This is a genomic window from Lichenibacterium ramalinae (genome assembly GCF_004137085.1).
GTDB lineage: Bacteria > Pseudomonadota > Alphaproteobacteria > Rhizobiales > Beijerinckiaceae > Lichenihabitans > Lichenihabitans ramalinae.
The window spans coordinates 1-56423 of record NZ_QYBC01000016.1 but is presented as its reverse complement, the minus strand read 5'-3'; the positions used below and the strand labels follow the sequence as shown (position 1 = coordinate 56423).

Annotated in this window: 55 protein-coding genes (1 of these 55 running past the window's edge); 33 read left to right on the top strand and 22 right to left on the bottom strand. The window is 72.4% G+C overall.

Going from position 1 to position 56423, the window contains the following annotated elements:
- The 3 genes from D3272_RS18370 to D3272_RS18360 form a co-directional block, all read left to right on the top strand.
- Positions 1–42: the final stretch of a flagellar protein FlgN gene (locus D3272_RS18370; protein WP_129220673.1), read on the top strand. It extends 402 nt beyond the left edge of the window; 42 of the gene's 444 nt are visible here — the last part of the coding sequence; the start codon falls outside the window, past its left edge; it ends in the stop codon at positions 40–42.
- Positions 39–491: a hypothetical protein gene (locus D3272_RS18365; protein ID WP_129220672.1), complete on the top strand. Its 453-nt coding sequence runs from the start codon at positions 39–41 to the stop codon at positions 489–491. The genes D3272_RS18370 and D3272_RS18365 overlap by 4 nt, the downstream gene beginning before the upstream one ends.
- A 91-nt stretch (positions 492–582) precedes the next feature.
- A complete protein-coding gene (locus D3272_RS18360; RefSeq protein ID WP_129220671.1) occupies positions 583–1140 on the top strand; it encodes a hypothetical protein in 558 nt (185 codons plus the stop codon).
- Positions 1141–1464: 324 nt separating this feature from the next.
- On the opposite strand, the gene D3272_RS18355 is transcribed toward D3272_RS18360, so the two are convergent.
- The 8 genes from D3272_RS18355 to otsB all read right to left on the bottom strand — a co-directional run bounded on the left by D3272_RS18355 (position 1465) and on the right by otsB (position 8904).
- On the bottom strand, positions 1465–1881 hold the full coding sequence (locus tag D3272_RS18355) for a hypothetical protein (protein WP_129220670.1): 417 nt from the start codon (positions 1879–1881) through the stop codon (positions 1465–1467).
- Positions 1878–2357, bottom strand: a complete 480-nt coding sequence (locus D3272_RS18350; RefSeq protein WP_129220669.1) for a hypothetical protein — start codon at positions 2355–2357, stop codon at positions 1878–1880. The genes D3272_RS18355 and D3272_RS18350 overlap by 4 nt, the downstream gene beginning before the upstream one ends.
- Positions 2354–3454: a flagellar biosynthesis protein FlhB gene (gene flhB / locus D3272_RS18345; RefSeq protein WP_129220668.1), complete on the bottom strand. Its 1101-nt coding sequence runs from the start codon at positions 3452–3454 to the stop codon at positions 2354–2356. The genes D3272_RS18350 and flhB overlap by 4 nt, the downstream gene beginning before the upstream one ends.
- 33 nt (positions 3455–3487) lie before the next feature.
- Positions 3488–4495 (bottom strand): flagellar motor switch protein FliG, encoded by a 1008-nt coding sequence (locus D3272_RS18340; RefSeq protein ID WP_129220667.1) that lies wholly within the window; start codon positions 4493–4495, stop codon positions 3488–3490.
- 16 nt (positions 4496–4511) lie between these two features.
- Positions 4512–4805, bottom strand: coding sequence for a flagellar motor switch protein FliN (gene fliN / locus D3272_RS18335; protein ID WP_129220666.1), 294 nt, complete (start codon positions 4803–4805; stop codon positions 4512–4514).
- A 168-nt stretch (positions 4806–4973) separates the two neighbouring features.
- Entirely contained in the window at positions 4974–6389 is a 1416-nt protein-coding gene (locus D3272_RS18330) for an alpha,alpha-trehalose-phosphate synthase (UDP-forming) (protein ID WP_129220665.1), read from the bottom strand.
- The gene (locus tag D3272_RS18325; protein ID WP_129220664.1) at positions 6386–8170 is read right to left on the bottom strand and encodes a glycoside hydrolase family 15 protein; all 1785 of its coding nucleotides are present in this window, start codon (positions 8168–8170) and stop codon (positions 6386–6388) included. The genes D3272_RS18330 and D3272_RS18325 overlap by 4 nt, the downstream gene beginning before the upstream one ends.
- Entirely contained in the window at positions 8167–8904 is a 738-nt protein-coding gene (gene otsB, locus D3272_RS18320; protein WP_129220663.1) for a trehalose-phosphatase, read from the bottom strand. The genes D3272_RS18325 and otsB overlap by 4 nt, the downstream gene beginning before the upstream one ends.
- Positions 8905–9205: 301 nt before the next feature.
- Here otsB and D3272_RS18315 point away from each other — a divergent pair, with 301 nt between their 5' ends.
- The 6 genes from D3272_RS18315 to D3272_RS18290 all read left to right on the top strand — a co-directional run bounded on the left by D3272_RS18315 (position 9206) and on the right by D3272_RS18290 (position 17274).
- Complete coding sequence (locus D3272_RS18315) at positions 9206–10342, top strand: glycosyltransferase family 4 protein (protein ID WP_129220662.1); 1137 nt, start codon at positions 9206–9208, stop codon at positions 10340–10342.
- Between the two features lie 145 nt (positions 10343–10487).
- The gene (locus tag D3272_RS18310; protein ID WP_129220661.1) at positions 10488–12758 is read left to right on the top strand and encodes an amylo-alpha-1,6-glucosidase; all 2271 of its coding nucleotides are present in this window, start codon (positions 10488–10490) and stop codon (positions 12756–12758) included.
- A 101-nt stretch (positions 12759–12859) separates the two neighbouring features.
- Positions 12860–13576, top strand: coding sequence for a phosphatase PAP2 family protein (locus tag D3272_RS18305; RefSeq protein WP_129220660.1), 717 nt, complete (start codon positions 12860–12862; stop codon positions 13574–13576).
- Entirely contained in the window at positions 13561–15726 is a 2166-nt protein-coding gene (locus D3272_RS18300) for an FUSC family protein (protein ID WP_129220659.1), read from the top strand. Before D3272_RS18305 ends, D3272_RS18300 begins: the two co-directional genes overlap by 16 nt.
- Before the next feature lie 27 nt (positions 15727–15753).
- Positions 15754–16116 (top strand): hypothetical protein, encoded by a 363-nt coding sequence (locus tag D3272_RS18295; protein ID WP_129220658.1) that lies wholly within the window; start codon positions 15754–15756, stop codon positions 16114–16116.
- Between the two features lie 261 nt (positions 16117–16377).
- Positions 16378–17274, top strand: a complete 897-nt coding sequence (locus D3272_RS18290) for a tetratricopeptide repeat protein (RefSeq protein WP_129220657.1) — start codon at positions 16378–16380, stop codon at positions 17272–17274.
- Positions 17275–17332: 58 nt separating this feature from the next.
- Here the strand turns inward: D3272_RS18290 and D3272_RS18285 are convergent, their stop codons facing one another.
- From D3272_RS18285 to D3272_RS18270, 4 genes are all read right to left on the bottom strand, one after another.
- The gene (locus D3272_RS18285) at positions 17333–18313 is read right to left on the bottom strand and encodes a transglutaminase family protein (protein WP_129220656.1); all 981 of its coding nucleotides are present in this window, start codon (positions 18311–18313) and stop codon (positions 17333–17335) included.
- A 212-nt stretch (positions 18314–18525) separates the two neighbouring features.
- Entirely contained in the window at positions 18526–19422 is an 897-nt protein-coding gene (locus D3272_RS18280) for a transglutaminase-like domain-containing protein (protein ID WP_129220655.1), read from the bottom strand.
- A 139-nt stretch (positions 19423–19561) separates the two neighbouring features.
- On the bottom strand, positions 19562–21307 hold the full coding sequence (locus tag D3272_RS18275) for a serine/threonine-protein kinase (protein WP_129220654.1): 1746 nt from the start codon (positions 21305–21307) through the stop codon (positions 19562–19564).
- Entirely contained in the window at positions 21304–21825 is a 522-nt protein-coding gene (locus D3272_RS18270) for a protein-tyrosine phosphatase family protein (RefSeq protein ID WP_207210255.1), read from the bottom strand. The genes D3272_RS18275 and D3272_RS18270 overlap by 4 nt, the downstream gene beginning before the upstream one ends.
- A gap of 174 nt (positions 21826–21999) precedes the next feature.
- Between D3272_RS18270 and D3272_RS18265 the strand changes: the two genes are divergently transcribed.
- A complete protein-coding gene (locus tag D3272_RS18265; protein ID WP_129220652.1) occupies positions 22000–22206 on the top strand; it encodes a YgaP-like transmembrane domain in 207 nt (68 codons plus the stop codon).
- Positions 22207–22255: 49 nt separating this feature from the next.
- Here D3272_RS18265 and D3272_RS18260 read toward each other — a convergent pair whose 3' ends face one another.
- Together D3272_RS18260 and D3272_RS18255 are read right to left on the bottom strand one after the other, a co-directional pair.
- Positions 22256–22516, bottom strand: a complete 261-nt coding sequence (locus D3272_RS18260; protein ID WP_129220651.1) for a GlsB/YeaQ/YmgE family stress response membrane protein — start codon at positions 22514–22516, stop codon at positions 22256–22258.
- A gap of 104 nt (positions 22517–22620) precedes the next feature.
- A complete protein-coding gene (locus D3272_RS18255; protein ID WP_129220650.1) occupies positions 22621–22896 on the bottom strand; it encodes a hypothetical protein in 276 nt (91 codons plus the stop codon).
- Positions 22897–23032: 136 nt separating this feature from the next.
- On the opposite strand from D3272_RS18255, the gene D3272_RS18250 reads away from it, so the two are divergent.
- Entirely contained in the window at positions 23033–23896 is an 864-nt protein-coding gene (locus D3272_RS18250; protein WP_129220649.1) for a DUF6502 family protein, read from the top strand.
- Positions 23893–25185, top strand: a complete 1293-nt coding sequence (locus tag D3272_RS27420; protein WP_165361410.1) for a DUF5666 domain-containing protein — start codon at positions 23893–23895, stop codon at positions 25183–25185. The genes D3272_RS18250 and D3272_RS27420 overlap by 4 nt, the downstream gene beginning before the upstream one ends.
- Before the next feature lie 69 nt (positions 25186–25254).
- Here D3272_RS27420 and D3272_RS18240 read toward each other — a convergent pair whose 3' ends face one another.
- Positions 25255–26349 carry a hypothetical protein gene (locus D3272_RS18240; protein WP_129220648.1) on the bottom strand — a complete coding sequence of 365 codons (1095 nt, stop codon included), beginning with the start codon at positions 26347–26349 and terminating at the stop codon, positions 25255–25257.
- Between the two features lie 212 nt (positions 26350–26561).
- Here D3272_RS18240 and D3272_RS18235 point away from each other — a divergent pair, with 212 nt between their 5' ends.
- The 8 genes from D3272_RS18235 (at position 26562) to D3272_RS18200 (ending at position 33698) form a co-directional block, all read left to right on the top strand.
- A complete protein-coding gene (locus D3272_RS18235) occupies positions 26562–27641 on the top strand; it encodes an inositol-3-phosphate synthase (protein WP_129220647.1) in 1080 nt (359 codons plus the stop codon).
- 10 nt (positions 27642–27651) lie between these two features.
- Entirely contained in the window at positions 27652–28245 is a 594-nt protein-coding gene (locus tag D3272_RS18230; protein WP_129220646.1) for a histidine phosphatase family protein, read from the top strand.
- Positions 28242–29318, top strand: a complete 1077-nt coding sequence (locus D3272_RS18225; protein ID WP_129220645.1) for a CgeB family protein — start codon at positions 28242–28244, stop codon at positions 29316–29318. Before D3272_RS18230 ends, D3272_RS18225 begins: the two co-directional genes overlap by 4 nt.
- A 2-nt stretch (positions 29319–29320) precedes the next feature.
- A complete protein-coding gene (locus D3272_RS18220; protein WP_129220644.1) occupies positions 29321–30073 on the top strand; it encodes a nucleotidyltransferase family protein in 753 nt (250 codons plus the stop codon).
- A complete protein-coding gene (locus D3272_RS18215; RefSeq protein WP_129220643.1) occupies positions 30070–30831 on the top strand; it encodes a TIGR04290 family methyltransferase in 762 nt (253 codons plus the stop codon). The genes D3272_RS18220 and D3272_RS18215 overlap by 4 nt, the downstream gene beginning before the upstream one ends.
- Positions 30828–31745 carry a beta-xylosidase gene (locus D3272_RS18210; protein WP_129220642.1) on the top strand — a complete coding sequence of 306 codons (918 nt, stop codon included), beginning with the start codon at positions 30828–30830 and terminating at the stop codon, positions 31743–31745. The genes D3272_RS18215 and D3272_RS18210 overlap by 4 nt, the downstream gene beginning before the upstream one ends.
- 76 nt (positions 31746–31821) lie before the next feature.
- Positions 31822–33243 carry a DEAD/DEAH box helicase family protein gene (locus D3272_RS18205; protein ID WP_129220641.1) on the top strand — a complete coding sequence of 474 codons (1422 nt, stop codon included), beginning with the start codon at positions 31822–31824 and terminating at the stop codon, positions 33241–33243.
- Positions 33244–33416: 173 nt separating this feature from the next.
- The gene (locus tag D3272_RS18200; protein WP_129220640.1) at positions 33417–33698 is read left to right on the top strand and encodes a hypothetical protein; all 282 of its coding nucleotides are present in this window, start codon (positions 33417–33419) and stop codon (positions 33696–33698) included.
- Positions 33699–33758: 60 nt separating this feature from the next.
- Here D3272_RS18200 and D3272_RS27415 read toward each other — a convergent pair whose 3' ends face one another.
- The 4 genes from D3272_RS27415 to trxB form a co-directional block, all read right to left on the bottom strand.
- Positions 33759–33926, bottom strand: coding sequence for a hypothetical protein (locus D3272_RS27415; RefSeq protein WP_165361409.1), 168 nt, complete (start codon positions 33924–33926; stop codon positions 33759–33761).
- Positions 33927–34046: 120 nt separating this feature from the next.
- The gene (locus D3272_RS18195) at positions 34047–34814 is read right to left on the bottom strand and encodes a metallophosphoesterase family protein (protein WP_129220639.1); all 768 of its coding nucleotides are present in this window, start codon (positions 34812–34814) and stop codon (positions 34047–34049) included.
- A 16-nt stretch (positions 34815–34830) separates the two neighbouring features.
- The gene (locus D3272_RS18190; RefSeq protein ID WP_129220638.1) at positions 34831–35724 is read right to left on the bottom strand and encodes a LysR family transcriptional regulator; all 894 of its coding nucleotides are present in this window, start codon (positions 35722–35724) and stop codon (positions 34831–34833) included.
- Between the two features lie 155 nt (positions 35725–35879).
- A complete protein-coding gene (gene trxB / locus D3272_RS18185; RefSeq protein WP_129220637.1) occupies positions 35880–36881 on the bottom strand; it encodes a thioredoxin-disulfide reductase in 1002 nt (333 codons plus the stop codon).
- A 229-nt stretch (positions 36882–37110) separates the two neighbouring features.
- Between trxB and D3272_RS18180 the strand changes: the two genes are divergently transcribed.
- Together D3272_RS18180 and D3272_RS18175 are read left to right on the top strand one after the other, a co-directional pair.
- The gene (locus D3272_RS18180; protein ID WP_207210253.1) at positions 37111–37791 is read left to right on the top strand and encodes a 2OG-Fe(II) oxygenase; all 681 of its coding nucleotides are present in this window, start codon (positions 37111–37113) and stop codon (positions 37789–37791) included.
- Between the two features lie 433 nt (positions 37792–38224).
- Complete coding sequence (locus D3272_RS18175) at positions 38225–38893, top strand: DUF2442 domain-containing protein (protein WP_245496661.1); 669 nt, start codon at positions 38225–38227, stop codon at positions 38891–38893.
- Positions 38894–39013: 120 nt separating this feature from the next.
- Here D3272_RS18175 and rhaI read toward each other — a convergent pair whose 3' ends face one another.
- Both rhaI and D3272_RS18165 read right to left on the bottom strand, forming a co-directional pair.
- Positions 39014–40306, bottom strand: a complete 1293-nt coding sequence (gene rhaI, locus D3272_RS18170) for an L-rhamnose catabolism isomerase (RefSeq protein WP_129220635.1) — start codon at positions 40304–40306, stop codon at positions 39014–39016.
- Positions 40307–40362: 56 nt separating this feature from the next.
- Entirely contained in the window at positions 40363–42459 is a 2097-nt protein-coding gene (locus D3272_RS18165) for a bifunctional rhamnulose-1-phosphate aldolase/short-chain dehydrogenase (RefSeq protein WP_129220634.1), read from the bottom strand.
- Between the two features lie 199 nt (positions 42460–42658).
- Here D3272_RS18165 and D3272_RS18160 point away from each other — a divergent pair, with 199 nt between their 5' ends.
- From D3272_RS18160 to D3272_RS18105, 11 genes are all read left to right on the top strand, one after another.
- Complete coding sequence (locus tag D3272_RS18160; RefSeq protein ID WP_129220633.1) at positions 42659–43471, top strand: DeoR/GlpR family DNA-binding transcription regulator; 813 nt, start codon at positions 42659–42661, stop codon at positions 43469–43471.
- 55 nt (positions 43472–43526) lie between these two features.
- Positions 43527–44519, top strand: a complete 993-nt coding sequence (gene rhaS, locus D3272_RS18155) for a rhamnose ABC transporter substrate-binding protein (protein WP_129220632.1) — start codon at positions 43527–43529, stop codon at positions 44517–44519.
- Positions 44520–44581: 62 nt separating this feature from the next.
- Positions 44582–46246: a sugar ABC transporter ATP-binding protein gene (locus D3272_RS18150; RefSeq protein ID WP_129220631.1), complete on the top strand. Its 1665-nt coding sequence runs from the start codon at positions 44582–44584 to the stop codon at positions 46244–46246.
- Positions 46243–47268 carry an ABC transporter permease gene (locus D3272_RS18145; RefSeq protein ID WP_129220630.1) on the top strand — a complete coding sequence of 342 codons (1026 nt, stop codon included), beginning with the start codon at positions 46243–46245 and terminating at the stop codon, positions 47266–47268. Before D3272_RS18150 ends, D3272_RS18145 begins: the two co-directional genes overlap by 4 nt.
- Positions 47265–48302 (top strand): ABC transporter permease, encoded by a 1038-nt coding sequence (locus D3272_RS18140; protein ID WP_129220629.1) that lies wholly within the window; start codon positions 47265–47267, stop codon positions 48300–48302. The genes D3272_RS18145 and D3272_RS18140 overlap by 4 nt, the downstream gene beginning before the upstream one ends.
- Positions 48299–48646: an L-rhamnose mutarotase gene (locus D3272_RS18135; RefSeq protein WP_129220628.1), complete on the top strand. Its 348-nt coding sequence runs from the start codon at positions 48299–48301 to the stop codon at positions 48644–48646. Before D3272_RS18140 ends, D3272_RS18135 begins: the two co-directional genes overlap by 4 nt.
- A complete protein-coding gene (locus D3272_RS18125) occupies positions 48643–50133 on the top strand; it encodes an FGGY-family carbohydrate kinase (protein ID WP_245496660.1) in 1491 nt (496 codons plus the stop codon). Before D3272_RS18135 ends, D3272_RS18125 begins: the two co-directional genes overlap by 4 nt.
- A gap of 83 nt (positions 50134–50216) precedes the next feature.
- Positions 50217–50687, top strand: coding sequence for a MarR family winged helix-turn-helix transcriptional regulator (locus D3272_RS18120; protein WP_129220627.1), 471 nt, complete (start codon positions 50217–50219; stop codon positions 50685–50687).
- On the top strand, positions 50684–52786 hold the full coding sequence (locus D3272_RS18115) for an FUSC family protein (RefSeq protein ID WP_281010970.1): 2103 nt from the start codon (positions 50684–50686) through the stop codon (positions 52784–52786). Before D3272_RS18120 ends, D3272_RS18115 begins: the two co-directional genes overlap by 4 nt.
- The gene (locus D3272_RS18110) at positions 52783–52992 is read left to right on the top strand and encodes a DUF1656 domain-containing protein (RefSeq protein ID WP_129220626.1); all 210 of its coding nucleotides are present in this window, start codon (positions 52783–52785) and stop codon (positions 52990–52992) included. The genes D3272_RS18115 and D3272_RS18110 overlap by 4 nt, the downstream gene beginning before the upstream one ends.
- A 38-nt stretch (positions 52993–53030) precedes the next feature.
- The gene (locus tag D3272_RS18105) at positions 53031–53921 is read left to right on the top strand and encodes an efflux RND transporter periplasmic adaptor subunit (protein ID WP_129220625.1); all 891 of its coding nucleotides are present in this window, start codon (positions 53031–53033) and stop codon (positions 53919–53921) included.
- Between the two features lie 102 nt (positions 53922–54023).
- Here D3272_RS18105 and D3272_RS18100 read toward each other — a convergent pair whose 3' ends face one another.
- Complete coding sequence (locus D3272_RS18100; RefSeq protein ID WP_342634191.1) at positions 54024–55997, bottom strand: peptidoglycan DD-metalloendopeptidase family protein; 1974 nt, start codon at positions 55995–55997, stop codon at positions 54024–54026.
- Positions 55998–56423: the final 426 nt, after the last annotated feature.

Here is a 56423-nt window from a genome sequence, read left to right as displayed (position 1 = left end):
GACTCCGACGGCACCTATTCGGCGACGGCGGGCCGGTCGTGAAGCTGCTGCTCGCCGGGCTCTGGGTCGTGGTGGTGGCGCTCGGCGCCGCCTACGGGGTGGCGCTCTACCTGCCGGGTGCGACGGATCCCGCCAAGGCCGCCACCGTCCCGGTGGTGCTGCAGACCCAGAAGACCCGCGTCATCAACGTGCCGCTGGTCACGGGCGGCGCGCTGCGCGGCTACGTGGCGGCCCAGTTCGTCTATACCCAGGACGGCAACCTGGCCAAGACCTTGCAGGTGCAGCCCGACGTCTTCCTGCTCGACGAGGCCTTCCGCGCCCTCTACTCGGACACGTCCTTCGATCCCGACCACGTCGAGCGCTACGACCTGAAGAAGCTGACGGCCGCATTGGTGAAGTCCACCAACGACCGCCTGGGCGTGCCGCTCATCAAGGATGTCCTGATCGAGAACTTCTCCTACATCGACAAGGACGCGAACAAGGGCGGCTGAGGCGCGCCCATCGCCGGCTTTACAACGGCGCCCCACCGGCCGCAAAAGGCGGGAAGCGTCCGGCGGAGGACGGGGCGGAGCTGAACGATCGATGTCGGATTTCCCAACGCCGGGCCGAGCGCAGCCGCGCCATCGCTTCGTCACCTTCGGCCTCGTCATGGTCGTGGTCGGCTGGCTGGTGCTGGTCGCCGACCTCCTGCTCAGCAACGCCCAGCTGCAGCCCGGCAGCCTCGTGGCGGTGCTGGCGCTGAAGTCCGACATCGCCACCTTGGCGCAACTGCTGGTGCTGACCGGCCTCGGCCTCGCTCTGCTCGGCGGGCTGAAGGAGGGCTTCGGGGCGCTGAACCGGTTCTTCGACGCCGTGCTGCAGCGCTCCCTCGGCGCCCGCCCCGTGCCCATGCCGGAGCCCGACGATGCGGACGACCCCGTCGTGGCGGTGCCGCATGCATCCGAGCGCGTCCACGCCGCCTATGCCGCCCACGGCGCCCACGGCGGCCACGGTGGCCACGACCGCGCCCCGGCGCCGGAGCGTCCCGCCGCGGCGGGACGCAACTACACGATCCTGCCCGACGGGTCGGTGGAGGTCGACACGCTGCTCGGCACGCGCATCTTCGCCAGCATGGACGAGGCCCGCGACTTCATCCGGTGATGCCGGCGCCCCTCCGGACCCACAGCGGCGCGCTACCGGGCCGCCCGGGCCTTTCAGACCGGGATGCCGGACCCGCCGCACGGTGCCGCGTCCCGCCATGGACGGGGGCGCGAGGCGATATGTCCGACAGGGGGCGGCCCACCCTGGTCGGGGCGCATCGCGGCGTATGGCGGACGTTGAGAGCCGCGGCCGTCCCGGCCGATGGGGCCCCCGCCTGGGCCTCGCCCCGCGCCGCCCGTCATCGGGGCTCGACAGGGCCGGCCGAGGAGCCGCGCCGCCGCCGCGACCGGGGATGGCGGCGGGGTGCCGAACCGGTGCTGCCCGTCAGCCCCGCACCGCGTAGTACTTGCGCCGCATGTTGTCGGCGATCGCCTGGAACCGCGGCGTGCGCTCGGTCGTGGCGAAGCGGAAGCCGAAGTCGCGGTCCCGCCGCCAGATGATCGTGGCGGCGAGGAGGTCGCCGCTCTGGTCGTCGTAGACCAGGATGTCGTCGGGCAGCGCCAGCGCCGTCGACAGGCGCAGCAGGCCGCCCTGGCTCGACCGGTTGGCGAGGAGGCATTCCACGACGAACTGCCCGTCGGCCCCCATCACCTTGCCGGAGCGCAGGCGCGTGCGCCGGCGGACGGCGGCGCGGCGGTCGCCGGTCCCGGCGGGCTCGGCGATCACCGCATAGGTGAAACCGTCATGGGACGCGCCGGCCGTTCCGATCTTGTGGGCGGCGACGACCGGGGGCCGCGTCATCGCGGCAGCAGCCTGGATTGCGGGGCCGGCACCCGCGCCCCGCGGCCGGTGGCGCGGCGCGGCAGGCGGGCTTCCCCGATGGCCCGGGCGAGAAGGCCGAGCGCCGTGGCCCTGTCGGACACGGGCTCCTCGAAGATCACCGCCTTCACGGCGACGTCGCCGCCCCGGGCCCCGAGCAGCAGGTCGAAGAAGACCGACACCACGGGGTGGCGGAACTCCAGGCCCAGCGTCACCAGCGGCAGGCTGTCCCAGGCGAGGTCGACGCCGGCCGTCCAGGCCGAGACGAGCGTGCCGTGCTTGAAGAACAGCTCGGCCGACGACTGGACGAGATCCTCGATGGCGCCGAAGGAGCCGAAGCGGATGAAACTGACGAGATCGACGGTGTCGATCGTGCGCAGGTCCGCCGCGACCTCGCGGAGGTTGTCGGCCAGAACAGCCGCGTAGGCGCTGTCGTCGGATTCGGCAACATAGGTCAATGCAGCACCGTCGAGGCAGGGGATGTCGGGCGGCTCTTGTCGCGCGTCTGGATGTAGTGGATCACTTCGGCGACAGCCTTGTAGAACTCGGGCGGGATCAGTTCGCCGACCTCGACAAGGTCGTACATGGACCTTGCGAGGGGCTTGTTTTCGACCACGGCGATGCCGTTTTCCGCGGCGATCTCCCGGATCCGCAGGGCCAGGAGGTCCTGGCCTTTGGCGATGACCACGGGGGCGCCGCCCTCTTCGCGCTTGTAGCGCAGCGCGATGGAGAAATGCGTCGGGTTGGCGATGACCAGCGTGGCGCGGGGGACGTCGGCCATCATGCGCCGGCGGCGGCGGTCCAGCGCCAGGGAGCGGCGCTTGGCCTTCATGTGGGGGTCGCCCTCGTTCTGCTTGTGCTCGTCCTTGACCTCCTGGCGCGTCATCATCATGCGCTTGCGCCAGCTGATCTTCGTCCAGGCGTAATCGGCGACGGCGACGATCAGGAAGGCGGCCGTCACCCCCGACAGCAGCTTGACCAGCAGCGACAGGATGCGGTCCGGGATGACGGCGGGCGACACGAACAGCGTGTCGGCCACGGTGCCGCGCTCGGCGTTGAGCACCAGCGCGGCGACGAGGCCCATGGCGAGGAGCTTGAACACGCTCTTCAGGAACTCGACGGCGCCCTTCTTGCCGATCAGCCGCGACAGCCCCGCGGCCGGCGAGATCTTGCTGAGCTTGGGGGCGATCCGGTCGAGCGCCACCGAGGGGGCGTTCTGGGCGAAGGAGACGGCGAGCCCCGCCACGAGGAAGATGACGAAGATCGGCACCACGAACTGGGCGGACGCGCCGAGCAGCAGGCCGATGAGCTCCGCCGCATCCGCGCCGTTGCGGAGCCGCCAGCGGGCCGGATCCTCGAACAGATGGGCCAGCGTGTCGGCGAGGCGGGCGGCGCCGTCCCGCAGCGTGAGGGAACACACCGCCAGCATGGCGCCCAGGGCGCCGAGCAGCGCCGCCTCGCGCGAGACGGGCACGTCGCCCCGTTCGGCCGCCTCGTTGAGCTTCTTCTCCGTCGGCTCGAACTGTTTCGAATCGTCGTCGTCCGTGTCGCTCATCGGGGATCACCCTGCCGGTCGGAGGCGGCCATCTCAGGCGGCCTCGGCGTGGAGCTCGATCTCGCCCAGCGCCACGAGTTGCAGCACCGTCGTGGAGATGGCCCGGCGGGCCGCCGCGATCTCCTTGGCGGAGCCGCCGTCGCCGTTGAGCTCGTTCTCGATGAGGCGACGGGCGCGGGCGCCCACCGCCGACAGCACGACGTCGCGGAAGACCGTATCGGTACCGCGCAGCGCCATGGTGATCTGTTCCGTCGACACGCGGTCGAAGAGCACGCTCTTGGACTTCTGCGGCAGGTTCACGATGTCGTTGAAGCTGAACATCTTCGAGCGCACGGCCGCCACGTCGATGGGCTTGGCTTCGGCGATGGAGGACAGCACGTCCTCGGCCTGTTCCGGCTCCATGCGGTTGAGGATGTCGGCGACGCGCCCCTGCGTGTTGGAGCCGGCATCGCGCGGGCTGCCGTTGAGCAGGTCGTCGCGCAGCTTGTTCTCCAGGATCTTGATCGTGGCCTCGCTGACCGGCCGCAGGCCGAGCATGCGGCGCGTGAGGGCGTTGCGCAGCTCGCGCGGCAGCAGCGCCAGCGTCTTGGCGGCGGCTTCCGGGGTCAGGCGGGCGAGGATCAGGGCCGCGGTCTGGGGGTGCTCCTTGCCGATATAGGCGGCGAGGTCCGTCTCCGGCAGGCCGGACAGGCGCACCCAGGTGGACGAGTTGGACGAGCCCAGCACGTCCGACATGATCTCGGCCACCTGGTCGGGCGGCAGCACGCTGCCGAGCAGGCTTTCGACCTCGGCGGCGGTGCCGCGCAGGTCGACCCCGCGCGAGAACTGCTGCGCCAGCTCCTCGACCAGGGTTTCGAGCGCCGTGATGGGCACGGCGCCGAGCGCCGCCGCCGACCGCGTGATGATCTTGAGTTCGGCGGGGTCGAAATGCTTGAGGAGGCGGCTCGCCAGCGGCTTGCCCATGGCGAGCAGCAGGGCCGCGACCTTCTCGGGCCCGCTCAGGGTCCGGTGGTCGTTGAAGGCCGCGATGGCGGTGGACATGGCCTGCGGTCCCGCGTCAGAGCTTCGCGGCCTGACCGACGATCTCGGTCAGCGAGACGCCGAGCCGCTCGCTCTCGCCCTCGATCACCGTCATGTCGCCGCGGGCGATGACCCGGCCGTTGACCACGATGTCGACCGGCTGGCCGACGCGGTGGTCGAGCGGGATCACGGCGCCGCGGCCGAGCTTCATCAGGTTGGCGACCGGCATGGTGGTGCCGCCGAGCACGACCTGCACCGACAGCGGGATGTCCATGAGGGCGCCGAGGTGGGGGGCCGGGTCGGCGGGCGAGACGGCTTCGTCGAACGACATCGGTGGCACCTGGCTGCAGGGTCGCGGGGGGCGGGTGGCGGTCGCGCCACCCCTCTCCCCGGACCCTAGGCGGCGATGCTTGCGCGAGGATCGCGCCGGCCCGAAAACGCCAGCAACCTCATCGACTTTCCAAGCGTCCCCCGCACCCCCGCGGTTTCGCCGCCCCGCTCAGGTGAAGAGCGAGCGGAGCTGGCCGATGAGGAAGGAGCGGCGCGTTTCCGACAGCTTGGCCAGGAACGTCTCGGCCCAGCGGTCGATGTCGTTGCGCGAGATGCGCTCGAACATCACCTTGAACCGCGCCTGGCGCTCGTCGAGCGGCATCTCCAGGGCGACCCGCATCGCCTGGGCCATGCCCTCCGTCTCGTGCGGGTTGACGATCAGGGCGGTGTCGAGCTCGGCGGCGGCGCCGGCGAACTGCGATAGGATCAGCACGCCGGGATCCTCGCCGTCCTGGGACGCGACATATTCCTTGGCGACGAGGTTCATGCCGTCGCGCAGCGGCGTCACCAGAGCGGCGGCGGCGACGCGGAAGATGCCCGCCAGCGCGGTGCGGGGATAGGACCGGTTGACGTAGCGGATGGGCGTCCAGGCGGCCTCGCCGAACTCGCCGTTCACCGACCCTACCAGCCGGTTCACGTCGTCCGACATGTCGTTGTATTCCGGGATGTCGGAGCGGCTCTTGGGCGTGACCTGGAGGTAGGTGACGCGGTTGCGCCAGTCCGGCGCCGTTTCCAGGAAGTGCCGGTAGCCCTCGACGCGGTGGACGATGCCCTTGGAATAGTCGAGCCGGTCGACCCCGACCACGAGCTTGCGGCCCTGCAGGCTTTCCTTGAACTCGCGTGTGAAATGCGAGTCGACCGCCGTCACCGCCGTCGCGGCATAGTCCTTGGTCTCGATCCCCACCGGGAAGGCGCCGATCCGCACCACCCGGCCGTCGAGCGCGTAGGAGGTGCCGTCGCGGCCCTGGTGCGCGCCCGTCATGGCGAGGTAGCGGCCGTAGTTGTTGCGGTCGTTCTCGGTCTGGAAGCCGACGAGGTCGTAGTGCGACAGCGCCCCGATGCTCTGCTCCTGCTTGGGGATCGTGAAGAGCAGGTCGGCGGGCGGGCAGGGGATGTGGAGGTAGAAGCCGATCGGGTTGTCGAAGCCGCGCGACCGCAGCTCCCGCGCCAGCGGGATCAGGTGGTAGTCGTGCACCCAGATCACGTCGTCGGGCTTCAGCAACTTGCTCAGGTGGTCGGCGAAGAGGCCGTTGACCCGCAGGTAGCCGGTCAGGTCCGACCGGTTGAACTCCGCGAGGTCCACCCGGTAATGGAGGATCGGCCACAACACCCGGTTGGCGAAGCCGTTGTAATATTCCTGGAAGTCGGCGGTCGACAGGTCCGTGACCACGTAGGTGACGTTGTCGCGCTGCACCGTCTGCGGCTCGACGGCGGCGCCGTCGTCCACCTTGCCGCTCCAGCCGAACCAGAGGCCCGGCCGGGATTTCAACGCCGCATGCACGGCCACGGCGAGGCCGCCGGGCGGCTGCGGCTGGCCGGGCTCCGGCACGGTGACGCGGTTCGATACGATGACCAGTCGGCTCACCAACGGTCCTCCCAGCTTTGCGACAGCCGCATCGCCGAGTTGATGATGCCCGCCATCGAATAGGTCTGTGGAAAGTTGCCCCACAGTTCCCCGGTGGCGGCGTGGAGATCTTCGGACAGGATGCCGAACGCGTTGCGGTGGTTCAGCACATCGTCGAAGCGCTCGCGCGCCTCTTCCACCCTACCGACCTGTGCCAGGGCGTCAATGTACCAGAAGTTGCAAACCAGGAAGGCTGTGTCGGGAAAGCCGAAATCATCGGCGACCGTGTACCGCATGACGCGGCCGTCGCGCATCAGTTCCTCGCCGATGCGCTCCAGCGTCGCGATGAAGCGGGGGTCCTGCGCGTCGATGAAGCCGATCTCGGGCAGCAGCAGCACGCTGGCGTCGAGCTGCGGCAGGCCCCAGGCGCCGACGATGGCCTGGCGCTCCTCGCTCCACGATTCCGCCAGGATGCGCTCCTTGATGCGGGCCGCCTCGGCGCCCCAGGCGGCGGTCTCGGGCGCGAGGCCCATGCGCCGCGCGATGCGGCCGAGGCGGTCGCAGGCCGCCCAGCACAGGACCGCCGAATAGGTGTGGGTATGCTGCCGGCCGCGGAACTCCCACAGGCCGGCATCGGGCGCGAAGGCGTAGCGGGCGGCCTGCCGGCCCAGCATCTCGAGGCGGCGGAACAGGGCCTCGTCGCCCATCTTGGGCAGACGCTCGTCGACGAACATCTGGGATGCCGCCATGACGACGGAGCCGTAGCCGTCGTGCTGCACCTGGTTCACGGCGTCGTTGCCGACGCGGACGGGCGCGTGGTTGCGGAAGCCCCTGAGGTTCGGCGCGATCCGCTCGGGCAGGGGCGTCCCCGGGATGATGCTGTGCACGGGCTTGAGGTGGGGGGCCTGGTCGAAGGCGATGTTGGTCGTGTAGTTGATGTAGGATTCCATCGTCTGGGTGGCGCCGAGCCGGTTCAGGGCGTGGACCACGAAGAAGGCGTCGCGCACCCAGCAGTAGCGGTAATCCCAGTTGCGGCTGGACCCTTCGGATTCGGGCAGCGACGTCGTATGGGCGGCGATGATGGCGCCCGTCTCCTCGTAGGCGCAGAGCTTCAGCGTGATGGCGGCCCGGGCCACGGCGGCCTGCCACTCGAAGGGCAGGGCGAGGTAGCGCGTCCAGTCGAGCCAGAAGTCCCGTGTTCTTTCGAGGAACTCCCGGCCGGTGTTCTCCAGCGACGAGCGGAAGGGCTCGTCGGGGCCGAAGATCAGGGTGAGGGGGCGCGTCAGCGCGAAGGACGTTTCCTGCTCGATGTAGGACAGCGGCGCATCGGTGCTGAGCCGCATCACGTGCTCGCCACCCGAATAGCGGATGTGGTTCGAGCCCAGCGCCCGCTCGGTGACGGGGCACCCGTAGTCGTAGGTGGGGCGGACCCGGATGGCGATCCGCGGCAGGCCCGCCAGGGGCTCGATGCGCCGCACGATCTGCGCGGGGCGGAAGATCCGCTCGTATTGCTTGAAGTGCGGCGCGAAATCCGTGACCCGCACCACGCCGCCGTCCGCGTCGGTGAGGACCGTCTCGACGATGGCGGTGTTGCGCAGGTAGGCGGCGCTGGCCGACACCTGGTCGGCCAGGACCACGTCGGTGAAGCCCTTCTCCTCGTCGCCCGCCAGCAGCTTGGAGAACACCGGATCGGAATCGAAGCGCGGCGCGCACCACCACACGATGCGGGCGTTGGTGTCGATCATGGCGGCGACGTGGCTGTTGCCGATCAGGGCATAGTCCATGTTGCGGGGGGCGGTCATGCGGTCTCCGGTCGGCCGATGCCGGCCAGCCAATGCCGCACGGCGGCCGGCTCCGCGAAGGTGCCGACCACGCCCGGAAAGACCCGGCCGACCGAATAGGCGAGCCCGCCGCGGGCCCGGACGGCGAGGAAGCCCGGCGCGTCGGTCACGTCGTCGCCGATGAACACGGGGCGGCGCCCGGCGAAGGGCGCGCGGTCCATGAAGTCCGCGATGGCGGCGCCCTTGTCGATGTCCGGGCGCTTCAGCTCGTAGACGCAATGGCCCGGCAGGATGGCGAGGCCGAGGCCGGGCCTGGCGGCGAGGAAGCCGCCGAGGGCTTCGTGCAGGCGCGGGCCCGTGTCCGGCGCCGCCCGGTAATGCACCGCGTAGGAGAAGCCCTTGTCCTCGACGAGCGAGGCCGGGAAATTGCGCAGCAGCGCCCGCAGCTCGTCGAACACCGGAGCCGGGATCGGCGCGGCCTTGGCCCAGCGGGCGTCGCCGTCGCCGAAGCGGAACTCCGCGCCGTGCGCGCCGCTGGCCTTGAGGCTGAGCGGGGCGAAGAGCCGGTCGAGCTGGTCGATGCTGCGTCCGCTGACCAGGGCGAGCGCCCCGTCGAGCGCACGCTCCGCCCGCTGCAACGCCGCCACGAGGCTCGGCGGGACATCCACGGCATCGGGCGTCGGCGCGATGTCGATCAGCGTGCCGTCGACGTCGAGAAACAGGCAGGCATCGTGCGGCGGAGGCTCGGGGACCATGGCGGGGGCTCGCGTTGAGGCACTATCGATGACGCGGAAACGCCCGCCGACGCCCTGTCGACCGAGGAGAACGTGGCCCGGGACGGGGAAGTTCCAAGGCCAAGCCCAAGGTGGCGCCGGCGGCGGGCGGCCCCCGCCGCCGGCGGGCCGGGACGCGTGCTTCGGTCGCGCCAAATGCGCGCTTCGGTCGCTCCAAGCGCGCGCTTCGGTCGCGCCGCCATGGTGCGGTGCGGAACCATCGCGCCAAGGGTGGCGTTCCGCAGACTGGACGCCCGTCGATCTCGAGCACGGAATCGCCAGCATGAGAATCGCCCAAATCGCCCCGCTGATGGAGAGCGTTCCGCCCCGCCTCTACGGTGGCACCGAGCGCATCGTGTCGTGGCTGACGGAAGAACTGGTGCGGCAGGGCCACGACGTCACGCTGTTCGCCAGCGGCGATTCCATCACGGCCGCCAACCTCGTCCCGTGCACGACGGAAGCCATCCGGCTGTCGGACACGATGCGGGACTACCTGCCCCACACGCTGATGATGGCGGAACAGACCCGGCGCCTCGCCGGAGCCTTCGACGTCCTCCACTTCCACGTCGACATGTTCCACTTTCCGCTGTTCCGCGGCATGCCGAACAAGACCCTGACGACGCTGCACGGCCGGCAGGACCTGCCGGACCTGTGGCCTTTCTACCGGGCCTTCAACGAGATGCCGCTCGTGTCGATCTCGAACGCGCAGCGCGCCCCGATCCCCGATTCCAATTTCGCCGGCACGGTCCTGCACGGCCTGCCGATCGACCTGCACCGCCCGTCCTACGACCCGCGCGGCGGCTACCTGGCCTTCCTGGGGCGCATCTCCTCCGAGAAGCGGCCCGACCGTGCCATCAAGATCGCCCGGGCGCTGGGCATCCCGCTGAAGATCGCCGCCAAGGTCGACAACGCCGACCGCAAATATTTCGAGACGGAGATCAAGCCGCTGCTCGACGAGGGCGGCGACGTCGAGTTCATCGGCGAGGTGGACGAGCGCGGCAAGACCAAGTTCCTCGGCGAAGCCCGCGCCCTGCTGTTCCCCATCGACTGGCCGGAGCCCTTCGGCCTCGTGATGATCGAGGCCATGGCCTGTGGTACGCCGGTCCTGGGCTTCCGCCACGGCTCCGTCCCCGAAGTGCTCGAGGACGGCATCACGGGCCGCATCGTCGGCTCCATGGAGGAGGCGATCGCGGCCGTGCCGCAGGTCCTGGCGATGGACCGGCGCAAGGTGCGCCGCCGCTTCGAGGAACGCTTCACGGTCGAGCGCATGGCCCACGACTATGTCGACCTCTACAAGAAGCAGGTCGCCCTGGCCGACCTCGACGGGTCCTCGGCCCTCATCGCCTCGGGCCGCGACGCCCGCCGTCCGCTCGCCGAACTCGGCGGCCTCATGAGATCGCGGCCCGACATCGCGCAGTGAGACGGCCGCCCGACGGGCCGGCACGTCGCCACTTTCCGCCGCCGCGCCGACCCGCGCGGGCCGGCGGGCCGGGACCGCGCGATGCGGCGCGGATCGCGGACGCCGGCCTCCGCCCCTCCCTCCTGACCGGGACGCTTGCCGCGACATGACCGACGATTTGGGCAATGACGATTTGGGTGGCGACGCCTCGGGTGGTAACGCCTCGGGGGCCAAACCCCGGTCCGGTGGCGAGCCGTCCCGCGAGGCCGCGGGCGGGCCGGCTGCCGATCCGACCCAGACGACCCCCTTCTACATCCCGGCGACCGAATCCGCCGCCCGGCCGCGCCACACGCTGAAACACGCCGATACCTTCGCGGTGATCGACGGGTTCGGCGACATCGGCGCTTCGGCGGGTGGGCCCGACGGCCTGTTCGATCACGACACCCGCTACCTGTCGCGTTTCGAGATGCTGCTGGCCGGGACCCAGCCGCTGCTGCTCGGCTCGGGCGTGCGCGACGACAACCTGACCTTCACGGTCGACCTCACCAACCCGGACATCTACCGCGACGGCCACATCGTGATGGCCAAGGACACCGTGCATGTGGTGCGCACCACCTATCTGTGGGGCGGCTCCGCCCACCAGCGCATCCACGTGTCGAACCACGGCGCCGATCCGCTCGACTTCACGCTGAGCTTCGTCTTCGGCTGCGACTTCTCGGACCTGTTCGAGGCGCGCGGCATGCGCCGCGAGAAGCGCGGCACGATGACGGAAGCGGTGGCGGGCGACTCGGTCGCCTACACCTACACGGGCCTCGACGCGATGGAGCGCCGGGCCGTGCTGCGGTTCGAGCCGGCGCCGGACCGGCTGGTCCACGGCGCCGCCACCTTCGACGTGTCGCTCGCGGCCGGGGCGTCCCGCACCATCACCTTCGCGGCCGAATGTTCGGGCGTCGCCCAGGCCCGGCAGGTCGGGTTCCGGCAGGGGCTGATGGCGGCGAACCGCCAGGAGAAGGTCCTCACCCGCGGCGTCGTCACGGTGCAGTCCTCCAACGAGATCTTCAACGAGGTGATGTGCCGCTCGACGGCCGACGCCTACATGCTGGTCACCGACACCCCGCAGGGCCTCTACCCCTATGCGGGCATCCCCTGGTACTCGACGACCTTCGGGCGCGACGGCATCATCACGGCCATCCAGATGCTGTGGATGGACCCGAAGGTCGCCAAGGGCGTCCTGGCCCGCCTGGCGCATTTCCAGGCCAAGGGCTTCGATCCGGCGGCCGATGCCGAGCCCGGCAAGATCCTGCACGAGATGCGGGGCGGCGAGATGGCGTCGCTGAACGAGATCCCCTTCGGCCTCTATTACGGCTCGATCGACTCGACGCCGCTCTTCATCGTGCTGGCCGGGCTCTACCTCGAGCGCACCGGCGACCTCGCCACGATCCGCGACCTGTGGCCGGCCATCGAGCTGGGCTTCGCCTGGATGGACGGGCCCGGCGACCGGGACGGCGACGGCTTCCTCGAATATGCCAGGGCCGACGAGAAGGGCCTGCAGAACCAGGGCTGGAAGGACAGCCACGACGCGGTGTTCCACAGCGACGGCCGCCTCGCCGAGGGGCCGATCGCGCTGGTCGAGGTGCAGGGCTACGCTTACGCGGCGCGCCACCACGGGGCCGGCATGGCGGCGGCGCTCGGCGACGGCGCCGGTGCCGCCGCGCTGAAGGCCCAGGCCGAAGCCATGCGGGACAAGTTCGACGCCGCCTTCTGGTGCGACGAGATCGACATGTACGCCATCGCGCTCGACGGCGAGAAGCGCCCATGCCGCGTCCGCACCTCCAACGCCGCCCATGTGCTGTGGACCGGCATCGCCCGGCCCGAGCGCGCCGCCCGGATCGCCGCCGAGGTCGTCAAGCCGAAGTTCCTGTCGGGATGGGGCGTGCGCACGGTGGCGGTGGGGGAGCCGCGCTACAACCCGATGAGCTACCACAACGGCTCGATCTGGCCGCACGACAATTCCCTGATCGTCTGGGGGCTGGCGCGCTACGGGCTGATGGCGGAGGCCGAGCGCATCTTCGAGGCGCTCTTCGCCGCCTCGAACTACTTCGATTCGCGCCGCCTGCCCGAACTCTTCTGCGGCTTCCGCCGCCGGGCGGGCGCGGCCCCGACCCTCTACCCCGTCGCCTGCGCGCCGCAGGCCTGGGCGGCGGCGACGCCCTTCCTACTGCTCCAGGCCTGCCTCGGGCTGGAGTTCGACCCCGCCACCCGGGCCATCCGCTTCCGCAACCCGCGCCTGCCGCCCTTCGCCGACGAGATCACCCTGCGCGACCTCGGCTTCGAGGACGCCAAGGTGGACGTCACGCTCCGCCAGGTGGGCGACCATGCCGCGTTGCGGGTGCTGCGCAACACCGGCGCCGTCCAGGTGTCGATGCTGCTGGATTGAATGTGACGGCGCGAGGTGGTGGGACAGGGGGCGGGGCCGGTCGCAACCTCGCCCTGCCGACCCGCCACGGGGCCGGCGCCGCTCCGTTCGGGAACTCCACGATGCCGGCCAAGCCCTTTTCCGGATCCCGCATCTCCATCGTCGTCCTGTCCTGCCCGCTCCTGGTGCTGCTCTGCGTGGGCTACGTCGACCGCGGGGCGGCGAGCCTCAGCCACGCCGACGTCGCAGGCCGCACCGCGGTCTTCGACGCCCTCACCCATATCGTCGACCCCATCCCGCCGCTGGCCGCCCTGGGCGTGGCGGTCGCGGGCCTCGCCGCCCTCTTGGGGTGGCGCCCGGGCGCCCTGGGCCGCACGCTCCTCGCCTGCTGCCTCGCCACGCTCGTCGCCATCGTGCTCAAAGACCAGCTGAAATACGCCTTCGGCCGCCTCTGGCCCGAAACCTGGGTCGAGCATAACCCGTCCTGGATCCGGGACGGCGCCTACGGCTTCTTCCCGTTCCACGGCGGCCGGGGCTGGGCCTCCTTCCCGTCCGGCCACACCACCCTGGTGACGGCGCCGGCCACCGTGCTGTGGATGCGCTGGCCGCGCTGGCGCGCCCTGGTCGCCCTGCCGGTGGCCCTGGTGCTTGTGGGGCTGTACGGCGCCGACTACCATTTCGTCGGCGACATGGTGGCGGGCCTCTACCTCGGCGGCGCCTGCGGGCTCGGCGCGCTGGCGCTGGTGGCCCCGGCCTTCCACGCGCAGGTCCCTGGCCCGGTCGTTGCAGAGCCCCCGTCCCGATCCGGAGCCCGAGAGGCCGCTTGCCCCGCACCCTGACCCGCATGCCCCCGATGCCGAGGATCCGCCGCGGCACGCTGCGGGCCCCCGGCGCCGACCTGCGCAAGCTCCCGGTGGGGCTCGACCTCACCGGCATCAGCATCGCCGAGGGCCTGCGGGCCGCCGTCGCGTCCGGCGCCGTGCTGGTGGCGAACATCTGGGTGCAGTCGCCCGCGCTGCTCTTCGTCGCCTTCGCCGCCAACCTCACCTGTTTCTGCGACGTCGGCGGCGCGCTGCGCGACCGGGTGCCGGCGCTCCTCACCTTCACGCTGCTGGCCGCGGTGCTGTGGAGCGGGCTCGGCCTGCTGCACGGGTTCGGCCTGCCGCTGCTGCTGCCGCTGTCCGGCCTCGTGGTGTTCTGCAATTCCATGGCCCGCGTCTGGGGCGCCCGCGCCATGGCGGTCGGCAACGTCCTCACCGTGGTGCTGGCCCTGGCCGTCGACCGGGCCATCCCGCCCGCCGAGGCCGGGGTCCTGTTCGTCGCCTTCCTCGTCGGCGGCGCCTGGGCCGTGCTGATGACGGTGGGCATCTGGCGCATCCATCCCGAACGGGCGGGAAGCCGCTTGGTGGCGCAGAACTGGCGCCTGCTGGCGGCCTTCGCCCGCGACCTCGGCGACCTGCTCGCGCCCGCCGACCCCGCCGGGCCGGGGGCGGGGAAAGGGAGATCCCTCGGCCGGGCCGAGTTCGAGGCCCATGCCCGGGCGCACCGCCGCGCCCTGCGCGATGCCCTGGAGGAGACCCGGGGCGTGCTCCTGACCGTGGCCCGGCCCCAGGGCCTGGCCGGGTCGGTGGTGGCCCGCAACCTCCTCGCCGTCGAGGATCAGGACCGGATCTTCGGCGCCCTGATCGCCCTGTCCGACACGCTGGAACATGCCGAGGACCCGGCCACCACCGGGGCCGCCCGCCGGCTGCTGCGCCGCCTGCGCCCGCTGCTCGACCTCGCGGCGCGGCCCGAGGGCCGTCGGGAGCGGGGCATCGAGCCGGCGCTGGGGCGCCTCGTCGCCGCCGCCGCCGGCCACCCCGCCCTCGGCGACCTCGCCGCCGTGCTGGCCGACCGGCTGCGCATCGCCGACCGCCTGCGGGCCGAGGATGCCGGCCTCGCCCTGCCGGACCCGGCACCGCCCCGGGGCGCCGGCCTCGACGCCTGGACGGCGCCGCTGCGGGCCAACCTCACCTGGTCCTCCGCCATCCTGCGCCACGCCGTGCGGGCGGCGGTGCTGACCGTGGCGGCTGTCGCGGTCTCGCTCACCTGGTGGAGCGTCTACGCGCATTGGCTCACCATCACGGTCGCCCTCACCATGCAGCCCTATTTCGCCGCCACGTGGCAGCGGGCGCTGGAGCGCATCGGCGGCACGCTGCTGGGCGCGCTGCTCGGCGGCCTCCTGGCCTTCTTTCCCCAGACGCCGCTCGTCGATTCGCTGCTGATGGTGCCGCTGTCGGTGATCGGCTTCTCGGTGCGCCAGGTCAGCTACGGTGCCTATATCGCCTGCCTGACGCCGCTCGTCGTCATCCTGTTCGACGTCGCCGAGCCGGGCCACGCGGAATGGCTCATTGCCACGATGCGGACGCTCTACACGGTGGGGGGCGGGGTGGCGGCGGTGCTCGCCTGCACGCTGCTGTGGCCGAGCTGGGAGCCCGACCGCACCGCCCGGGGCCTCGCCGACGCATTGCGGGCCCATGCGGGCTACGCCGCCGCCGTCTTCGCGGCCCGGGCGGGGTCGGACGACCCCGCCGCGCTCGAAGCCGCCCGCCGCGCCGCCGGCGTCGCCAGCAACAACCTCGAAGCCTCGCTGTCGCGGGCCCTGCAGGAGCCCGGGCGGGCGCACCGCCAGACGCTCGAAGCCACCATGGCGGCCGATGCCGGGCTGCGCCGCCTCGGCGGGGCACTGCTCACGCTCCAGCACGACACGCGGGCCGGCGAAGGCCTGGCGGACGGGGGGTGGGAGGCGTGGAGCCGCTGGGTGCCCGAGGCGCTGGACCGGCTCGCCGATGCGGCCGGAAGCCGCCCCGCCGGGCCGCCGCCGGCCCCGCCTTCCGGCACGCTGGCCCGGGTCGGCCGCGTCGTCGAGGTGCTGGGCGACATCGTGTCCGAGCGTGGGCCGGCCTTGGCGGCGTCCGCAACCGCAACCGCGGGCCGCGGCGGCCGTTGAGCGTGGGACGGGATGAGGGAGAGGGCGATGCGCGTGATGAAGCCGGTGCTGGTCTCCATGCTGTGCGGCTTCGCCCTGGCCTCGACGGCCCTGGCCCAATCGACCGTGCCCCGGCCCGCCCCGGCCCATAGAGCGCCCGTCCAGGCCGTGCCGGCCGCGCCGACGCCCGACGACCAGGACCCGCCCCTGCAGAGCGACAGCGGGGGCGCCGGCTTTCTTCCGGGCGCCCAGTTCCAGCGCAAGCTCGAGGGTGGGCCCGGCCTGGTGTGCCGGGCCACCAACGCGCTGCGCGACCAGCAATGCACGGCGAGCTGTCGCGTCGGCGAGACGGCCGATTGCGTCGACGCCGACGGCAGCGGCACGCCGACCTGCGGCTGCACGAAGGGTTGACGGTCGTGGCACCGGAGCGGCGCCGGTTTACGCGGTGTCAACTCTATTGGCGCTAAGACTGCCGGGCCGGCGGTGCTTCACGCCGGTCATGGCCCCCTGACCCGGCCGCCGTTCCTGGCCACCGGTGAGGCGGTTCTGCAACAGTGTGGGTTTTCTTTGGCGGCGTCCCAGTTGAGCCGCATTGGACCTACATTCATGGCCTTACGGCCCCGACGAGCGGACGGCTTTGCTTCAGGTGACATGCGCGCGATGACGAAGGTGATGAGATACCGCGGTCCCGACCCCGTCGGCCAGGCTTCGCGCCCCCGCGTCGTCACCCTGCGACGTGCCGCCCTGCCGCTGGTCGTGCTGGTCGGCCTCGGCCTCGCAGGCTGCGAGACGGCCAATTCCGTCGGAACGGTGGGGCTCGGCGTCGCCGAGGTGACGCCGCGTTCGAAGGACACGTCGGTGAACCTGGCCTCGCTGTCGGACGTGGTGTCTCGCAACCCGCACGACCCCGAGGCCTTCAACACCCGCGGTGCCGCCTATGCCCGCCAGGGCGACTTCGACAAGGCGGTGGGGGACTTCACCAAGGCGGTGCAGATCGACCCCAACAATGCCGCCGCCTACACCAACCGCGCCCTCGCCTACCGGCAGACGGGCCGCAACGACCTCGCCCTCGCCGACTTCAACCACGCGCTCCAGGCCAACCCGAACCATGCGGCCGCCTATCTCGGCCGCGGCAACCTGCTGCGCGTGCAGGGCAACCTCGACGGCGCCATGTCGGACCTCGACCAGGCCATCAAGCTCAATTCCGAGGGGCAGCAGGGCGCCCAGGCCTTCCACGCCCGCGGCCTCATCCATCAGAAGCGCGGCGAGCAGGCCGCTGCCGTGACGGATTTCGACAATGCCATCGACCGCGACCCCTTCGCGGCGGCGCCCTACCAGGCCCGTGCCCAGAGCCTGACGGCGCAGGGCAAGTACGAGCAGGCCGTCGAGGACTACAACGCCGCCCTCAACGTCGACGCCAAGAACGCCGATGCCTGGGCGGGCCTGGGCGTCGACTACGAGAAGCTCGGCAACCGCGCCAAGGCGCAGGAATCCTACGCCCGGGCCAAGACCATCAACCCCGACAACCGCACCGCCAACGATGGCCTGTCCCGCATGGGCCGCGCCTGAGGTCAGGGCAGGGCTTCCTCGGAAGCCGGCCCGCGCTCACCGCACGGGCCGGCGATCCTCACGCCTGTTGGAGTTGGGTCTGGGCCTTGGGGTCGGCGCCGGCCAGGCCGTCGCCGTGGCTCCGTTCCGCCGGGCGGCTGCCGGGCCCATTGATGGCGGCCGGGGCCTCGATCTCCTGCACGTCGACCGAGACCGTCATGCCGACATAGTCGGCGGCATTGCCGAAATAGCTGCCCTGCAGGGGGATTGCCTGCCGCGGATCGCGCGCCACCGCGACCCGGATGAGGTCGCGGTTGCCCACGATGCCGTTGGTGGGGTCGAACTCCACCCAGCCGGCACCCGGCAGGTAGACCTGGCACCACGCATGGGTGTTGCCGCCGCCGAGATGTTCGGCGCCGTTCTCGCTCGGCACGTAGAGGTAGCCCGACACGAAGCGGGCCGCGAAGCCCAGCGCCCGCACGGCCTCCATCATCAGCACGGCGAAGTCCCGGCAGGTGCCCTTGCCGCTGCTCAGCGTCAGCAGCGGGTCCTGCGTGCCGCGCTCGAAGCGCTTCGAATAGGTGAAGCTCTCCTTGATGGCATAGGTGAGCGTCATCAGGAGTTCCCCCGTGTCGGTGCGCTGGCCGTAGCGCACGAAGCGGCGGACCCATCGGTCGAGCTGGTGCTCGGGGTCGAGGTACTGGCGCTCGATCAGCCGGGAGATGTCGGGCCGCTCCTCGGCCCCGTAGGTGAAGGGATAGGTCTTGGCGTAGTCCTCGATCATGAAATCGGGGGCGTTCGACGGCGTGTGGTCGAGCACGATGCGGGTATCGAAGGTGAGGATGGGCGCCTCGCTGCCGAAACTCGCCACCGCCACGCAGTTGCCGAAGACGTCGTGGAACCAGCGCACGCGCTTGGGCTCGGGCGTGATCCGCATCTCGGACGAGATCAGCCGCTGGTCGTAGCTGTCGCGCGGACGGAACATCAGCCGATGCTCGCCGAACCGTACCGGCGCCTTGTACTCGTACCTGGTGATGTGCCGAACCGAGAGAACCGTCATCCGATGTCCGTGCAAAGGCCTGCGGGGGACGGATCGCGGACGGATGTCCGGTCCATGATGCCCCTGCGGCACCCCGGCCGCCGCGCGGCCCCAGTGTGGGCGCGGGCAGCCGAAGGGTTTAGCCCCTAACGCAAATCAAGCGATCCGGGAAGATGCCGGAAGCGCGGGACCCGCCGCGGGAGCCGCCGCGGGACCTGCCGCGGCCGCCCCGTTCAGCCGCGCGACAGCACCGGCATGGGCTGCTCGCCGTCCATCCGGCTCGACGGGAACTGCCCCGAATAGCTGTGGCGGTGCACCGTCTGCTCGTCGACCTCGTCGGTGATGACGTCGAAGCGGCCGAGGATGGCGGGCCCGAAGGCCGTCGAGATGGCGACATCGGTCGCATCGCGGCCCCGCGCCATCACGATGCGGCCGATGCGCGGACGGTTGTGGCGGGCGTCGAACGTGTACCACTTGCCGCTGAGATAGACCTCGAACCAGGCGCTCCAGTCCATCGGGTCCGGCACCTTCGGCACGCCGATGTCGCCGAGGTAGCCCGTGCAATAGCGCGCCGGGATGTTCATGCAGCGGCACAGCGAGACGGCGAGGTGGGCGAAGTCCCGGCAGACGCCGACCTGTTCCTGGTGCCCCTCGCTGGCCGTGCGGGTGTTGCGGGCGAGCTGGTAGTCGAAGCGGAGCCGGTTGTGCACGTAGTCGACGATGGCCTGGACGCGGCCCCAGCCGCGCGGCGTGCCGCCGAAGAGCTGCCAGGCGATGTCGCCGAGCAGGTCCGTGTCGGCGTAGCGGCTGCCCATCAGGTAGATGAGCACGTCGTCCGGCAGGCGGTCGATCGGCACCTCCTGGGCGTCCCAGTCGACCACGTCGGGCAGGCCGCTGTCCTCGATGACGAAGTCGGCCGACAGCTTGATCTCCCCGGGCGGCACCATGATGCGCGTCAGGCGGTTGCCGAAATGGTCCAGCACCACCCGGCTCGGCAGGTAGGGGTCGGTGCGCATGACCTGGTCGGTCACGAGGTCCCGTTCGCGCGTCGGATGCACGCTCAGCAGGAACTGCATCGCCACGGCCTGCGGGCAATAATAGGAGAGGTCGTATCCACAGCGGATCTTCATGGCGGGTTCTCCCCGGTGGCCGGTGGGCAGGCTCGCCCCTGCCGCGCGAGGGGCGAGATCGAGCCGGCGATGCAAGATCCGGGCAAACGCGGCGGCCTCGGTAAAGTTCTACGGAGGGTGTCGTCCCGGCGGCGCGGCATCAACCGAGGGCCCGGCGCAGCGCCGCGGTCGCGACGGACAGGGCGGTGCCGAGGCGGTCCGCCTCCGCGCCCGTTTCCCGCCCGAGCGCCATGGTGAGCGCGCCGATGCGGAAGGCCGGATAGGCGACGCCGAAGAAGGCGAGCAGGCCGGGGTCGCAGGGCCGGCCGGCGCCGCGCGCGACGGCGTCGCGCAGCGCTTCCGTCTCCTCCGGCGACAGGCCGTATTCGACCGCGGCGCCGGCGACGTCCCAGGCGATGTCCTGGCAGCCGACGAGGTCGTGGCTACAGCAATGGTCGAGCGCATCCGTCTTCACGAGGCGGCCCGCATCGTCCCGCAGCCACTCGTGCGGGGCGAGCCGTCCGTCGACCGCCACCGGATGGGCCGCCGCCGCGAGGGCCGGCATCCGCCCGGCCCAGCGCGCGATGCCTTCGGCGGCAGCGTCGCCCAAAGCTTCGGCGGCATTGGCCCGGGCCATGGCCAGAAGCGCGTCGGGCGCGGCGCCGTCGTGGGGCGCGGCCGGGAAGGCGCGGGCCCGGAAGGCCAGGTAGGCGGCAGTGCGGCGGAGCAGGGCCGGGCGGTCGAGCGCCGCCCCGTCCAGCGGCCTAAGGTCGCCGCGCCAGGCTTCCGCCAGGAAGCCGTGCCGCCACGCCAGCGGCGCGAGGCCGAAGCCGGCGGCCGCGAGGGCCCGGGCGCGCGCGAACTTGGCGCGGCCGAAGCTGCCGAGCCCGGTGAACCGCAGCAGGACGCGGGCTTCGGCGCCTTCCAGCAGGTATTTGCGGCGCTCGTTCTGGCGGTCGGCCGCGGGCCACTCGGCCGTGTCGGCGTAGCGGTGGCGGCGCCACGCGCCCCCCGCCACGTCCTCGGGCGGCGCGCGCAGCGGGCCCGTGAGGTCGCCGACCCAGTCGGCGAGGCGCCGGCCGGGGCCGGCGTCCGGTCCCCACAGCGCTTCGCCCGTCGCCACCGCCCGGCGGGTCCGCGACCAGAGCCGGCGCTGGGCCTCGCCCGCCATGGCGCCGGGTTCCCCCGCGTGGCTCGGCACCAGCACGATGCGCCCGGGGGGCACGCCCGCGCGGCCGAGGGCTTCGGCGGCGGCCCCGAAGGAACTGCCCGACAGGCCCGGCCCCTCGTCGACCACGGCCCACACGGCGTCCGCCCCCTCCCGCAGGACGGCGGCCGCCGCCGCCCCGGGCACGACGACGCGGGCGAACGGATGGCCTTCCGGCCGGACCGTGACGGGCGGCGGGGCCCCGAGCGCCGCCGCCGCGCAGGCCGCCAGGGTGGCGCCGATCGAGCGGATGCCGAGCACGCGGGTGGGGACCGGCGCCTCGATCCGCGCCGCCGCCTGCCAGAAGCCCTCGGGATAGACGGCGTAATGCGCGAAGCCCTCGGTGCGCCGGATCTCGACCGTGGCCGGCAGCGCCGGGGCGAGGCGCTCCAGCGCGGACAGGGCCGCGGCCACCGGGGCAGGGGTTTCGGCCGGCAGGCGGGCCAGGCCGGACTCCCACGACCGGCCCATGACGGCCGCGAGCGCTTCGGCGAGGGCCAGGGCGGCGGCCTCGCCCGCCTCGGCCCCGGCATCGGCGAGGCCCTGGGCCAACCCGCCGGCCGCCACCAGGGCCGACACCCAGGCGCCATGGCGGGCGATGGCCGGCGCCGGCGCGAGGGCTTCGGCGATCCAGGCGCCGACCTCCGCCAGCGCCGCCGCCACCGCGACGGGTGCGCCCGCCTTGCCGTAGACGATCACGGCGCCGCGGCCCCGAGGTGGCGGTAGGCGATGGCGGCGAAGCTGTCGAAGTCCGGCACGTCCCAGGCGACGCCGCCGCGCCGGCGCCGTGCGTCGAGCCAGTCCCGCCAGCAGCCGTACTGGGCGGGGCTGGGCGACACGCGGTCGCGCCGGTCCTTGGCGAGTTCCAAGGCCTCCAGGGGGGCGAGCCCGCCGTCGACCAGCGCCGCCAGGGCCAGCGTGGCCGAGCGGCCGATGCCGTGCTCGCAATGGACCAGGACGCGCCGCCCCGATGCCCGCTGCGCCGCCACGAAGTCCACGCCGGCTTCCAGCATGGCGGGCGTGATGGCGGCATGGTCGTCGGTCGGCAGATGCAGGAAGGCGATGCCCTGGGCGGCCAGGATGGCGCGCTCGTCGACGGCCTCGCTGCGGAGGTCGACGACGGCGCCGACCCCCTCGGCGGCGGCGAGGCGGGCGGCCTCGTCGTCCGACAGGCGGCCGCCGATCGCGAGGGAGGGGGTGATCCAGGTGAGGTTCAATTCGGGCTTCCGGGCAGCGGGGCAGGGCCCCGGACGTGGCGCGGGCCGCCATGCGCGGCAAGGCATCACGGGGGCCGGGGGGCTGGGGGCGTGGCGGGAACTGGCCCGGGTCCCGACCGTTACGGTGAGCGAGACGCCGCCCGCCTCCGGGGGCGCATCCGGAGCACCCCCACCATGACGCACCATCCCGCCGGCGAGCTGTCCCTCACCGAACGCGCCATCTCCACCGGCATCGGCGTGTTCCTGGCCGCCGCCGCCGCCAAGCCGCGCCCCAACATGGTGCTGAGCCTGCTCGCCCTCGCGGGCGGCGCCGCCTTGGCTTATCGCGGCGCCACCGGCTATTGCCCGATGAAGGCGGCCCTCGCCGGCCAGCGGAACTGAGGCGCAGCGGCGCGGCGGCACCCGGCCGCCGCGCCGCCGTGACCCCGCATCACAGGGTCGTCGAGCGCCGGGCGAAGAAGCCGTAGATGAACAGCACGACGATGGCGCCGACGATCGCCCCGATGAAGCCGGCGCCTTGGTTGGGGCCGTACCAGCCGATCGCCTGGCCGAGATAGGTGGCCACGAAGGCGCCGACGATGCCGAGGATCGTGGTCAGGATGAAGCCGCCGGGCTCGTTGGGGCCGGGCATCAGGAACTTGGCGATGACGCCGGCCAGGAAGCCGATGATGATCGTGTAGATGATGGACATGGGGCACTCCGCGCGAGGCGCGGACCTGCTCGCATGAGCCCCCGTCGCCGTCGCTGCGACAACGCCGCTCGGAAGGGTTCGGTTTGCGCCCACTGCGGTCACGCTCACGCTTTTTTGCGGGGGCGCGCGCCCGTGCGGGTGGAAGGGCGAGGGCCGGTCGTCGCCTCATGCGCCACGCGGATCGCGGCACCCCCGGCGGTCGTGCCGTCCGGGCGGCCGAGCAGCGGCGCATAGACCAGCGTCACGCAGGCGAGCGCCAGGATCAGGACAAGGCTCAGCCCGCGCCCGAGGCAGGCCCGCTGCGTGGCGCCGAGCGACGCCAGGGCATCGCCGGGGCCGAAGCCAGCGGTCGTCGGTGATGCGGCGGCGGGGGTGTGCATGGCGGCCTCTTGGATCATACGACCGCCCTAAGTGGGAATATTTCCCACGTCAAGCCGTGTGGGATTTATTCCCACACAATGAGGCTGCTGCATTGAACGTCGCCGAGGCTCGCCCTAAGATGGCGCCGTGCCCCAGATGCCCAAAGACGTCCCCCTCGACACCAGCAGGCTGCAGGCGGCGTTGCTGCGGGTGCTGCGGCCCCTGGTCCGGCTCCTCGTGCGGCGCGGCATCACCTTTCCGGCGCTGTGCGACATGTTGCGGGAGCTCTACGTCAATGTGGCCGAGCACGACTTCTCCCTGCCCGGCAAGGAACAGACGGACAGCCGCGTCAGCCTGCTGACCGGCATCCACCGCAAGGAGGTCCGCCGACTGCGCGGGGCCGGGGCCCCGGTGAACGCCGTCCCGGCTGCCCTGTCGCGCACGAGCCGCATCCTGGCGCGCTGGCTCGCCGACCGGGACACGACGGACGAGGCCGGCCTGCCGCTGCCGCTGCCCCGCGTGGCACCGGCCGGACGGCCCTCCTTCGAGGCGCTGGTCGCCTCCGTCACGCGGGACGTGCGCCCGCGCGCCGTGCTCGACGAATGGATCGACAGGCGGCTCGCCGTGCTGGACGCCGACGATGTCGTCACGCTGCTCGACCGTGCCTTCGTGCCCCAGGGCGGCGACGAACAGCAGCTCTACTATTTCGGCCGCAACCTGCACGACCACGTGGCATCGGCCGTGGCCAACATCTCGGCGGAGACGCCGCGCTTCCTCGAGCGGGCCGTCCACTACGACGGCCTGTCGGAGGCCGTCGCCGCGGACCTCGAACGGCGCTCGCGCGCCCTCGCCATGGACGCGCTGACGGCTGCCAACCGGCAGGCCCACCGCGCCTGCGAATCGGATGCCGGCGGCCGGTGGCGCTGGAACTTCGGCGTCTACGTCTTCGCCGAGGAATTGCCGCCGCCCGGCGAGGCCGAGGGCACCGCCGCGCCCCGCCCCCCGGAGGACGGCGCTTGACCGGGTCGCGGCCCCACGGCCCGTCGCGGCGCGCCTTCGCGGCGCTGCTGCTCAACGGCGCCGCCTTCCGGATCGGCGACGCCCTGGCACAGGCTCGGCCGGCACAGGGCTCGCCGGCACCGGGGTCCGGCACGCCCGACCGCGGGCTCGGCGGCACCGGCGCGGTGCCGATCGACCCATCGGAAACGCTGGGCCAGGACCGTGGCATCGGCGGCACCGGCGTCATCGGGACCATCCGGCGGTTCGGCAGCATCGTGGTCAACGACCTGCGCGTCACCTTCCCGCCGCGGGTGCGGGTGTCGATCGACGGCCGGCCGGCGACGCTGCAGGACCTGCGGATCGGCCACGTCGTCCGCGTGCTGGCGCGGCAGCGCGGCGGCGTGCTGGCGACGCGCGCCATCGTCGTTCACAGCGAGGTGGTGGGGCCCGTCGAGGCCGGCGCGGCCGGAAGCCTCACGGTTCTGGGGCAGCGCATCCTGGTCGGCGAGGGCGTGGCCCTGCCGCCGCACCGGCCCGGCGACATCCTCGCCGTCGGCGGGTTGCGCCGTCCCGACGGCGTCGTCGTGGCGAGCCTCGTCGAGCGGCGGCCGCGCGGCGCTGCGCGGCTGCGCGGCCCCGTCGCGGCCGGGCCCGCGGGCGGCCTCGCGATCGGCGGCACCCGCATCCTGGGGGTGGCGCCGGCGCTGCTCGGGCGGGAGGTGACGCTGGTGGGGCGGTTCGCCGGGGGCGCCTTCCGGGCCGCCTCGGTGACGGTGGAGCCCCGCGTGCCCTTCGCGGCGGCCGACAGGCTCTCGCTCGAAGCCTATGTGGCCCGCGCGCCCGAAGGGCTGCAACTCGGCTCCGGGCTCGCCGTCGCCGCCTCCGGGACCGCGTTGGACGCGCTGGATCCCGACGGCGCGGTTCGGGCCGTCGTGGTGGCGCGACCCGGGCCGGCCGGGAGGCTCGACGCGGAATCCCTGCGCGTCGAGCGCGACACGCGCGGGTCGGGGCGCGGCGACGGCGGTCCAGGCCGCCCGGGGGGCCCTCCCGGACGCGAGGGTGACGGGCGACCCGGGGGCATCGGCGGACCGGAGCGACCGGGTGCGCCGGAGGGGCCCCGCGGGGCCGTCGACGGCGGCCGCGGTGGCCCGCCGGGCGGCCCCGGGCGCGGCGGCGGGCCGGGCGGCCCTGGTGGCCCTGGTGGGCCGGGCGGCCCTGGTGGCGGTGGCGGGTCGGGCGGCCCTGGTGGCGGTGGCGGGTCGGGCGGCCCTGGTGGCGGTGGCGGGTCGGGCGGCGGACCCGGGCGCTGAACACCGCCCCCGCCGTCGCCCCTCGGCGGTCGCCGAGATGGCGTCCCGGGCGGCGGCCCGCGGTGGTCGTCAGTCCTGCGCCACCACGCGGGCGCCGGTCTCGGTCAGCGGTGTCAGCGTCTCGGCCTCGCCGGTCTTGCCGGCCGGGACGAGCCGCACGGCGCCGCCGGCGAGCTGTTCGACCTTGAAGCAGCTCTGGGCCGCGTCGCCGGCGAGGCGCGACTGGCACAGGTTGCCCTTGGCGGCGCGCCAGTGACCCATCTTCACCTCGACGGCCTTGCCGTCCCCCTCCTGGACCTGCCGGAGTTCCAGGCGCCGGTTGTCCTTCGCGTAGAAGACGATGAGCCGGTCCCGCGCGTCGCCCTCGCCCGTCACGGCCGCGGGCCGGCCGACGAGGGCCTCGACGGGATCGCCCGCCCTGGCCCTGGCGGGGGCCGATGCCCCGTCCTCCGCCAGGCCCACGCTGCTGTCGAGCAGGGGGATGTGCTCGGGGAAATGCACGGCATTGCCCTTGACCAGCACGGCAGTGGTGGGAGCCGTGCCGCCCGCGGCGCCGAGCGTCACGGTGCCGAGCCGTGCGCCGGGGAACTCGTACTTGCCGTCGAGCAGGATCGTCACGCTCCGGCACAGCGTGCCGCCGCCGGGGCCGGCCTCGCACAGTTCGGGGTTCTCGCGGCTCCAGCGCCGGGCCGTGAAGCCGCGCTCGTCGCCCTCGCCCATCACGCCGCGCGAGGCGAAATAGGTGAAGTGGAGCGGTTCCCCCGGCGTTTCCCGCCGCAGCGTGTTGCCGGCGAGATAGTTGATGGCCTCGGCCCCCGTGACGACCAGCGAGGACCCCGCCCTGGCGGCATCGGCATAGGCGGCGGGGTTCGGCACATGCAGGGCCGAGCCCGGCGCGATCGAGCCCGTGGGAAGCTCCGTGTCGACGTCGGCGGCCGGGGCGGCCGGGGCGGCGGCGGTGGCGGCGGCGGCCCGGGCGGGCTCCTGCGGCGGCCGCGCCGGTGCGGGGGCGGGTTCCGATCCCTGAGCCGGCGCTTCCGCCGGCGCGATCGTCACCGCCACGGCGGCGCCGTCCTGCCGTCCCTGGTCCCGGAGGACGCTGACCACGCAGCACAGGCCGACCATCACGCAGACCGCGGCCGAAACGCCTCGACTCGACACCATCAGCCTCGCCCCGTCCCGCCACCACGCGCCGGACCACGGTGCCAAATGACACCAGGGGCCTTAAGAAGACTTGAACCATGGCAAGATGGTCCGCGCGCCGGGCCGGCCAGGCCCTGCGACCCGTTCACCCGTCCACCGCCGTGGAGGACGGGGCCGCTTTGCAAACCGCCGCGTTCCGTCCTAAGCAGCGCTGGCATCACAGGGATCGGACATTGGGACAGAAGCAGCTTCGCATCGGCATCGTCGGGGTCGGCAACTGCGCCTCGTCCCTCGTGCAGGGTCTCGAATTCTACAAGGACGCCTCGTCCAACGCGCCGGTACCGGGCCTCATGAACGTCGAGGTCGGCGGCTACCACATCGGCGACGTCGTGCCGGCGGCGGCCTTCGACGTGTCGGCCGCCAAGGTCGGGCTCGACCTCGCCGACGCGTTGCTCGCCGCCCCCAACAACACCGAGCGCTTCGCCGCCGTAAAGCCGACCGGCGTGCGGGTCGAGCGCGGCCCGACGCTCGACGGCCTCGGCCGCTACCTGCGCGACGTCGTGCCCGAGTCGGACGCGCCCCCCGCCGACGTCACGGCCGTGCTGCGGGACAGCCGCGTCGACGTCCTCGTCTGCTACCTGCCGGTGGGCTCGCAGGCCGCCGCGGAATTTTACGCCGAGCGGGCGCTCGAGGCGGGCTGCGCCTTCGTGAACTGCATGCCGGTGTTCATCGCGTCGAACCCCGTCTGGGAGAAGCGCTTCGCCGAGGCCGGGCTGCCGATCGTCGGCGACGACATCAAGAGCCAGGTCGGCGCCACCATCGTGCACCGCACGCTGGTCAACCTCCTGCGCGACCGCGGCATCCGCCTCGACCGGACCTACCAGCTGAACTTCGGCGGCAATTCCGACTTCCAGAACATGCTGGAGCGCGACCGCCTGGAATCGAAGAAGATCTCGAAGACGCAGGCGGTGTCCAGCCAGTTCGACGTGCCGCTCGACCCCGACAACATCCACGTCGGCCCGAGCGACTACGTGCCCTGGCTGACGGACCGCAAATGGGCGCACATCCGGCTGGAAGGCACGGGCTTCGGCAACGTGCCGCTGAACATCGAGCTCAAGCTCGAAGTGTGGGACTCGCCCAATTCCGCCGGCGTCGTCATCGACGCGGTCCGCTGCGCCAAGCTCGGGCTCGACCGCGGCATCGGCGGCGCGCTGATCGGCCCGTCGAGCTACTTCATGAAGTCGCCGCCGCGCCAGTTCACCGACGAGGAAGCGCGGGACCGCACCGAGCGCTTCATGGCGGGCACCGCGTGACCCTGCCGCCGTGCTGACGCTGCTCCTCGTCCGCCACGCCAGCCACGGCCTGCTGGGCCGCGTGCTCGCCGGCCGCATGGCGGGCGTGGTGCTGAGCGCAGAAGGCCGGGCCGAGGCGGAGCGCCTGGCCGAAGCGCTGGCGGGCCGCGGCATCGCCCGCATCCTGTCGAGCCCGCTGGAGCGCACGCGGGAAACCGCCGCCATCGTGGCGGCGCGGGCCGGCGTCGCGGTCGAGACGGCCGAGGAGATCAACGAGATCGACTGCGGCGCCTGGACGGGCGCCGATTTCGCCAAGCTTCCCGACGACCCGCTGTGGCAGCGCTGGAACAGCGAGCGCGCCACCTGCGCCATGCCGGACGGCGAGGGCATGGCGGCCGTGCAGGCCCGGGCCCTCGGCCTCGTCGGCCGCCTCGCCGCGACGGATCGCGACGAGACCGTGGCGCTCGTCACCCATTCCGACGTCGTCAAGGCCGTCGTCATGGCGGCGCTGGGCCTGTCGCTCGACCGCCACGACCACCTCGTCGTCGACCCCGCCTCGGTGACGACGCTGCACGTCTACGGCGACTACATGCGCGTCGTCCGGCTCAACGAGGTCGCGGCGTGAAGATCGTGGTCTTCGGCCTCACGATCTCGTCGTCCTGGGGCAACGGCCACGCGACGCTGTGGCGGGGCCTGCTCAAGGCGCTGATCCGGCGCGGCCACGCCGTCGTCTTCTTCGAGCGCGACACCGATTACTACCGCGACAACCGCGACCTCCACGCCATCCCGGGCGGCGACCTCGTGCTCTACCCGGACTGGGGCGCCGTCGCGGCGCGGGCCGCCCGCGAGGTGGCCGAGGCCGATGTCGCCCTGGTCACCTCCTATTGCCCGGACGCGCCCGACGCCGAGCGCGCCGTGCTCGACGCTCCCCGCGCGCTGCGCGTCTTCTACGACCTCGACACGCCCGTGACGCTGGCGGCGCTCGACGGGGCCGAGGACCGGCGCCCCGCCTATGTGGGGCCGGACGGCTTCGCCGGCTACGACCTCGTGCTGAGCTACACGGGCGGCCCGGCGCTCGACGCGCTGAGGACGCGGCTCGGCGCCCGCCGCGTGGCGCCGCTCTACGGCCACGTCGACCCCGAACTGCACCGCCCGGTGCCGCGCGAACCGCGGTTCGCCACCGACCTGTCCTACCTCGGCACCTATGCGGCGGACCGGCAGGCGGCGCTGGACGCGCTCTTCATCCAGCCGGCCCGGATGCGGCCGGGCGCGAAGTTCCTCATCGGCGGCGCGCAATATCCGGCCGACTTCCCCTGGACCGACAACATCTTCTTCGTCCGCCACCTGCCCCCGCCGGACCATCCGGCCTTCTTCTCGTCCGGGCGCCTCACCCTCAACGTCACCCGGCAGGCCATGGCGGCGATGGGCTGGTGCCCCTCGGGGCGGCTCTTCGAGGCGGCGGCCTGCGGCGCCCCCATCCTCACCGACGCCTGGGCGGGGCTCGACACGTTCTTCGCGCCGGGCTCCGAACTGATCGTGGCCCGCGGCACCGGGGACGCCCTGGCGGCTGTCGACCTCACCGACGCGGAACTCGCCCGCATCGGGGCGGCGGGCCGGGCGCGGGTGCTCGGCGAACACACGTCGGACCACCGCGCGCATGATTTCGAGGCCGCCGTGGCGGCGGCGCGGGGAGGCTAACCATGTGGGGCATCGTGCCGGCCGCGGGCCGGGGCAGCCGCATCCAGCCGCTGGCCTTCTCGAAGGAGCTGCTGCCCGTGGGCAGCCGGCACGACGGCGGCGTCGAGCGGCCCTGCGCGGTGAGCGAATACCTGCTCGACCGCATGGTGCTGGGCGGCGCCGACCGGATCTGCATGGTGATCTCGCCCGGCAAGCACGACATCCTGGCCTATTACGGCGCCGATTACGCGGGCGCGCACCTCGCCTACGTGGTGCAGCCGCGGCCGAGCGGCCTCTGCGACGCGGTGTTCCGCGCCGCCCCCCTCGTCGGGCCCCACGAGCCCGTGATCGTCGGCCTGCCCGATACGGTGTGGTTCCCCAAGGCCGGCTTCTCGGCCCTGCCGGACGACGTGCTCTCCTTCCTGCTGTTCCCGGTCGACAGGCCCGAGCTCTTCGACGCCGTGGTGCTGGAGGAGGACGGGCGCGTGCGCGAGATCCAGGTGAAGCGCGCCGACGCCGCGTCCCGCTGGATCTGGGGCGCCTTCAAGATGCCGGGCGCGGTGTTCCACGCCCTGCACGCGCTGTGGCTCGAGCGCGAGCGGCAGGACGAGTATTTCGGCACGCTGGTCAACAGCTACCTCGCGGCCGGCGGCCGGGCGCTCGGCGTCAGGACCGGCGAAAGCTACGTCGACACCGGCACGTTCAACGGCTACCGCGCCGCCATGCGGCTGCTGGGACAGGGAACGGCCGCGACAGAGGACGACACCACACGATGACGGATGTTTCCGCGCTGCGCGCCCGCGCCGATGCGCTCGGCCCCTGGTTCCACAACATGGATCTCGGCCACGGTGTCTGGACGGCGCCCGGGCATTTCCTCGGCGACTACCCGGGCGTGAAGTTCCGCGGCTTCGCCCACGTGCTGCCCGAGGACCTCACCGGCAAGAGCGTGCTCGACATCGGCTGCAACGGCGGCTTCTACGCCATCGAGATGCGGCGCCGCGGCGCGTCCCGCGTGCTCGGCATCGACTTCGACGCCGACTACCTCGCCCAGGCGCGCTTCGCGGCCGAAACGCTGGGCGTCGACGGCATCGAGTTCCGGCAGATGTCGGTCTACGACGTCGGGGCGCTCGGCGAGCGCTTCGACCTCGTGGTCTTCATGGGGGTGCTCTACCATCTGCGCCACCCGCTGCTGGCGCTCGACCTCATCTGGGAGAACGTCGCCTCCGACCTCATGCTGTTCCAGTCGATGCAGCGCGGCTCGGACGCGGTCGCCGAGGTCGCGCCCGACTATCCCTTCACCGAGCAGTCCCACTTCGACGCGCCCGGATACCCGAAAATGCATTTCATCGAGCGGGACTATTCGGCCGACCCGACGAACTGGTGGGCGCCCAACCGCGCCTGCTCGGCCGCCATGCTGCGCTCGTCGGGCTTTGACATCCTGGCGAACCCCGACCCCGAAGTGTTCCTGTGCCGCCGGACGACGCGCGGGCCCTTCGTCGAGGCCGCCTATCCCGCGAAAGGACCCGCCCGATGATCGAAGCCGCGATGATCTGGAACGAGCCCAACAACAAGTCCCACTGGGACCCGGTGGTCGACCCCGGCTGGGTGAAGTTCTCCGAGATGGTGGTCCTGGCGGCGAAGGCCATCCGGGCCGAGAACGCCCACCTGCCGCGCGTGCTCGGCGGCATGTCGCCGATCGACGCGACCTGGGTGCAGATGCTGGCGTCGCGCGGCGTGCTCGACCACCTCGACGCCGTCGCCGTGCACGGCTTCCCGCTCGACTGGAACCTGTGGGCCCTGAACGACTGGCCGGCGAAGATCGCCGAGATCCGCGCCGTGACGGACCTGCCCGTTTGGGTGTCGGAGGTCGGCGTCTCGACCTTCGGGGCCGAGGAGGTGCAGGACTGGGGCCTGAAGCGCACCGCCGAACTCCTCGTCGGGCAGGCGCCCCGCATCCATTGGTACTCGCTCTACGACCTGCCGAAGGAATGGGAGGCCACGACGCGCCACAAGGAGGCGGAGGGCTCCTCCTACTACCGGCACTTCGCCATGGGGCTGCTGCGCCAGGACGGCACGCCCAAGCTGGCGGCCGAGCATTTCGCCGCCGTGGCGCCCGCCATGGGCCTGTGCCAGTGGTTCCACTTCGAGGACCACCGGCTCGACGACGCCGTGGAATGGATGAAGCGGCTCGGCGTCACCTACCTGCGCACGGGCCTGTCCTGGGCCGACTGGCTGCGGCCCGACGCCGAGCGCTGGTTCGACCGGATGGTGCGGGCGCTGGAGCCCTTCGACACCACCGTCACGTTCTGCTTCACCCCCGAGGAGGAGGGCATCGAGCCCCACCACACCTCGGCGCCGAAGGACCCGGCGAAATTCGCGGAGTTCTGCGGCGAGATGGTGCGGCGCTACGTCGGCTCCGGGCCGACGAAGCCCATCCCGACGGTGTGAACGCCGCCGTGCGCCGCCCCTCTCCCCTCCGGGGAGACGGGACCGCCCGCCGTCCCCGCTGCAGGCGACACCCCGCGTGACCCCCGACACGACCGACCTCTTCGTGCCGCGACCGCATCAGTCCGTGGCGCGCGACGCCATCCTGGCGGCCCGGGCCGCCGGACGGCCGGGCTTCCTGCTCGGCGACCTCACGGGCCTCGGCAAGACGCTGTCGGTCTGGTCCGCCGTGGCGGCCATGCCGGAGCGCGAGGTGCTGATCGTCGCCCCCAAAGGAGCGCTGCCGCAGTGGCGCCGGACCATCGCGCGCGCCGGCCTCGCCCCCAAGGACGTGACGCTCACCAACTACGAGCGTTCCAAGGCCCTGCTGGCCCTGCCGGAGAAGACCACGCGGAAATCCGCCCGCGCGGTGAACAACGAGCTCGCCCGCGGCGGCGTGCCCCGCCGCACCTGGCCCATCGTGGTGTTCGACGAGAGCCACCGCCTGCGCAACCCCTACAGCCAGCAGAGCATGAGCTGCCGCACCGTCGCGGATGCGGCCGATTTCGTCGTCTACCTCAGCGCCACGGCCGGCCAGTCGCCGCACGAGCTCTCCTATCTCGGCCGCCTGCTCGCCTACGGCCCGGACGCGCCGCCGCCCTCGCTCGCCGGCTACCGCGAGCTGATGCGCCGCCTCGGCATCGGCGGCGCCAAGGGGCGCTGGACCAACTGGCGCTGGGCGCCGAACGACCGCGACCGCGCCGCCATGGCGGCCCTGCTGTACCGGGGTCCCGATGCCGTCGGCCTGCGCCGCCGCCCGGAGGAGGTGGCGGGCTGGCCCGAAGTGCAGCGCGACCTCGCCCCGACGGCCCTGACCCCCGCCGAGCGGCGCCTCTACGACGCGACCTGGCGCGACTTCCGGCGCGAACTCGGGCTGCTCGGGGGCTCGACGCGCCGCCCGGTCGGCTGGGCCGCCGACCTGCGCTTCCGCCAGAAGGCGAGCCTGCTCCGCATCGCCGGCACGGCCGACGTCGCCGAGGAACGGCTCGACCAGGGCCAGGCCGTGGCGGTGTCGGTCGCCTATCTCGAGACCGCCTCCATGCTGGCCGACACGCTGCGGGCGCGGGGCTGGAGCGTCGGCACCATCGACGGGCGCAACGGCGGCGACGCCAACGAGGCGACCCGCGTCGCCTTCCAGACCGGCGCGCTCGACGCCGTGGTCTTCACCGTCACGGAATCCATCTCGCTCCACGCCAACGAGTTGCCGGGCGGGGCGCGCACCCGCGCGCTGCTCGTCCACGACATGCGCCACAGCGCCATCCAGCTCGGCCAGATCGAGGGGCGCTGCCACCGCGACGGCGAGAAGGCCGTGATCCACTACCTCTACGCCGAGGAGACCGTCGAGGAGCGGATCGCCTCGACCGTGGTGGGCCGCATGGCCGCCATGGACGGCATGGCGGGCGACGACACCGCCGCCATCGACGCCATCATGATGCGGATCTACGGCGGGGCGGCGGGGTAGGGGACCGGGGCAGGGCGGGAGGCTCGCGCGCGAGACGCCGGGGTTCGGTCCCGGCCGGATGTGGCTGGCTCACGGGCGACCGGCTGACCCTCGGGCCGGCACTTGACCTCTGGAGGCGACGCGCGACTTGCGGCATAAGGGAGGCAGTCCAGCAATCTCGACGGATCCTCACCATGACCCGCATGTTCTTCGCCGCGGCGTTGCTCCTCCTGCCCGCCGTGGCCTCGGCGCAGCAGGCCGCGCCCGCCCCGGCCGCCGGCACCAAGGATGTCTACGACATGCCGTGCTCCATGTTCCACGCCAATGCCGACGGGTCCTGGAACGCCACCCAGGCCATGACGCTGCAGCCCGCGGCCGGCCCCATCCCGCTGAAGCCCAGCTTCAAGTTCAAGGCCGGCACGCTCTTCGCCGGCTTCGACCTCGCGGCCGAACTCGACAAGGCCTGCCGGCACTGAACGGGCCCCGCATCGCCTCGCGTTCCGCCGCCGCGGGACGGGGGCTATGCCGCACTCTGGTCAGGCTTGGCCGTGGCCGTCGCCGGGGTGCGACCTGCGCTGTCGACGCCGTCGGCCGCGCAGTGTCGACGCGTATTCGGTCCCGTAGATGCTGCAGACGATGCCGAGCGGCACGGCGACGAACAGTTCCAGCAATCCGCTGAACGGTGTCGTGGCGACCAGGAGCATGGCCGTTCCCTCCGATGCGGTCGCATTTGCTTGCGACCGTCACGGCGAGATTAGCTGCCTCTTTTCGGCCCTTGTCTCCTCACGTCCTCGTGATGGCGGGGCGCGGCATCGGCCGTCCTGTCACGGGGCGGGGCGGGCCTGCTGGTCGCGGACGATGGCACGAAAGGCGGCCATCGCCTCGGCGTCGCTCGGCGAGGCCAGCACATAGGTGGCGGCGAATGCCGCCGCACCTGGCATGCCGCTGGCCACGATGCGCGCCGCCGCGGCCTCGCGGTTGTAGGGCGTGCGGCGCAGGACGATGTCGGCGCCGACCAGGGCCCAGGAGGCCCCTGCATGGCCGTAGGGCATGCCGACCGAGCCGGCGTTGACGAGGCGGCGGCGATCGATCAGCCGGTCGTAGGGCATGTGGCAATGCCCGACCACGACGGTCTCGGCATCGATGGCGGCGAAGGCGGCCGCCGCATGGTCCAGCGTGGCATCCACCAGGAGCATCTCGTCGTCGCTGCGCGCCGTGGCGTGGCAGATCCCGACGGAGCCGCGCCGCTCGAGTGTGAGGGTGCGGACCAGGGGCAGGGCGGCGAGCCGGTCGCGCTGGGCCTCGGTGATGCGCGCCGCGGCCCATTGGACGATGGCGTCCGTGTCGGGATCGGCGTGCCGGTATCGTCCGGCGCGCGCTTCGACGAGCCAGCGGTCGCCGTTGCCGCGCAGCCAGACCGCGTGGTCGCCGAGCGCGGCGAGCCGGTCGAGCGTTTCGGTCGGGAACGGGCCGTCGGCGAGGTCGCCGTTCAGGACGACGAGGTCGACCTGGGCCGCCGCCACATCGGCCAGCACGGCTTCGAGGGCCGGCAGATTGCCGTGGATGTCGGACAGCACCGCGATCCTGTCCACCGCGGCGCCCTGTCGGTCAGAAGCGCCAGCGTTGCGCGTTGGCGACGAGGAAGTCGCGCAGCACCTGCACGCGCGCCACGCTCTTCAGCTCTTCGGGATAGACGAAGTAGCAGTCGAGTTCCGGCATGTCGACGTGTGGCAGGATCTGCACGAGGCCGCTGTCGGCATCGGCGAGATAGTCGGGCAGGACCCCGATGCCGGCGCCGCTCTGCACGGCGTGGTGGCTCGCCACCATGTTGTTGAACGTCACCGTCGAGGAGCGGAGGGATTTGGCGTCCCGCCCGGCCGCCTGCAGCGAGTTCAGCAGCGACACGAGGTAGTTCGACGGCGAGCCGCTGTAGCCGATCAGGCGGTGCTTGCCGAGGTCGTCGAGGGTCTTGGGCTGGCCGTGGCGCTTGAGATAGCTCGGCGACGCGTAGGCGTGGTAGTGCACGGTGAAGAGCCGGCGCCGGATGAGGTCGGGCTGCACGGGCTCGCGCAGGCGCAGGCCGATGTCGGCCTCCCGCATGCCGAGGTCGAGTTCCTCGTCGGTGAGGATCACCTGCAGCTTGATGTCGGGGTAGAGGTCGAGGAACTCGCCGAGCCGCGGCGACAGCCAGTTGGTGCCGAGCGCGAACGTCGTGGTGATGCGCAGGTCGCCGTGCGGCTTCTCGCGGCTGTCGGTGAGGTGGCTGCGCACCGCATCGAGCTTCAGCATCACGTCCTGGACGGTGCGGAACAGCAGTTCGCCCTGCTCGGTCAGGATGAGCCCGCGGGCATGGCGATGGAACAGCGGCGTCTCGAGTTCGGTCTCGAGCGCGCTGATCTGACGGCTGACCGCGGATTGGCTGAGGTTGAGCACCTGACCCGCGTGGGTGAAGGACCCGGCATCCGCGGCCGCCTGGAAAACCCGCAACTTGTCCCAATCCACCGTCGCCTCCCGGATGGCTCCACCCTTCCATTGTCGGGCGTCGCAGGGCGTCGCCAAGGGAGGGCAGAGCGTCCACTATCCACCGAACCCAGGGGAAGCGCCACCATCAATCGGGTTGCAGCCGCGGAAGGCCGCGACCGCGGCGGGCGGGACGGTCATTCCCAGGCGCCGATCATCATCGGCTCGCGCGCCTCCTCGGCCCGGACCTCGGGATCGGCGCTGTGCTCGGCGAGGAACTTCTCGGCTTCGAGCGCCGCCATGCAGCCCATGCCGGCGGCTGTCACGGCCTGGCGGTAGATCTTGTCCTTCACGTCCCCCGCCGCGAAGAGGCCGGGGATGTCGGTGGCGGTGCTGTCGGGCCGGGTCAGGATGTAGCCCTCGCGGTCCATCGGCACCTTGCCCTGGAAGACCGCGGTGGCGGGCGAGTGGCCGATCGCCACGAAAACGCCGTCGGTGGCGCGCGTGGCGAGCCCGCCCGTGACGGTGTCGCGCAGCCTGACGCCGGTGACGCGGGCCGGCGTGCCCTCGCCGACGATCTCGTCGACGGCGTGGTTCCACAGCACCTCGACCTTGGGGTGCTTGAAGAGCCGCGTCTGCAGGATCTTCTCGGCGCGCAGGTGGTCGCGCCGGTGCACCAGCGTGACGCGGCTCGCGTGGTGGGTGAGGTAGAGGGCGTCCTCCACGGCGGTGTTGCCGCCCCCCACCACCACGACCTGCTTGTTGCGGAAGAAGGCGCCGTCGCAGACCGCGCAGCCGCTCACCCCCGCCCCCATGAAGGCGCGCTCGCTGTCGAGCCCGAGCCATTTCGCCTGGGCGCCGGTGGCGATGATGACGGTATCGGCGAGGTAGGTGTCGCCGCCGTCCGTCGCGACCCGGAAGGGGCGGCGTGCCACGTCGATGTCGGTCACGAGGTCGAAGACGAGCCGCGCGCCCGCGTGCTCGGCCTGGCGCGCCATCCGGTCCGTGAGGTCCGGGCCCTGGATGGAGATCTCGCCCGGCCAGTTCTCGACGTCGGTCGTGATGGTCAGCTGGCCGCCGGGTTGCAGGCCCTGGATGACCACGGGCTCGAGCCCGGCACGGGCCGCGTAGACGGCGGCCGTGTAGCCGGCCGGGCCGGCCCCGATGATCAGCGTCTTGACGGCATGGGTGTCGGGCATGGGGCTACCGGGGAGTGGGCCGGCCGGCGGGCGGCCGCGTCCGGCTTGGTATAGGAACGGGCCCGCGGCCTCGCAAGGATCGCGCGGCTGCCCCGTCCCGTCCGGCCTTGCGATGCCCCGGCGCCGGTTCTAGGTTGCCGCCGACCCGTGCCGGCCCCATCCGGGGGGCCGCGGCACTCCCGAACCCCGGCTTTCCCCTGCGGAAGGCCCCCGAGCGCGAGACCTTTCCATGGCTTCCAGCAGCGGCACCGCGAGCGTCGACGACATCAAGGCGGCGGTCCTGGCCAGCGTGAGGGCGCGGCGCGGCTTCGATCGGCCCTATCCCTATTCCCTCGTCGACGGCCTGTTCCCGGCCGCCGTCGCCGACGAACTGGCGGACCTGCCGTTCGGGGCGCCGAGCCTCGACGGCGTGTCGGGCAAGCGCGAACTCCACAACGACAAGCGGCGCTACTTCGACACGCCCACCAATGCCGAGCACCCCGTGATGGGCCGCGTCGCCGAAGCGCTGCAGGCCACCGACGTCGTGAGCGAGATCGCCCGCGCCTTCGACGCGCCGCTCGACGACACGTTCCTGCGGCTCGAATACGCCCAGGACATCGACGGCTTCTGGCTCGAGCCCCACACCGACCTCGGCGTCAAGAAGTTCACCTGCCTGATCTACCTGTCGCAGGGGCCGGGCCACGAGACGCTCGGGACCGACATCTACGCCTCCAAGGAGGAGCATGTCGGCGCCTCGCCCTTCCTCCGCAATTCCGCGATGATCTTCGTGCCGGGCGCCGACACCTGGCACGGCTTCGAGAAGCGCCCCATCGCGGGCGTGCGCCGCTCGGTGATCCTCAACTACGTCACCCACGACTGGCGCGCCCGCGAGCAGCTGAGCTTCCCCGAGACGCCCGTCCGGGTGGCGTGACGCGGCGGGGCGGAGGGGAACCGACACGGCCCCGTCGGTCAGCGGGTCCCGTCGAGCTTTCGCAGTCTGGAGGTCGAGCGCCAGGGTCGGGGTCTCGACCGGCCTGCGCGGCCCGAGTGGAAGCGCCGACGCGTCAGAGGTGTCGACTTGTAATCATGCACGTCGTGCATGATGTTGGTGGGATCATCGGGTCTTGCCGACCATCCACCAGCTCACGCACGCTTTGAAGATCTGCATGGATGCGGACGATCATGCTCCCCCGCACTTCCACGTGAAGGGGCCGGGGTCGACGTCATGGTGAGGTTGGCCGACCTCCAGGTGCTCCAGGGTGAGTTCGACCGTCGCGATCTGACGATGGCCCTGTCTTGGGCCGGTCAGAACCTCGATCTGCTCGAACGGAGATGGAGAAGCCTCGATGAGCGCGACTGACGTCGTGACCGTCGGCAAGGCCCTGCCGCGCATCCGGTCCGTCTCGTTCAACGACGGGTACGAGGTCGCCGTGACCTGGGACGCCGCGACCCGCGACGGCCGAACGGACGCCGTCGACCTTGCCCCACTGATCTTCCGCCTGAAGTTCTACGCCCCCTTGCGGGACGACCGTCGGCTCATGGCCACGGTCCGCGCGATCGATGAGGGCACCGCCATCGCCTGGGGAGACGGTGATGTCGACATGGCGGCGACCTCCGTCCTCGATCTCGCCGAGGAGTCGATGACGGCAGCCGACTTCTCGGAATTCATGACGCGGCATGGCTTCACCTTCGACCGCATCGCGGCCGAACTCGGCATCAGCAAGCGGCTGGCCGGATACTACGCGGCCGGTCGGAGCGTGCCCCGTTACATCGCCCTGGCGTGCGCGTTGATGGACCTCCAGCTGCAGAGGAAGCCCGTCGCACCGGCGCTGGACCGACGGGCGGTTTCGCACGGGGCGGCGACACTGCCGAGCGATCGAGACGCACGCGTTCCGTTCGGCACGCTCGAACGCCGTGGTCGCGACGACGTGGCGCGCGAGATGCTCGATCCCGTCAAGGACACGCGTGAGCGCGCCGACCGTGTGCAGGGTGGCGTAGATCGCCTTGCGGTGGGGACGGGGCACGAGCCCTGATCAACCATCAACCTGTCGCCGACACGGCTCCCACCTTCGAGCTGGAGCGGATTCGCCGAAGGCGAGACCGCTTTCAGCCCGCGGTCGACGTCGTCGACACATCGCGCCCGACTCCGTCCCTCAGGTGATGCCGCCGCCCCCGCCGCGCACCGCCGGGCGTTCCGCCGCGACCCGCGCCCGGTAGCGGCTGACCCGGTAGGCGCCGATCGGGTCGATGGCGCCGCCCGCGTCAAGCCGGGCCCGGGCCAGGATCGGGTCGACGTCGGCGCGGAACCCCGCCTTCAGCACCTCGGAGGCCATCAGCGGGTCGTTGTCGTCCTGGAACCCCGCCAGCGCCGTCCGGTCGACCAGCAACGCCTGGGCGTAGGCGCGGCGGATCTCGTCGGCGGAGCGGATCAGGCTCTCGATCGGGTCGGTCACGTTGTGGGACTGGTCGATCATATAGGCGGGATCGAAGCCTGGCCCGTCGAGGTCGACGAGCTCGTTGAACACCAGGAACAGCCGGAACGGGTCGATGGCGCCCGCGTCGAGGTCGTCGTCGCCGTATTTCGAGTCGTTGAAGTGGAAGCCGCCGAGCTTGCCCGCGTGGGCGAGGCGCGACACGATCATCTCGATGTTGACGTTCGGCGCGTGGTGGCCGAGGTCGACGAGGCAGGCCGCCTTGGGGCCGAGCGCCTGGGCGGCGAGGAGGCTCGTGCCCCAGTCCTGCACCACGGTGGCGTAGAAGGCCGGCTCGTACATCTTGTGCTCGGAGAACAGCCGCCAGTCCTCCGGCAGCGCCGCGTAGATCTCGCCCATGGCGCCGAGGTAGCGCTCGAAGGCCCGGCCCATGTGGCTCTGCCCGGGGAAGTTGGAACCGTCGCCGATCCACACCGTGAGCGCCCTGGAGCCGAGGGCGCGGCCGATCTCGATGCACTCGACGTTGTGCGCCACCGCCTGGGCGCGCACGGCCGGGTCGGTGTGGCTCAGCGAGCCGAAGCGATAGGACAGGCGGTGGGCGGGCTCGTCGGGATGGTCCTGGAACGTGTTGGAGTTCATCGCGTCGAAGCCGAGGCCCAGCGCCCCGGCCCGGTCCCGGAGCTCGGCGGCCGGGGCGCGGTCCCAGGGGATATGCAGCGACACGCGCGGCGTCGCCCGGCCGAGCTGCTGGATGACGGCGCAGTCCTGCAGTTTCTGGGCGATGCCGCGCGGCTCGCCCTCGCCGGGGAAGCGGGCGAAGCGCGTCCCCCCGGTGCCGACGCCCCAGGAGGGGACCGCCACCGTGAAGCCCGCCACCTTGGCGGTCACGGCGGCGATGTCGATGCCCCGCCGGGCCAGGCGGGCGCCGAGCGCGTCGTAATCCTCGGCCAGCGCCGCCGCACGGGGCTCGTTGTGGTGCGCGACGACGCCGGGATCGATGGGCAGGCCGGACATCGGGGTCTCCTGTGAGGCTGGTCCTCCCCCGCCGACGGGGGAGGCGACCGCGGCGCTCAGCGCGTGAAGGACTGGGCGTTGCCGGCGTCGACGTTGATGATGTTGCCGGTGGATTTCGCCGACAGGTCGGAGGCCAGGAAATACACCGCCTCGGCGATGTCCTCGGGCAGCACCGAGCGCTTGAGCATGGAGCGCTTGCGGTAATGGTCCTCCAGCGCGTCGGGCTCCATGCTGTAGGCGGCGGCGCGCTGCTCGCGCCACGCGCCGGTCCAGATCTTGGAGCCGCGCAGCACCGCGTCGGGGTTGACGACGTTGACCCGGATGCTGGCGTCGGCGCCCTCGAGGGCGAGGCAGCGGGCGAGATGGATCTCGGCCGCCTTGGCGGTGCAATAGGCCGAGGCGCCCGGCGAGGCCGCGAGCCCGTTCTTGGAGGCCACGAAGACCAGCGCGCCGCCGAGCTTCTGGCGCCGCATCAGCCGGAAGGCCTCGCGCGACACGAGGAAATAGCCCTTGGCCAGGATGTCCATGTTGCGGTCCCACATGGCGACCGTGGTGGTCTCCACCGGCTCCGAGGAAGCGATGCCGGCGTTGGACACCAGCACGTCGAGCCCGCCGAACTCCGCCACCGCCTCGGTGAAGCCGCGCGCCACGGCGGCCTCGTCGGTGACGTCGAACAGCACGGAGCGGACCTGGTCGGCGCCGTAATGCCGGGCGAACTCCGCCTGCGTCTCCGCCAGGGCCTCGGCGTCGATGTCGGCCAGCACCACGCAGGCGCCGTCCGCCATCATCCTGGCCGCCACGGCCCGGCCGATGCCGCCGGCCCCGCCCGTCACGAGGCCGACCCGGCCCGCGAGGCTCTTGGGCTTGGGCATGCGCTGGAGCTTGGCCTCCTCCAAAAGCCAATATTCGATGTCGAAGGCTTCCTGCTCGGGCAGGCCCACATAGGTGTCGACCGCCGCGGCGCCGCGCATCACGTTGATGGCATTGGCGTAGAACTCGGCCGCGATCCGCGCCGTCGCCTTGTCGCGCGCGAAGGTGATCATGCCGACGCCCGGCACGAGGTAGACCACGGCATTGCCGTCGCGCATGGCGGGGCTATCGGGGTGGCGGCACCGTTCATAATAGGCGGCGTAGCCGGCGCGGTAGTCGGCGACGGCGCGGTCGAGCCCCGCCACCACGGCGTCGACGCCGGTCGCGGGGTCGAAGTCCAGCACCAGCGGGCGGATCTTGGTGCGCAGGAAATGGTCCGGGCAGCTCGTGCCCAGCGCCGCCAGGGCCGGCATGTCGCGCCCGTTGACGAAGTCGAGTACCGCCGGCCCGTCCTCGAAGTGGCCGACCTTGCGCTCCTCCGTGCCGATGCGGGCGCGGATCTCCGGCATCAGCCGCGCCGCCACGGCGCGGCGCTCCTCCGCCGGCAGGCTCGCCGTGCGGGCGCCGCCGAAGGCGGGCCTTCCGGCCGTCTCGGCCTCGAACCAGGCGATGGCCTTGTTGATGATGCGCAGCGTGGTCTCGTAGCAGGCGCGGGACTCCTCGCCCCAGGTGAAGAGCCCGTGGCTTTCCAGCACGACGCCCCTGGCCTGCGGGTTCTCGGCGGCGAAGCGCGACAGCATGAGCCCGAGCTCGAAGCCGGGGCGGCGCCACGGCAGCCAGCCGATCTCCTCGCCGTAGATGCGCCGCGTCAGCGCCCGGCTGTCGCGCGTCGCCGCGATGGCGATGACGGCGTCGGGATGCATGTGGTCGACGTGCCGATAGGGCAGGTAGGCGTGCAGCGGCGTGTCGATCGAGGCGGCGCGCGGGTTCAGCGCGAAGGTGCAGTGGGGCAGGTAGCCCACCATCTCGTCCTCGTGCTCGGGTCCGCGGTAGATGTCGCGCAGGCTGTCGAGCTTGTCGCGGTAGAGCGTGGCGAAGCCGTCGCGCCCCATCGTGCCGACGTCGCCGCCCGAACCCTTGACCCAGAGCACCTCGACGGGCCGCCCGGTCAGCGGGTCGCGCTCCGTCACCTTGGCTGAGGTGTTGCCCCCGCCGTAGTTGGTGATGCGCTTGTCGGCGCCGAGCAGGTTCGAGCGGTAGAGCAGGAGCCCGGGCTCGTCGAGGCCGGCCGCCTTCGCCTCGTCCCAGCGGTCCTCCAGCAGCCGGCTGTCCGCATCCGCCATCATGTCCTCCCCGGGATCGGTCGCGCGGGCCGCGTTCCACGCCAGCCGCACCTCATTGGCGCAACTTATTCCAGAAGCGATCAACACATGTCAACAACGCGCCCGCAGCAATCAATACTGCGGCGCAGCATGATCGAAACTGATCGAACTTGTTGACGGGATCGGGGAAAGCGGCCTAGGTTCGGTGTCGGAGGAAACGATGCACGAGCGCGAACGCCACCGCATCATCTTGGATCTGCTGAGCGCCCGGGCCGTCGGCACGGTGGCGGATTTCGCCCGGGCGACGGGCGGGTCGGAGGCCACGGTGCGGCGCGACCTCGCGGCGCTCGCCGGGCAGGGGCGGTTGCGCAAGCTGCGCGGCGGCGCGGAAGCGCTCCAGCCGCCGAACCTCGTGGCGCTCGGCACGCCCGCGGGCGCGGCCGGCGCGGTGCCGAACCTCCTCGAGAAGCGCGCCATCGCGCGGGCCGCCGTGGCGCTCTGCGCCGAGGGCGACGCCATCATCGTCAACGGCGGCACCACCACGTTCCAGATGGTCCACGCCATGGACCGGCTGAAGCTGCAGGTGCTGACCAATTCCTTCTCGGTGGCCGAGCACCTGCTGCGCCATTCGGCCTGCACGGTGTTCCTGCCGTCGGGCTCCGTCTACCGCGAGCAGAACATCATCCTGAGCCCCTTCGAGGACGACGGGACCGTGCATTTCCGCGCGCGGCGCATGTTCATGGGGGCGCAGGGCGTCTCGGCGCTCGGCATCATGGAGCGGGACGCGCTCATCATCTCGTCCGAGCAGCGGCTGATGCGCCAGGCGGACGAGCTCGTGCTCCTGGTCGATTCGAGCAAGTTCCGCGCCCAGTCCTCGATGATCCTGGCGCCGCTCGCCCGCGCCACCCGCATCGTCACCGACCATCGCATCGCCGACGAGGACCGCCGCATGGTGGCGGCCGCCGGGATCGACCTCATCGTCGCCGACCCGCTGCGGGGGCGCGATCACAACCCATCAGCCTCGATCGCCTGACCGCGCCGGAGAGCGCGGCGGCGACCGAGGACGGACCAACGAACGGGAGGATACCATGACGCTTTTGAGAACCCTGGCGCTGTCGACGGCGCTGGCCGGCGCGATGCTGGCCACGGCCGCGCAGGCGGCCGACATCCGCATCGCCCTCGTGGCGAAATCGCTCGGCAACGGCTTCTTCGAGGCCGCCGACAAGGGGGCCGAGGAGGCCGCCAAGGCGATCGGCGGCGTGAAGATCGTCTACACGGGCCCCACCAGCACCACCGCCGAGGGCCAGATCGAGGTCATCAATGCGCTGATCTCGCAGAAGGTCGACGCCATCGCGATCTCGGCCAACGACAAGGACGCCGTCGCGCCGGCCCTCAAGAAGGCCATGGGCCGGGGCATCAAGGTCATCTCCTGGGATTCCGCCGTCGCCGCCGAGGGGCGGATGCTGCACCTCAACCCCTCGTCCAACGAACTCATCGGCAATATGCTGGACAAGCTCGCCACCGACGCCCTGCCGGGCGGCAAGGGCAAGGTCGCCATCCTGTCGGCCACCGCCACCTCGACGAACCAGAACACCTGGATCGGCGAGATGAAGAAGGCCCTGCCGAAGTATCCCGGCCTCGACATCGTGGCGACCGTCTACGGCGACGACCTGTCGGACAAGAGCTACCGCGAAACCCAGGGCCTGCTGCAGACCCACCCCGACGTGAAGGTGATCGTGGCGCCCACCTCCGTCGGCATCGTGGCGGCGGCCCAGGCCGTGAAGGACGCCGGCAAGATCGGCCAGGTCTTCGTCACCGGCCTCGGTCTGCCCTCCGAGATGGCGGGGGCGGTGCATTCCGGCGCCACCAAGAACTTCGCCATCTGGAACCCGATCGACCTCGGCTATTCGGCCGCCTATCTCGCCTACGACCTCGTCAAGGGCGCCAAGGCCGAGCCCGGCGCCGCACTCCCCATGGGGCGGATGGGGCAGCTGAAGCTCGACGCCGGCACCGAGGGCGCCATGGCGGACCCCTTCGTCTACGACAGCTCCAACGTCGACACCTTCGCCAAGGTGTTCTGACGCGCTCGACGCCGCGCCCTTCTCCCCTCGCGGGAGAAGGTGGCCCTGCATGGCGGGGCCGGATGACGGGACCGTCGCGCCCCATCCCCTCATCCGCCCTGCCGGGCACCTTCTCCCGCCATGCGGGAGAAGGACAGCGCACCCATCCCGGGAGTCTCGCGCCCTTGTCCTCCGTCCTGAAGTTCGTCCCGCCGGCCCCGCCCGGCGCCGCCGCCGCGGCTCGGCTTCCGGCGCCGCTGCTCGAACTGCGCGGCATCTGCAAGCATTTCCCCGGCGTCAAGGCGCTCGACGGGGTGGAACTGGCGCTGCGGCCCGGCCGCGTCACCGCGCTGGTCGGCGAGAACGGCGCCGGCAAGTCGACGCTGGTCAAGATCCTCACCGGCATCTACCGCCCCGACGCCGGCGAGATCCTCATCGGGGGCGAGCGGATCGCCTTCGCCGGGCCCGAGGCCGCCCAGGCGGCCCGCATCACCGCCATCCACCAGGAAACCGTGCTGTTCGACGAGCTGACGGTGGCGGAGAACATCTATCTCGGCCACGCGCCGCGCACCCGGTTCGGCCTCGTCGACTGGCCCGCCATCCGGGCGCGCTCGGCCGCGCTGCTCTACGGCATCGACGCGCCGATCCGGCCCTCGACGCGGCTGAAGGACCTGTCGATCGCCCAGCGCCACCTCGTCGCCATCGCCCGCGCCCTGTCGGTCGACAGCGAGATCGTCATCATGGACGAGCCCACCGCGGCCCTGTCCCACAAGGAGGTCGAGGACCTGTTCCGTGTGGTGGAGCGGCTGAAGGGGCAGGGCAAGGCCATCCTGTTCATCTCCCACAAGTTCGAGGAGCTCGACCGCGTCGCCGACGACTATGCCGTGTTCCGCGACGGCCGCACCGTCGGGGCGGGGCGGATGGAGGACGTCGACCATGCCACGCTGGTGCGCATGATGGTGGGCCGCAGCGTCGACCAGGTCTTCCCCAAGGGGAAGTCCGACATCGGCGACGAGGTGCTGGCGGTGTCGGGCTATTCGCACCCGACCGAGTTCGACGACATCTCCTTCACGCTGCGCCGCGGCGAGATCCTCGGCGTCTACGGCCTCGTGGGCGCGGGCCGCTCCGAACTCTGCCAGTCGCTCTTCGGCGTCACCGCGCCCTCGCGCGGCACCGTCGCGCTCGACGGGCGGGCGCTCCGCATCCGCTCCACCGCCGACGCCATCCGGGCCGGCCTCGTCTACGTGCCGGAGGAGCGCGGCCGCCACGGCGCCGTGCTGGCCATGCCGATCGTCGAGAACGCGACGCTCGGATGCCTCGGCGCCGTGTCGCGCCGCGGCTTCATCCGGGCCGCCGAGGAATTCGCGCTGGCCCGCCATTATGCCGAGCGCTTCGACCTGCGCGCCGCCTCCCTGTCGCAGCCCGTCGGCACGCTGTCGGGCGGCAACCAGCAGAAGGTCGTCATCGGCAAGTGGCTCGCCACCCGGCCGAAAGTCATCGTCCTCGACGAGCCCACCAAGGGCATCGACATCGGCTCCAAGGCCGCCGTCCACGGCCTCGTCGCCGACCTCGCCCGCCAGGGCCTCGCCGTGCTGATGGTGTCGTCCGAACTGCCCGAGATCCTCGGCATGGCGGACCGCGTGATGGTGATGCGGGAGGGCCGCATGGCCGGCACCTTCGACCGGCACGGCCTCACCCCCGAGACCCTGGTGGCGGCCGCCACCGGCAACCTCGGAGCCGTCGCTTGAGCGCCGTCGGCCCCGCCGCCGCCCCGGACGGCCTCGACCTCCGGAGCCTCCTCGCCCGGCGCGAACTCCTGCTCGTCGCCGCCATCGCGCTGCTGCTCGCCGCCGTGGCGGCGCGCTTTCCGGGCTTCGTCCGGCCGGCGAGCCTCGGCAACACCTTCAACGACACCGCCATCCTGATCGTCATGGCGCTCGGGCAGGCGGCCGTCATCCTGACGCGCTCCGTCGACCTGTCGGTCGCCGCCAATGTCGCGCTGACCGGCATGGCGGTGGCGCTGCTCGACGTGCACCACCCGGAGCTGCCGCTGGCGCTGCTGCTGGCGGTGGCGCTGGGCCTCGGCCTCGCGCTCGGCGCCATCAACGGCCTCCTGGTGTGGAAGGTCGGCATCCCGCCCATCGTGGTGACGCTCGGCACCCTCACGGTCTTCCGCGGCCTCGCCTTCGTGCTGTCCGGCGGCGCCTGGATCAACAGCTTCCAGATGACGCCGGGCTTCCTCGCGGTGCCGCGCACCGAGGTGCTCGGCCTGCCGCTGCTGAGCTGGACGGCGCTGCTCGCCGTCGGGGTGGCGGGCCTCGTCTTCGGCCGCACGCCCGTCGGCCGGGCCTGGTACGCGGTCGGCGGCAACCCGACGGCCGCCGTCTATGCCGGGCTCGACCCCGGCCGCGCCCGCTTCCTCGCCTTCTGCTTCTCGGGCGCGCTGGCGGGGCTGTGCGGCTATCTCTGGGTCGCCCGCTACGCCGTGGCCTACGTGGACGTCGCCTCGGGCTTCGAGCTCGACGTCATCGCGGCCTGCGTCATCGGCGGCGTGTCGATCGCCGGCGGCATCGGCTCGGTCGCCGGCGTCGTGCTGGGGGCGCTGTTCCTCGGCATCATCAAGAACGCCCTGCCGGTCGTGAACGTGTCGCCCTTCGCCCAGATGGCCATCTCGGGCGCCGTCATCATCGCGGCCGTGGCGCTCAACGCCCGCGCCGAGCGCAAGCGCGGCCGGGTGATCCTGCGGCCCCATCGCGGAGCCACGCCATGACGCTCGAGGCCGCCTCGCCGGCGCGCGCCGCGCCCGAAGGCGCGGGCCCCCGCACCATCCCCGACCGGCTGGTGCCGCCCTGGCGGCGCTTCGCGGCGAGCTGGGAAGCCATGCTGCTCGGCGTGGCGGCGACGGTCTTCCTCATCGATGCCCTGGCCTCGCCCTATTTCCTCGACCTGTGGAACCTCAGCGACGCCACCTTCAACTTCACCGAGAAGGCCATCATCGCGCTCGCCATGGCCTTCGTCGTCATGGCGGGCGAGATCGACCTGTCGGTCGGCGGCACCGTGGCGCTCGCCTCCACGGCCATGGGGGCGGCCGCGGCGGCCGGGGCCGGGACGCCCGTGCTGGTCCTGGTCGGGCTCGGCGTCGGCGCCGCCTGCGGGCTCTTCAACGGCCTCCTCGTGGCGCGGCTCGGCCTCCCCTCCATCATGGCGACGGTCGGCACCATGAGCCTCTACCGCGGGCTCAGCTACGTCGCGCTCGGCGACGGCGTCTACAAGGACTATCCGGCCGGCCTCGCCTGGTTCGGCCAGGGCTACGTGTGGCAGATGCTGTCCTTCGAATTCGCCAGCTTCCTCGTCCTCGCCGTGGCGGCCGGCGTGGTGCTGCACCGCACCACCTTCGGCCGGGCGGTGCGGGCCATCGGCAACAACGCCTTCGCGGCGCGGTTCTCGGGGCTGCGGGTCGAGCGCATCAAGCTGCTGCTCTTCGTGGCGACCGGCCTCGCGGCGGGCCTCGCCGCCGTGATGCTGACGGGGCGGCTCGGCTCGACGCGCCCCTCCATCGCGCTCGGCTGGGAACTCGACGTCGTCACCGTCGTGGTGCTGGGCGGCATCGACATCCAGGGCGGCTCCGGCACGGTGCCGGGCGTCGTCATCGCCGCCATCGTGCTGGGCCTCGTCACCTACGGGCTTGGCCTCCTCAACGTGCCCGGCATCATCATGTCGATCGTCGTGGGCCTGATGCTGATCGGCACGATCGCGCTGCCGATCCTCGTCAGGCGCGCCCTGGCCCGCCGGAGGACCGCATGACCGCCGTCGGCCCCTTCGACACCGCCACCCACGAGAAACACGCCTTCGCCATGCGGCTCCACCCGGGCCGCGCCGACGATTACCGGCGCCGCCACGACGCCCTGTGGCCCGAACTCGCCCGGCTGCTGCGCGAGGCCGGCGTCGCCGATTATTCCATCCACCTCGATCCCGCCTCCCACACGCTCTTCGCCGTGCTGTGGCGGCGGCGCGACCACGCCATGGCGTCGCTGCACGACCACCCGGTGATGCGCCGCTGGTGGGCCCATATGGCGGACCTGATGGAGACCGAGCCGTCGGGCGCGCCCACCGTGCTGCCGCTCGAACCCCTGTTCCACCTGCCATGACGGCGCCGGGCAAGCCGGCGCAGGATACCGGGTCGCTACCGGGCAAGCCGGCGCTGGGGGCCATGACGGCGCCGGGCAAGCCGGCGCAGGATACCGGGCCGCTATCGGGCAAGCCGGCCCGGCAGGTCCGCACCGTCGCGGTGCTCGACGTCGGCAAGACCAACGTCAAGCTGGTGCTGGTCGACGCCGCGCTGGGGCACGAGGTTTGGAGCCGGGTCCTGCCGAACCGCGTCCGGCCGGACGGGCCCTATCCCCATGCCGACACCGAGGCCATCGCGGCCTTCCTGGTCGACGGCCTCGCCGACGTCGCCGGGGAGGTCGACGCCCTGTCGATCACCACCCACGGCGCCACGGGCGCCCTCATCGCCGGCGACGGCCTCGCCCTGCCGGTGCTCGACTACGAGCACGACGGGCCCGACGCCATGGCGACCGCCTACGACGCCCTGCGCCCCGCCTTCGCCGAAAGCTTCTCGCCCCGCCTGCCGGGCGGGCTGAACCTCGGCGCCCAGCTCGCCTGGCAGGCGCGGACCTTCCCCGAGGCCTTCGCCCGGGCCGAAAGCTTCGTCACCTATCCGCAATATTGGGCCTGGCGCCTCACCGGCGTCGCCGCCACCGAGCCGACCTCGCTCGGCTGCCACACCGACCTGTGGGCGCCGGCGCGCGACGGCTTCTCCGCGCTGCCGGCGCGGGCCGGCTGGCGCGGCCTCATGGCGCCGGTCCGCCCGGCCTTCGACGTGCTCGGCCCGCTGCGGCCCGAGATCGCGGACCGCATCGGCCTCGGCCGCCCGCTGCCGGTCGCCTGCGGCATCCACGATTCCAACGCCTCGCTGCTGCCCCACCTCGACGGCGGGTCGGCGCCGCGCAGCATCGTGTCGACCGGCACCTGGGTGGTGTGCTTCGCGGTCGGCGGCTCCCTGGCGCGCCTGGAGGCCGGCCGCGACACGCTGGCCAACGTCGACGCCTACCGCCGGCCCGTGCCCTCGGCGCGCTTCATGGGCGGCCGGGAGTTCGACCGCGTCACGGGCGGCACCGCGGCGGTGCCGGACGGCGCGGCCCTCGCCGCCGTGCTGGCGGGCGGCATCATGGCGCTGCCGACCTTTGCCCCCGGCAGCGGCCCGTTCCCGGACCGGGCCGGCCGCTGGACCGCCGACCCCGCGGCCCTGACGCCCGCCGAGCGGACCGCCGCCGCCAGCCTCTACGCGGCCCTGATGACGGCGACCTGCCTCGACCTGCTCGGTGCCGCCGGGCCTTCCGTGGTGGAAGGGCCCTTCGCCGCCAATACGCTGTTCTGCGAGGCTTTGGCGGTGCTGACGGGGCGGCCGGTGGGGGCCTCGGCCGGCGGCACCGGGACGAGCGTCGGCGCGGCCGGGCTCGTGGCGCCGGTCAGGGCGGCGGCGCCCAGGCCCGTCGCGCCGCGGCCGGGGCTCTTCCCGGACCTGCACGCCTATGCGGCCCGGTGGCGCGCCGCGGTGGCGTCGGGTCGGTGACGGCCAGGGCCGCGGCACGACCGAGGATCTTGCCCCCCGATCGATAGTTGGCTAACGATCTATCTTTCCGGATCGGAACCGCCATGCCCACCCAGGACCTCCAGGCCTATTGCCTCGATCTGCTCCGCTCGGCCCGCGAGTGGCGCCGGCTCGCCGACGGCGTGGTGCGGCCGCACGGCATGTCGGAATCCACCGCGCTGCCGCTGGTCCTCATCGCGCGCCGCGGCGGCTGCAAGCAGAACGAGATCGCCGAGGCGCTGGGCATCGAGGCCGCCTCCCTGGTGCGGGCGCTCGACCAGCTCTGCGCGGCGGGCTTCCTGCGCCGCGACCCCGACGGGGCGGACCGGCGCGTGCGGCGCCTCAACCTGACGGCCGAGGGCCGCGCCCTGGCCGACCGGCTCAGCGCCGAACTCGACGCGCTGCGGGCCTCCGTCTTCGCCGGCCTCGACCCCGCCGACATGGCGGCGAGCCGGCGCGTCTTCGCCCGCATCGCCGACCGTGCGGCGGCTCATGACGTGGTGGCGGACCGGCCCTCGGCCGAGGCCCGCCCGTGACGCTGCCGAAGCTGGGCGACTGGATCTACGCGGCCAAGACCTTCGCGGCCGCCATGCTGGCGCTCTACCTCGGCTTCGCCCTGTCGGTGCCGCGCCCCTACTGGGCCATGGCCACCGTCTACATCTGCTCGAACCCGCTGGCCGGCGCCACGCGATCCAAGGCGGCCTTCCGCCTGCTCGGCACGCTCATCGGCGCCACCGCCGCCGTGGTGCTGGTGCCGAACCTCGCCGCGTCCCCGGAACTGCTCACCCTGGCGCTCGCCCTCTGGGTCGGGCTCTGCGTCTACCTCGCCCTGCTCGACCGCAGCCCGCGCGCCTACGTGTTCCTGCTCGGCGGCTACACGGCGGCCCTCATCGGGTTTCCGGCCGTGGGCGACCCCTCCGGCATCTTCGACGTGGCGGTGGCGCGGTCCGAGGCGATCGGGCTCGGCATCGTGTGTTCGAGCCTCGTCTCGACCCTGGTGCTGCCCCGCACCGTCGGCGACACCCTCGCGGCGCGCGTCGATGCCTGGATCGGCGCCGGCGCCCGCCTCGGCCGCGACGCGCTCGACGGGCGCGCGTCGGGCGGCGCCGCGGTCGAGGCCGACCTCGCGCGCCTCGCCGGCGACCTCGCCGAGATCGACATGCTGTCGACCCACCTCGCCTACGACACGTCGGGCCTGCGCGAGCGCGCCGCCGCGCTCGGCGCCCTGCGGCTGCGCATGGCCATGATGCTGCCGGTGCTGTCCTCCCTGGCCGACCGGATGGGCGAGTTGCGCGACGTCGCGCCGTCCCCGGCCGTCGCGGCCGCGATCTCCGGCCTGCGCGATTGGATCAGCCCCGCCGCCCCCTCGACGGCGCCCGCCGACATCGCCCGCGACACGGCCGCGGCGGCGGCGCTGCGCGCGCGCTTCGCGGCGGCGGCCCCGCGGCTCGACGCCGCCGCGGGCTGGCACGACATGCTGGTGGCGAGCCTGCTGATGCGCCTTCGGGACACGCTCGACCTCGCCGAGGCCTCGCGCGCGCTGCGCCGCACCATCGCCACCGGCCGCGGCGCGTCGGACGCGGTGCCGCCGCCCGCCGTGGCGGTCGCGTCGGCCCGCCACGTCGACCGGCTGATGCCGCTGCTGTCGGCGGTCGGCGTCGCCGTGGCGGTGCTGCTGAACACCGGCTTCTGGGTCGCCACCGGCTGGCCGGACGGGGCCTCGGCCCCCATGATGGCCGCCACCGCCATGGCGCTCTTCGCCAACCGCGACGATCCCACGCCCGCGCTGGTGGAGTTCACCGTGTGGTCGGCCGTGGCCATCGCCGTGATGGGCGTCTATCTCTTCGCCATCCTGCCGCTGGCCTCGAACTTCGAGATGGTGGCGCTGGCGCTGGCCCCGGCCTTCCTGGTCTTCGGCGTCATGATGGCGGTGCCGGCCACCGCCGGGAAGGGCCTCGTGGTGGCCTTCAACGGCGCCACGCTGCTGGCACTGCAGGGCAGCTACGCGGCCGATTTCACGGCCTACGCCAATACCGGCGTCGCCTTCATGGTGGGCCTGTCGTCGGCGGCGGTGCTGACGGCGGTGCTGCGGGCCGTCGGGGCCGCCGTCACGCTCGGTCGCCTGGGGCGCGCCGACGGCCGGACGCTGGCCGAAGCCGCACGCGGGCGCGGGCGGGGCGACCGCGCCCGCGTGGCCGGCCTGATGCTCGACCGGCTGAGCCTCGCGGCCCCGCGCCTCGCCGCCCTGCCGGCCGGGGAGGGGGCGGCGATCCGCCGGGCCCTCGCGGCCCCGCGCATCGGGCTCAACATCGTCGACCTGCGCGGCGCCCGCCACGGCCTCGCCGCGGGGCCGCGCGCCGCCGTCGACCGGCTGCTCGACCGCTTGGCGCGCCATGTGTCCCGCACCGCCCTGGCGCCCGACCCGGCCCTGCTGGCGGAGCTCGACGCCGCGCTCGGCGCCGTGGTGGGCGACGCCCCTGTCGGAGCCTCCCCCGCCGGCGAGGTCGCGGCGGCGAGCGGGGCGGCGAGCCAGGCCGTGCTGGGCCTCGTCGGCCTGCGGCGCGCGCTGTTCCCGGCGGCGCCGCCCTATGCCGCGGCAGCCCTCGCCGCGCCGTTCCGGGAGGCCGCCGCATGACTCACGAGATCGACCTCTACGGGGTCTTCGTGCCGGACCTGCTCGTCTGGGGCCTCGTGGCCTACGGGCTCGCCGTGCTGCTGCGGCGCGTCTTCGGCCGGATCGGGTTCTACCGCGTCGTGTGGCACCGCGCGCTGTTCGACGCCGCCCTCTACGTCATCCTCCTCGGCGGCACCGCCGCCGTCGCCCGCGGGCTCCTGCCGTGACTCTCCTGCCGTGATTCTCCTGCCATGAACGTCCTGCCATGACCGCTCTCCTCGCCCTCCTCGGCCGCATGGCCGTCACTGTCGCGGCGGTGCTCGCCGCCGCCGTGGTCGGCGGCCACCTCTGGACCTATTACATGGAGGCGCCCTGGACGCGCGACGGCCGCGTGCGGGCCGACGTCGTCGAGGTGGCGCCCGACGTGTCCGGCCTCGTCAGCGAGGTCGCGGTGCGGGACAACCAGCCGGTGCGGCAGGGCGACCTCCTGTTCCGCATCGACCGCGACCGCTTCATGCTGGCGCTGCGCGAGGCCGACGCCAACCTGGCGAGCCGCAGGGCCGCGCTCGACCTCGCGACCGCCAACGCCGGCCGCTACGGCCAGCTCACCGACGCCGTCGTCACCAAGGAGAAGCGCGAGGAGATCGCGGCCGCCCAGCAGCAGGCCCAGGCCGCCACCGACCAGGCCCTGGCCGACCGCGACCTCGCCCGGCTCAACCTCGCCCGCTCCGACGTGCGCGCCTCCGTCACCGGCACTATCACCAACATGGACCTGCGGCCCGGCACCTATGTGGCGGCCGGCCACGGCACCATGGCGCTGGTGGACGCGGCCTCGCTCCATGTCGACGGCTATTTCGAGGAAACCAAGCTGCCGCGCATCCGGATGGGCGACCCCGTGCGGGTCAGGCTCATGGGCGAGGACCGCGACATCGCGGGCCGGGTCGAGAGCATCGCGGGCGGCATCGAGGACCGGGAGCGCGGCGCTTCAGCGAGCCTGCTCGCCAACATCAACCCGAGCTTCACCTGGGTGCGGCTCGCCCAGCGCGTGCCGGTGCGGATCGCGCTGGACCGTGTCCCCGACGGGGTGGCGCTGATCCCGGGCCGCACCGCCACCGTGGAGGTGGAACAGCTGCCGGAGCGGCAAGCCTCGCGCTGAGCGGCCGTTCCGAACCCGTGACGACATCGGGCCTGTGCCGGGACGCCCCGGGATACCATCGAGAGACGTTTCTCGGGGTTTCGGGGAGACCGGCACCGGCCCTCAGTTCTCGGCGTGCTTCTCGGGCGTGGTGGCGACGGCGTTGGGGGCGCCGGCCATCAGCGTGTCGATGCGGTCGCGCTCGCGCTTGAAGTCGGCCAGCACCTTGCCGTCCATCTCGCGGGTCCTGGCGAGCTTGACCCGCATCGGGTCGACGAAATGGCCGTTGACGATGACCTCGTAATGCAGGTGCGGGCCGGTCGCGAGGCCGGTCTGGCCGAGGTATCCCACCACCTGGCCCTGGCGCACCCGCACGCCGTCGGCGATGCCGCGCGCGAAGCCCGTCATGTGCGAATAGGTCGTGATGTAGCCGTTGGCGTGCTGGATCTCGACGTGGTTGCCGTAGCTCGACGAATGCTCGGCCTTGAGCACCGTGCCGGACCCCGCCGCCAGGATCGGCGTGCCGATCGGCGCCGCCCAGTCGACCCCGGTGTGGGGGCGCGAATAGCCGAGGATCGGGTGGAAGCGCAGCCCGAAGCCCGAGGTCATCTGGGCGTTGGGCACCGGGGAGCGCATGAGGAACTTGCGCACCGAGCGCCCGTTCTCGTCGTAGAAGTCGACGGCATTGTCGTCCGGCGTGACGAAGCGGTAGTAGCGGAACGTCTCGTTGCGCACCGTGATGGAGGCGTAGAGCAGGTCGGACCGGCCGCCGTCGTCGTCGCCGTCGCTGTAGAAGGCGTCGAAGCTGTCGCCGCCGGCGACCGAGCGCTGGAAATCGACGTCGTTGCCGAACACCCGGACCAGCGTGTCGATGAGGGGCTTGGGCATGTCCTGCTTCAGCGCCGTCTCGTAGAGGCTGTCGTAGAGCCGGAACCCGCCCTCCTCGCTGGCGGCGGCGGGCGCGCGCTTGGGCGCCTCGGCATTGGCGACCTTGACGTAGTCGCCCGTGTCGGCGAGCGCGATCGTGGTCTCGAGCGCCTCGTCGGCATAGACCGAGATCCGGGCGATCTGGCGCTGCCGGCTGTCGTCGAGCCGCGCGAACATGAGGCGGATGCGGCGCCCGTCCGCCACCGGCGCCTCGCCGCGCTTCGGCGCGAAGGCGGCGTCGATGGAGCGGATCTGGTCGCGCGTCGCGCCGTTGTTGCGCAGGAGGTCGTCGAAGCTGTCGCCGTGGCGGAACACGATCAGCCGTTCAGCGGCGTCGCGGTCGCGGGTCGAGTCCGAGCGCGGCACCGTGGTGACGTTCTCCGCCACCATGTGGACCTCGATCGACGAGAAGGGCGCGGCGGGGAACTGCGGGTCGGCGAAGCCGAGCCCGTTCCCCGGCAGGGCGCCGGCGCGGCTGGTGCGCATCAGCAGCATCTGCGGCACCAGGGGGGTGCGGTTCGGCTGGGCCAGGCTGCGGGCGGATTCGGCCACCTGGGCCTGGATCTCGTCGGTCGACAGGAAGCCGCCGAAGCGCCCGGGCTCGATGTTCGACAGGTCCCGGGTCGTGAAGGTGACGTCGGCATCGGCCAGCGCCGGCCCTGGGTCGGGCGGGGGCGCTTCGGCGGGGTTGGCGTCTTGCGCCATGAGCTTCAACGGGTTGAACTCGGGCACGTCGTCGTCGTTGCCCGTCGAGGCGAGCGCCAGCGTGGTGGCAACGTGGGTGAAGCCGCGCATGCGGATGATCTGCTTGTCGCCGATCTTCACGGCGACCGGCGTCTTGAAGCTTTGTTTCTCGGCCACGATGTCGGCGGAGCGGATCAGCCGGTCGCCCTTGACGAGGCCGGTGTCGGGCGCCTTGGCGCTGCGCGCCGGCGTGACGAGTTCGGGCGCCTGGGCGACGGTGGACTGGCCGTCCATGGCGACAAAGACCGTGGTGCCGATGAGGCCCGAGCCGGCGATGCCGGTGAGGACCACGGCCGACAGCCAGCGGACCGACACGTTGCGCCGGTCCTGCGCCAGCAGGGGGCGGCCCGCGATCTGGATCGGAGGTTCGACGCCGATGTCGACGAGGCCGGCCCCCCGATGGTCCGCGCTGGCGATGGCCCCCAACCTGTCAGCTCCCCTGCCTCGGTCCGCATTCACGACGGCCCGACACAGCCTCTGTTTCATGGCGCAAGTGCGGCGTCCACCCGGAACCGTCCTGCGCTGCCCTTCTCCCGCTTGGCGGCAGAAGCCGGCACCGTCGTGCGCTGCCCTTCTCCCGTTTTCGGGAGAAGGTGGCCCCGCGCAGCGGGGTCGGATGAGGGGACGGGGGCAGGGCAGGGGGAGTCCTGCGATTCCCATGGCGATTGCCGGGGCAGGGGAGTGGGCTGGAGGCGTTCCGACGGTCGCCCTCCGATTTTTGCACTTTTGTGAATTTCGGCGTTGACGGGCTTGGTTGGTGGGTTCTATAAACCGCTCATCGACGGCGGCGCTGCTGAGGCGGCCCGCGGGTTTCGACGCTTCCGAGCTTCGGTTTGGTGGTCATCGCCCGGC

Bases quoted from the DNA above. Each gene is read 5' to 3' on its own strand.
- D3272_RS18310 (WP_129220661.1), top strand. From the start codon at position 10,488: ATGACCGACGATTTGGGCAATGACGATTTGGGTGGCGACGCCTCGGGT.
- D3272_RS18325 (WP_129220664.1), bottom strand. From the start codon at position 8,170: ATGACCGCCCCCCGCAACATGGACTATGCCCTGATCGGCAACAGCCAC.
- D3272_RS18315 (WP_129220662.1), top strand. From the start codon at position 9,206: ATGAGAATCGCCCAAATCGCCCCGCTGATGGAGAGCGTTCCGCCCCGC.
- D3272_RS18135 (WP_129220628.1), top strand. From the start codon at position 48,299: ATGACCGCCGTCGGCCCCTTCGACACCGCCACCCACGAGAAACACGCC.
- D3272_RS18200 (WP_129220640.1), top strand. From the start codon at position 33,417: ATGACCCGCATGTTCTTCGCCGCGGCGTTGCTCCTCCTGCCCGCCGTG.
- D3272_RS18150 (WP_129220631.1), top strand. From the start codon at position 44,582: ATGACGGGACCGTCGCGCCCCATCCCCTCATCCGCCCTGCCGGGCACC.
- D3272_RS18305 (WP_129220660.1), top strand. From the start codon at position 12,860: ATGCCGGCCAAGCCCTTTTCCGGATCCCGCATCTCCATCGTCGTCCTG.
- D3272_RS18355 (WP_129220670.1), bottom strand. From the start codon at position 1,881: ATGACGCGGCCCCCGGTCGTCGCCGCCCACAAGATCGGAACGGCCGGC.
- rhaI (WP_129220635.1), bottom strand. From the start codon at position 40,306: ATGTCCGGCCTGCCCATCGATCCCGGCGTCGTCGCGCACCACAACGAG.
- D3272_RS18105 (WP_129220625.1), top strand. From the start codon at position 53,031: ATGACCGCTCTCCTCGCCCTCCTCGGCCGCATGGCCGTCACTGTCGCG.
- fliN (WP_129220666.1), bottom strand. From the start codon at position 4,805: ATGTCGTTCGACGAAGCCGTCTCGCCCGCCGACCCGGCCCCCCACCTC.
- D3272_RS18125 (WP_245496660.1), top strand. From the start codon at position 48,643: ATGACGGCGCCGGGCAAGCCGGCGCAGGATACCGGGTCGCTACCGGGC.
- D3272_RS18255 (WP_129220650.1), bottom strand. From the start codon at position 22,896: ATGCACACCCCCGCCGCCGCATCACCGACGACCGCTGGCTTCGGCCCC.
- D3272_RS18360 (WP_129220671.1), top strand. From the start codon at position 583: ATGTCGGATTTCCCAACGCCGGGCCGAGCGCAGCCGCGCCATCGCTTC.
- D3272_RS18160 (WP_129220633.1), top strand. From the start codon at position 42,659: ATGCACGAGCGCGAACGCCACCGCATCATCTTGGATCTGCTGAGCGCC.
- D3272_RS18220 (WP_129220644.1), top strand. From the start codon at position 29,321: ATGTGGGGCATCGTGCCGGCCGCGGGCCGGGGCAGCCGCATCCAGCCG.
- D3272_RS18120 (WP_129220627.1), top strand. From the start codon at position 50,217: ATGCCCACCCAGGACCTCCAGGCCTATTGCCTCGATCTGCTCCGCTCG.
- D3272_RS18295 (WP_129220658.1), top strand. From the start codon at position 15,754: ATGCGCGTGATGAAGCCGGTGCTGGTCTCCATGCTGTGCGGCTTCGCC.
- D3272_RS18340 (WP_129220667.1), bottom strand. From the start codon at position 4,495: ATGTCCACCGCCATCGCGGCCTTCAACGACCACCGGACCCTGAGCGGG.
- D3272_RS18210 (WP_129220642.1), top strand. From the start codon at position 30,828: ATGATCGAAGCCGCGATGATCTGGAACGAGCCCAACAACAAGTCCCAC.
- otsB (WP_129220663.1), bottom strand. From the start codon at position 8,904: ATGGTCCCCGAGCCTCCGCCGCACGATGCCTGCCTGTTTCTCGACGTC.
- D3272_RS18240 (WP_129220648.1), bottom strand. From the start codon at position 26,349: ATGGTGTCGAGTCGAGGCGTTTCGGCCGCGGTCTGCGTGATGGTCGGC.
- trxB (WP_129220637.1), bottom strand. From the start codon at position 36,881: ATGCCCGACACCCATGCCGTCAAGACGCTGATCATCGGGGCCGGCCCG.
- D3272_RS18165 (WP_129220634.1), bottom strand. From the start codon at position 42,459: ATGGCGGATGCGGACAGCCGGCTGCTGGAGGACCGCTGGGACGAGGCG.
- D3272_RS18250 (WP_129220649.1), top strand. From the start codon at position 23,033: ATGCCCAAAGACGTCCCCCTCGACACCAGCAGGCTGCAGGCGGCGTTG.
- D3272_RS18265 (WP_129220652.1), top strand. From the start codon at position 22,000: ATGACGCACCATCCCGCCGGCGAGCTGTCCCTCACCGAACGCGCCATC.
- D3272_RS18285 (WP_129220656.1), bottom strand. From the start codon at position 18,313: ATGACGGTTCTCTCGGTTCGGCACATCACCAGGTACGAGTACAAGGCG.
- D3272_RS18215 (WP_129220643.1), top strand. From the start codon at position 30,070: ATGACGGATGTTTCCGCGCTGCGCGCCCGCGCCGATGCGCTCGGCCCC.
- D3272_RS27415 (WP_165361409.1), bottom strand. From the start codon at position 33,926: ATGCTCCTGGTCGCCACGACACCGTTCAGCGGATTGCTGGAACTGTTC.
- D3272_RS18280 (WP_129220655.1), bottom strand. From the start codon at position 19,422: ATGAAGATCCGCTGTGGATACGACCTCTCCTATTATTGCCCGCAGGCC.
- D3272_RS18140 (WP_129220629.1), top strand. From the start codon at position 47,265: ATGACGCTCGAGGCCGCCTCGCCGGCGCGCGCCGCGCCCGAAGGCGCG.
- D3272_RS18260 (WP_129220651.1), bottom strand. From the start codon at position 22,516: ATGTCCATCATCTACACGATCATCATCGGCTTCCTGGCCGGCGTCATC.
- flhB (WP_129220668.1), bottom strand. From the start codon at position 3,454: ATGAGCGACACGGACGACGACGATTCGAAACAGTTCGAGCCGACGGAG.
- D3272_RS18290 (WP_129220657.1), top strand. From the start codon at position 16,378: ATGAGATACCGCGGTCCCGACCCCGTCGGCCAGGCTTCGCGCCCCCGC.
- rhaS (WP_129220632.1), top strand. From the start codon at position 43,527: ATGACGCTTTTGAGAACCCTGGCGCTGTCGACGGCGCTGGCCGGCGCG.
- D3272_RS18180 (WP_207210253.1), top strand. From the start codon at position 37,111: ATGGCTTCCAGCAGCGGCACCGCGAGCGTCGACGACATCAAGGCGGCG.
- D3272_RS18110 (WP_129220626.1), top strand. From the start codon at position 52,783: ATGACTCACGAGATCGACCTCTACGGGGTCTTCGTGCCGGACCTGCTC.